Below are 55598 nucleotides of genomic sequence, written 5' to 3'. Positions count from 1 at the left end.
TCTCCTATCCGGCGAGTCGGACGTCGTGGCGGCCGGATGCGGACGTTTGGCGGTCGAACCGGTCGTTACGGCGTGTGTCGTTCGCCACAACGACCGGTTCGGGCGGCAGAGCTGGGGTCTCGGCGCGGTCAGGCCTTGGCGGAGCGGGCCACCTCGAGGAGCTCGCGGGCGTGCGCGATGGCGGTGTCGGAGGCCGTCAGCCCGGCCAGCATGCGGGAGAGCTCGCGCTCGCGGGACTCATCGTCGAGGACGGTGAGTCCGGAGCTCGTGACCACGCCGTCGCTGGTCTTCTCGACGGCGACGTGGTGGTCGGCGAAGGCGGCGACCTGGGGCAGGTGGGTGACGACCAGGACCTGGGCGGTCCGGGCGAGGTGGGCGAGCCGGCGGCCGATCTCGACCGCGGCGGTGCCACCGACCCCGGCGTCGACCTCGTCGAAGACGAAGGTCGGGACCGGGCTGGTGGCCGCCAGGACCACCTCGATCGCCAGCATCACCCGGGAGAGCTCTCCACCGGAGGCCCCTTTGTGGAGCGGGCGGGGCTCCGAGCCGGTGTTCGCGGCCAGCAGCAGCTCGACCTCGTCGAGGCCGTTGGAGCCGTAGCGCAGCCAGCGCTGGGTCCGGCCCGAGCCGACCTTCAGCGGTGCGTGCGGCTCGTCCTCCGACGCGGGCGCGTCGGTCTCCTTCTGGCGTACGTCGACCACCAGTCGCGCGTGTGGCATGGCCAGTCCGGTGAGCTCGTCGCTGACCGCCTCGGCCAGGGCGCCGGCCGCGTCGGTGCGGGCGGCCGACAGCGCCAGGCCGGCATCGGCGAGGGCGGCCCGCAGACGCGTACGCTCCGCGCGGAGCTCCTCGATCCGGTCGTCGTCGGAGTCGAGCTCGAGCAGCCGTTTGACGCCGGTCTCGGCCCAGGCCAGCACCTCGTCGATGGTCTCGCCGTACTTCCTGGTCAGCGCGGTCAGGGCCGCGCGGCGCTCGGAGACCACCGAGAGCCGGGCCGGGTCGGTCTCGATCGCGGTCGCGTAGGAGGCGACGTCGGCGGCGAGGTCGGAGAGCAGGTAGGAGACCTCCGCGAGGCGGTCGGCCAGCCCGGCGGCCTCGGGGTCGTGCTCACGCACGCCGTCGAGGGCTTGGCGCGCGGCCGAGATGGCGCCCAGCGCGTCGGGGGCGTCGACCTCCGAGGAGAGCGCCTCACGAGCGTGCTCCGCGGCGGTGCGCAGCGTGTCGGCGTAGCCGAGCTTCTCCTCCTCCTGGGCCAGCGTGACGTCTTCGCCGGACTCCGGGGAGACCTCCTCGACCTCGCCCAGACCGAAGCGGAGCAGGTCGGCCTCCTGCGCCCGCTCACGGGCGTGGGTGGTGACCTCGTCGAGCTCGCGCTCGACCTTGTGGAGCTCGGCGTGGATGTCGCCGTAGGCGGCGATGAGCTTGGCGACCGCATCGCCGCCGAAGCGGTCCAGCGAGTCGCGCTGGGCACGCGGCTGCAGCAGTCGGTGCTGGTCGGACTGGCCGTGGACCGCGACCAGCGGCGAGGTCACCGAGCCGAGCGTCGCGACCGGGACGGTCGCTCCCCCGACGTAGGCCCTCGCGCGGCCTTCGGCGGCGACCGTGCGGGCCACCAGGACCCGACCCTCCTCGACCTCTCCCCCGGCCTCCTCGGTCGCCTCCACGACAGCGGGCAGCGAGCGGGCGTCGATGACACCCTCGACCCGGGCCGCCTTCTTGCCCTTGCGGACCGAGCCGGCGTCACCGCGACCGCCGAGCAGCAGCCCGAGAGCGGTCACGATCATGGTCTTGCCCGCGCCGGTCTCACCGGTCACCACGGTCAGCCCTGGTCCGAGCTCCAGGGTCGAGGACTCGATGATCCCGAGTCCGGAGATCCTGATCTCCTCAAGCATGCTCGCCTCCGTTCATCCTGAACGGACGCCGTTCCGCGGCGCCTCGCCATCCCTCCACAGACAGTCCGAACTTCCGCACCAGTCGATCCGTGAACGGCGCCTGGTGCAGGCGGACGAGTCTGACAGGCTCCACCCCCCGGGTGACCTCGATCCGGGCACCCGGGCCCAGGTCGTAGGAGCGCCGGCCGTCGCACCAGAGCACACCGACACCATCGGCGCGCGAGATGACCTCGACGGCCAGCACCGAGGTCGGCGCCACCACCATCGGCCGGGCGAAGAGGGCGTGGGCGCTGATCGGGGTCAGCAGCAGCGCCTCGACGCCCGGCCACACGACCGGGCCGCCGGCGGAGAAGTTGTAGGCCGTCGATCCGGTCGGGGTCGCACAGACGACGCCGTCGCAACCCCATCTCGACAGCGGCCGGCCGTCGATCTCGACGACGACCTCGAGCATCCGCTCGCGCGCGGCCTTCTCGACGCTGGCCTCGTTGACCGCGAACGTCCGGAAGACCTTCTCACCGTCCTCGAAGACGCTGACCTCCAGCGCGAGGCGGTCCTCGGAGGTGTAGCGACGCTGCACGATCGCCTCGATCGTCGACTCGACGTCGTCGTACTCCGCCTCGGCCAGGAACCCGACGTGTCCGAGGTTGACCCCGAGCACCGGGGTGCGGTGGGGCTGGACGATCTCGGCCGCACGCAGGATGGTGCCGTCACCACCGATGACCAGCGCCAGCTCGCAGCCGCGGCTGGCGTCGTGCTCGTCGGCGGCGAGCTCCAGCTTCGGCTCGTACGCCGCCGGGTCGATGCCCAGGTCGGCGGCCTCGCTGGCCAGCACCCGGACCACGATCCCGTGGACCGCCAGCGACTTGGCACAGGCGAGGGCGACCTCGCGGGCCTCCTCGCGCCCGGTGTGGATGAGCATGAGGACGCGGCGGACCTCGGCTGGGTCCACAGGCGCCGGGTCCACGGCGGAGGTATCGGCGTCGGTCACGTCGCCGCCTGGTTCACTCGCTGACACTCGCTCACGGATCAACCTTCTCAGACGGCACCGACACATCCCCGGCGGCGGGGCTCTCCAGGCCGCGCTGCTCGCGCACGGCCTCCTCGATCTCCGCCTCGGTGACGGTGGCCTCGCCGCGGCGCAGCCACAGGAAGAACTCGACGTTGCCCGACGGGCCCGGAAGCGGACTGGTGGTGACCGCGCGTGCGCCCCAGCCGCGGCTCGCGGCGGCAGCGGCGACGGCGTTGACGGCCTCGGCGCGCAGCGCGGGGTCGCGGACCACCCCACCCTTGCCGACCCGGTCCTTGCCGACCTCGAACTGGGGCTTGACCATCAGCGCCAGGTCGCCGTCGGGGCTGGTGACCCGGATCAGCGCGTCCAGGACGAGCTCGAGGGAGATGAAGGAGAGATCGCCGACCACGACGTCGACGGGTTCGCCGACGATGTCGAGGGAGAGGTCCCGGATGTTGGTGCGGTCGTGGACGATCACCCGCTCGTCCTGCTGCAGCCGCCAGGCGAGCTGGCCGTAGCCGACGTCGACGGCCACGACCTCTCGGGCCTCGTTGCGCAGCAGTACGTCGGTGAACCCGCCCGTCGACGCGCCGGCGTCGAGGCAGCGGCGGCCCTTGACCGAGAGTCCCAGCGGCTCGAACGCCGCGAGTGCTCCGGCGAGCTTGTGACCGCCGCGGGAGACGAAGTCGGGACGGTCGGGGTCCTCGGTGACCACGATCGCGACATCGGTGGTGACGCCCGTGGCCGGCTTGGTGGCTCGGTTTCCCGAGACCGTGACCCGCCCGGCGGCGATCAGCTCGCTGGCGTGCTCGCGGGACCGGGCCAGCTTGCGCCGGACCAGCTCGGCGTCGAGGCGCAGGCGACGAGGAGGCATCGGCTCGCCTCTCAGGGCTGGTCGGTCGGCCGGGGCTCGCCGGGCGCCGCGGCGACCCGGGCCATCGCGTCGTGGGCTCCGGCGTCGGGGTCCAGGGCGCGACGCAGCTCGGTGTGAGCGGCCTCGAAGACGCCGACGTGCTCGGCCAGCCGCAGCTCGTCGAGCCGGTCCAGCGTCTCGAGCACCGCATCGACGCGGGCGACACCGGTGTGCGGCGCCGTCTCGGCGCTGCCCAGCCCGGCCGGAGCCGGAGTCTCGTCGAAATGCTGCTCGCTCATGAGGGCGAGACTACCGTCCCCTCGCCGCCATCCGGGCCAGGCGGCACGGCCTGGGTGCCGATCGTGGCCACCGATCCGGTGGCGTCCAGGTGCGCCCAGGCGCCCGCCGCGGCCACCCGCCACCAGTCGTCGGTGCTCCCGTCGCCGGTGACGCGGAGTTCACCGTCGCGTACCTCTGCGGTCCAGCCGCCGAGCCGCGCGGTGGTGCCCTCGGTCTGCGGCGCCGGGTGAGCCTCCAGCAGCCCGCCCAGGTCGGTGGAGATGTAGGACGGTCGCCGCTGCGGCTCGGCCGCGACCAGGTCCTCGAGCCCGGTCACCCCGGTGAGCACCAGCAGCGTGTCGATGCCGGCGTTGCGGCCGCCCTCGATGTCGGTGTCGAGCCGGTCGCCGACCATCAGCGGGTGATCGGCGTCGGTGCGCCGGATCGTCTCCTCCAGCAGCGGTCGCGACGGCTTGCCCGCCACGACCGGCTCGACGCCCGAGAACCGGCGCAGGGTGTCGACCAGGACGCCGTGCCCCGGCGCGATCCCGTAGGCCGCCGGGAAGGTCATGTCGGTGTTGCTGGCGACCCAGAAGAGCCCGTCCTTGATCCGCACCGCCGCACGGAGGATGTCCTTCCACAGCAGCTCGGGGTTGTAGCCGGTGACGATCGCCTCGGCGTCCTCGTCGACGGCCACCGGCACCAGTCCGGCCGCCTCGAGCGGCTCGCGCAGGCCGGCGGCACCCAGGTTGACGACCTTCGCGCCCGGGGCGAGCCGCTCGGCGAGGACATGCGCGGCGGCCTGCGCCGAGGTGACCACGTCCTCGGCGTTCGCCTCGATCCCCAGGTTGCGGATGTTCTCGGCGACCTTGGCCGGAGTCCGGGCGGCGTTGTTGGTGATGAACGCCAGCCTGAGGCCGGCTTCGCGTGCGGCGGCGAGCGACTCGGGGGCGCGTCGGACCGCCGTGCCGCCGATGTAGACCACACCGTCGAGGTCGAGCATCGCCACGTCATGGGCGGCGGCGAGCGGCTGGGTTGAGCCCTTCAACTGATGGCCGGTCAGCACACGAAGTTCCTTCTCTGGGTCGGGGGTTCGGCGAATGGCACCAGTGTGACCCTACGATGTGCGGATGGACGATACGGGTGTGGTCAGGGCGCCGTACCTCGGGCGTCCGCTGCGCCTGGAGCCATTTCGAGCGCTCTCGTTGGCGCCGTCACGGATCGGGGACCCCACCTCCGCGCGGCTCTACTCCCGCCCCTATCGCGGCGTCGCCTCCCGAATCAGCTCGTGGCTGGCGCGCGGCGATCTGCGTGAGCACCAGGACCTCGCGCTCTACCTGCACGAGTACACCGCTGCCGGGATCACCGTGCGTGGCGTCGTCGGGATCCTCGACGTCTCGCACCGCACCGACGACCCGGCTGGTGCCGCGGTCATCCCGCACGAGGGCGTACGCACCGCCCAGGCCGAGCAGCTCGCCTCCCGGATGCGGCAGATGCGGGTGCACCCCGCTCCGATCCTGCTCACCTACCACGCACCCGACGGGGTCGCGGCCCTGCTCGACCGGGTGCAGAGCAGCACTCCCGAGGAGCAGTACGACGACCATGGCGGCCAGCACCACCGCGTCTGGGCGATCACCGACGAGGCCCTCATCGGACAGCTGCGCACGGCCTGGGCGACCCAGCAGGCGCTGATCGCCGACGGGCACCACCGCTATGCGGCCTACGCCGAGCTCCAGGGTCTCGCCGAGCCAGGTGACGGCGCCGCGACCGACTTCGGACTCGCGATGCTCATCGACCAGGACGACACTCCGCTCCAGCTCGGCGCGATCCACCGGGTGCTGGCCGGGGTGAACCTGCGCGACCTACGGGCCGCGGCCGAGTCCGTCGGCGCCGAGTGGACCGCGGGTGGCCGCGACGCCTCCCTGAGCCGGCTCGGCCCCGGTGTCATCGTGCTCAGCGACGGCCGGGGCTGGGCCACGCTCGATGTCGACAGCGCGAACAGCCCGATCACCGGCGATGTCGGCTATCTGCACGACCGCGTCCTTCCGGAGCTGCGCCGGCAGCCCTCGCGGGTGCTGCACGCCCACCAGGTCGACGCCGCGCTGAAGCGGGCCCGCCCGGGCCGCGACGTCGCGGTGCTGCTGGCCGCGCCGACCTTCGACACCATCCTCTCCTCCGCCTCGATCGGCGAGCTGCTCCCGGAGAAGGCGACCTCCTTCCAGCCCAAGCCGCACCCGGGTGTGCTCATCCGCCTCCTGGACTCGGCGCGGCTGGAGAAGTCGCGGCACTAGCTGGCCTGCCTGGCCGCGGCGGCCGCTCTGCTCACCCGTCGGGCCGAGGACACCTCCACCTCGGTCATCGACTGCAGCCGGCCACCGGTCTTGAAGAACCTGCGACGCAGGGAGCCGTTGACCTCGATGACGTCTCCGACCTGCCAGGTGCTCGCCGCTCGGCGAACCCGGGCGACCCAGGTGTGACACTCGAGCGCGTCGATCTGCACCCGGCTCCCCCGGCGCTTGTCGCGCGGCCTGTTCACGACCACCCGGAACGCGGTCAGCTGATCTCCGCTCGGCAGCTCCTTCTCCTCTGCGGCCAGCGAGAGCCGACCGATCAACCTCACCTCGTTGACCGTCGCCAGCCCACCGGCCGGCTCCATCCGCTCGCCATCGTCCGGTGATGGCTCCTTCTCTACCCTTGCGACCGTCATCGCGATCACCTCCGACCATCATCCTGATCGGGGGCACCGACAGTTCCGCCCGGGCCGACCCTGCCTGTGGAGAACCGCGGTCCGAACCGTGCCTGTGGACGGTCATCGGCCCGTCCGGACAGCTCTCAGCGGGCTTTCGCCGGGCGGTAGGGCGAGACCGTCGGGTCACCGGCGACCCAGAACCGCCAGGGCCGGTCCGGCGCGAGCCGCAGCCCGACCCGCGGCCCAGTGGCCACCTCGATCCCCGCCCACGTCTGCGCCGGCGCCAGGTGCAGATCGAAGTCGCTGGTCCCGTTCATGGCGAGGTCGATCCCGAGCGCCGAGGCGAGCCGTGCGGGTCCGCGGGCGAGATCGACGTCGCGTACCGGTCCGCGTCGCTCGCGGGCGATCTCGATCCCCTCGACGATCTCGCCGGCGCGCAGCAGGATCCCTCCGGGCTCGCCGTCGGGGTGGCACACGAGGTTTGCGCAGTAGTGCATCCCATAGGTGAAGTAGACGTAGAGCCGCCCCGGCGGTCCGAACATCACCCGGTTGCGGTTCGTCTCGCCCCGGAAGGCGTGCGAGCCGGGGTCGTCGGCCGCGTACGCCTCGACCTCGGTGAGCCGCACCATGACCCCGTCGAGGGACAGGGTCGCCCCGAGGAGCCGCGGAGCGGTCACCTCGGGGCGCTGGTTGAGCAGGCTCGCGAGCACTAGGACGGACGGAACCCGGCCGCCTTGGCCCGGAGCTCGGCCAGCTGCTCGACGACCCGGTCGGGAGCCGTGCCGCCACGGCCGTCGCGCGAGGCGACCGAGCCCTCGATGGTCAGCACCAGGCGTACGTCAGGGGTGAGCGCCGGCGAGATCGTGGCGAACTCCTCGTCGGTGAGCGCGTCCAGCTCGACACCGCGCTTCTCCGCCGCCTGCACGCAGGCGCCAGCGAGCTCGTGGGCGATCCGGAAGGGGGTGCCCTGCCGGACCAGCCACTCGGCGATGTCGGTGGCCAGCGAGAAGCCCTGCGGGGCGAGCTCGGCCATCCGGTCGGTGTTGTAGACCAGCGTCGCGACCTGGCCGGTGAAGGCCGGAAGCAGCACCTCGAGGGTGTCCAGGGAGTCGAAGACCGGCTCCTTGTCCTCCTGCAGGTCACGGTTGTAGGCCAGCGGCAGCGCCTTCAGGGTGGTCAGCAGCCCGGTCAGGTTGCCGACCAGCCGCCCGGCCTTGCCGCGGGCGAGCTCGGAGATGTCGGGGTTCTTCTTCTGCGGCATGATGCTCGAGCCCGTCGACCAGGAGTCGTGCAGCGTGACGAAGTCGAACTCCTTGGTCGCCCACAGGATGATCTCCTCGGCGATCCGGCTGATGTCGACCCCGATCTGGGCGCACACGTAGGCAAACTCGGCGACGAAGTCCCGCGAGGCGGTCCCGTCGATCGAGTTGGCGCTGGACCCTGTGAAGCCGAGCTCGGAGGCCACCAGCTCGGGGTCGAGCCCGAGCGACTGACCCGCGAGCGCACCGGAACCGTACGGCGAGTCGCACACGACCCGCGCCCGCCAGTCGTTGAGCCGGTCGACGTCGCGCAGCAGCGACCAGGCGTGGGCCATCAGATGGTGGGAGAGCAGCACCGGCTGGGCGTGCTGGAGATGCGTACGTCCGGGCATGATCGCGCCCATGTTCTCGTCCGCCTGGGTGGCGAGCGCGTCGATCAGGTCGAGCACGAGGCCACGCAGCACCCGCTCATGGTCGAGCAGGTAGCTGCGGAACAGGGTCGCGATCTGGTCGTTGCGCGAGCGCCCGGCGCGCAGCTTGCCGCCGACGTCGGGACCGATCTCCTCGATGAGCAGCCGCTCCAGCGCCCCGTGTACGTCCTCGTCGGAAGCAGCCGGAAGCAGCCGTCCGGCGGTGAACCGGTCGGCGAGGACGTCGAGACCCCGGTGGATCTCGTTCTCCTCGTCACCGGTGAGCAGCCCGGCCGCCCCCAGCGCCTTGGCATGAGCGTGCGACCCGGCGATGTCGTAGAGCGCCAGCCGCCAGTCGAACTGCGTCGAGCGCGAGAGCGCCTCGAGCTCGGGCGAGGGGCCACCGGCGAACCGGCCGCCCCAGAGCTTGCCCTCGTTGGTGGTGTTGGCAGGTGTGTTCGACATCAGTCGTTGCCCGCCTCCAGCGCGGCCTCGTCCAGGATCGTGTCGTCCAGGACGGACGCCTCGACGGGGAGGACGGTCGGGAGCGGCTTGCCGTCGGTGGCGGCGATGCGGTCGAAGCCACCGGCGGGGAGCTCGCCGAAGAGGGTGCCGTGCTCGACGAGGACCGTGCCCTGGTCCAAGGGATGCCCGGCGTAGATCTCCAGCTTGGAGCGCGAGTCGGCGATGTCGAGGTTGCGCATGGTGAGCTGACCGATGCGGTCGACGGGGCCGAAGGCGGCGTTCTCGACGCGCTCCATGGAGAGCTTCTCGGGGTGGTAGGAGAAGTGCGAGCCCTCGGTGTTGAGGATCGTGTAGTCCTCGCCGCGGCGCAGCCGCAGGGTGACCGTGCCGGACACGAGCGAGGCGATCCAGCGCTGGATCGACTCGCGCAGCATCAGCGCCTGCGGGTCGAGCCAGCGGCCCTCGTAGAGCAGCCGGCCGAGCTTGCGGCCCTCGTTGTAGTAGTTGGACATGGTGTCCTCGTTGTGCACCGCGTTGAGCAGCCGCTCGTAGGCCGCCCACAGCAGCGCCATGCCCGGCGCCTCGTAGATGCCGCGGGACTTGGCCTCGATGATCCGGTTCTCGATCTGGTCCGACATGCCCAGGCCGTGGCGGCCGCCGATCGCGTTGGCCTCGTAGACCAGCTCGACGGCTGAGGAGAACGACTTGCCGTTGATCGCCACCGGCCGACCCTCGACGAACGAGATCGAGACGTCCTCGGTCTCGATGGCGACCGAGGGGTCCCAGAACTTCACGCCCATGATCGGCTCGACGGTCTCCAGGGAGACGTCGAGGTGCTCGAGGGTCTTGGCCTCGTGGGTGGCGCCCCAGATGTTGGCGTCGGTGGAGTAGGCCTTCTCGGTCGAGTCGCGGTAGGGCAGGTCGTGGGCGACCAGCCACTCCGACATCTCGTGGCGCCCACCGAGCTCGTGGACGAAGTCGGCGTCGAGCCACGGCTTGTAGATGCGTAGCTCGGGGTTGGCCATCAGGCCGTAGCGGTAGAACCGCTCGATGTCGTTGCCCTTGAAGGTCGAGCCGTCGCCCCAGATGTTGACGTCGTCGGCCTGCATGGCGCGCACCAGCATGGTGCCGGTCACGGCCCGGCCCAGAGGAGTGGTGTTGAAGTAGGCACGGCCACCGGAGCGGATGTGGAAGGCGCCGCAGGCGAGCGCGGCCAGACCCTCCTCGACGAGCTGCGGCTTGATGTCGATGGCGCGGGCGATCTCGGCGCCATAGGCCATCGCACGGTCCGGCACACCGGAGATGTCGGGCTCGTCGTACTGCCCGATGTCGGCGGTGTAGGTGCACGGCACCGCACCCTTGTCGCGCATCCAGGCGACCGCCACGGAGGTGTCGAGACCTCCGGAGAAGGCGATGCCGACGCGCTCACCCTTGGGAAGGGAGGTCAGGACCTTGCTCACGAGTTGTTGCTCCTTGCTCTGAAACTTACGGAATGTCTGTGGTCTTGCCGGCGAGGCTGAGGAAGCGGTTGACGAGCGCCGCTCCACCCTTGGGCTCGCGGCCGATGACGAGCACGGTGTCGTCGCCGGCGATGGTGCCGAGGATGTCGGGGTACTCGGCGCGGTCGATCGCGGAGGCGAAGTACTGGGCACCCCCTGCAGGAGTGCGCAGCACCACCAGGTTCCCACTCCCGTCGGCGCTCACCAACAGCTCGCGGGCGAGCCGGCTGAGCTTGCTGCGTCCGCTCGCCGACTCCCCCGGGGCCACCGCCGTGCGGTCACCGCCCTCGCCGGGAACCGCGTAGACGAGCGCCCCTGACGGGGCCCGCACCTTCACGGCGTCGAGCTCGTCCAGATCGCGCGACAACGTCGCCTGGGTGACGTTGACCCCGTGGGCGAACAGGGCCTCGGAGAGCTCGGTCTGGGACCGGATCTCCTTGCTCCAGATGATGTCGACGATCAGCGACTGCCGCGCACCCTTGGTCGCGGGTCGGTGGGTCTCGTTCGTCGTCATCGTCGCTCCCACAAGAAGGCCAGGATCGCCTTCTGAGCGTGGCGGCGGTTCTCGGCCTCGTCCCACACCAGGCTCCGCGGGCCGTCGAGCACCTCGGCCTCGATCTCCTTGCCGCGGTAGGCGGGCAGGCAGTGCAGCACCACCGCATCGGCATCGGCGTGGCCGAGCAGGTCGGTGGTGAGTGCGTAGGGCGAGAACACCGCGACCCGCGCGGCCGCCTCGCTCTCCTTGCCCATCGAGACCCAGGTGTCGGTGATGAGTACGTCGGCCCCGGCCGCCGCGGCGACCGGGTCGGAGGTCACCGTGACCGAGCCGCCGGTCTCCTGAGCGATCTCCTTCGCCCTGACCAGCACCTCCGCGTCGGGTGCATAGCCATCCGGCGCGCCGAACCGGACGTGCATCCCGGCGATCGCTCCGGCCAGCGCCCAGGAGTTGCCCATGTTGCAGGCGGCGTCGCCGAGGAAGGCCGTGGTGAGGCCCGCCAGCGACCCCTTGTGCTCGCGCAGCGTCTGCAGGTCGGCGAGCAGCTGGCAGGGGTGGAACTCGTCGGTGAGCGCGTTGACGACCGGGACCCCGGAGTGGGCAGCCATCTCCTCGAGGTCGGTCTGCGCGAACGTACGCCACACGATCTCGCCCGCCTGCCGGCCGAGCACCCGGGCGACGTCGGCGACGGACTCCCGCTCGCCGATCCCGGCCAGGCGGCCGTCGACGAGCATCGAGTGTCCGCCGAGCTCGGCGATCCCGGAGGAGAACGACGCCTGCGTACGCAGCGTCGGCTTGTCGTAGATGGTGGCCACGGTCACCGGGCCGGCGAGCGGCTTGGCGGCGTAGGGATCCTGCTTCATCGCTGCCGCCAGCGCCAGCACCTCGGCCTGCTCGGCCGGGGTGAGGTCGTCGTCGCGGAGGAAGTGTCTGGTCACTGGGATCCCTCCGCTGCGTCGAGGATCGCCGGCCATGCGGCGAGGAGCGCCTCGGCGTCGTCGTCGGTGAGCACCAGCGGCGGCACGATCCGGATCCGCTCGGGCGTGGCGTTGTTGAGGATGAAGCCCGCCTCGAGAGCGGCCGCGGCGACGGCGCCCGAGTCGAGACCGGCGAGCACCACGCCGATGAAGAGACCCTCGCCGTCGACGCGCTCGACCCGCGGGTCGGCGGCGAGACCGTCGCGCAGCTTCTGCCCGAGCACGGTGACGTGCTCGAGGAGCCCGTCGGCCTCGATGGTGTCGATCACCGCGAGCCCTGCTGCGCAGGCGACCGGGTTGCCGCCGAAGGTGGTGCCGTGGTTGCCGGGCTCGAAGAGCGTCGCGGCCCGGCCCAGACCGATGCAGGCACCGATCGGGAACCCGCCACCGAGGCCCTTGGCGAGGGTGACGATGTCGGCGGTGACGCCGGAGGTCTCGTGGGCGAACCAGCGGCCGGTGCGGCCCACGCCGGACTGCACCTCGTCGAGCCACAGCAGCGCACCGTGCTCGTCGGCCACGGCGCGCGCGGCCGCCAGGTAGTCGGCGGGCGGCACGACGACGCCGGCCTCACCCTGGATCGGCTCGAGGATGATCGCCGCGGTCTCGTCGGTCACGGCGGCCGCCAACGCCGAGGCGTCGCCGTAGGGGACGAAGGTGACCTCGCCCGGCAGCGGCTCGAACGGCGCCCGGTAGGCCTCCTTGGCGGTCAGCGCCAGAGCCCCCATCGAACGGCCGTGGAAAGCGCCCTGAGCAGCCACGATGTGCGTACGTCCGGTGCGCCGGGTCAGCTTGAAGCCGGCCTCGTTGGCCTCGGTGCCGGAGTTGGTGAAGAAGACCCGTCCGGTCTCGCCGCCGGGAACCCGGGCGAGCAGCGCCTCGGCCAGCTCGACCTGCGGGTGGGAAGTGAAGAAGTTGGAGACGTGGCCGAGGGACTCCATCTGGGAGGTCACCGCGGAGACCAGCGCCGGGTGGGCGTGGCCGAGCGCGTTGACCGCGATGCCGGCCAGCAGGTCGACGTACTCCTTGCCGTCCTCGTCCCACACGTGGGCGCCCTGGCCCCGGGTGAGGACCAGCTTGGGAGCGCCGAAGGTGTTCATCAGCGCGCCGGCGTAGCGCTCGCCGTACGAATTCGACGCCGTGGTGGTCATTTGTCGAGCTCCCTTGCCTTGCGGGTCTTCGTGGTGACGCCCGGGAGCACCTGGGTGCCGACTCCCTCGGCGGTGAACAGCTCCAGCAGCACGGCGTGCTGCTCGCGGCCGTCGACGACGGTGGCGCGCTTGACGCCGCCCTTGACCGCCTCGAGGCAGGCGCTCATCTTCGGGATCATCCCGCTGGCCAGGTCGGGGAGGATGCTCTCCAGCGCCTCGGGGCTGATCTCGCCGATGACCTCCTCGGGGTCCGGCCAGTCGAGGTAGAGGCCCTCGACGTCGGTCAGGACCAACAGCTTCTCCGCGGCCAGGGCGACCGCCAGGGCCGAGGCGGCGCGGTCGGCGTTGACGTTGTAGATCACGCCGTCGGTGTCCGGGGCCACGCTCGAGACGACCGGGATCCGGCCGGCCTCGATGATGTCGAGGACCGATGCGGGACGTACGTCGACGACCTCGCCGACCTGGCCGAGGTCGACCTCCTCACCGTCGACGACGGTGCTGGCCGGCTCGGCGGTGAAGAGCCCGGCGTCCTCGCCGGAGAGCCCCACGGCCAGCGGGCCGTGCTCGTTGATCAGCCCGACCAGCTCACGCTGGACCTGGCCGACCAGGACCATCCGGACGACGTCCATCGCCTCCGGCGTGGTCACCCGCAGCCCGCCGCGGAACTCCGACTCGATGCCGAGCCGGTCCAGCATGCTGGAGATCTGCGGGCCGCCGCCGTGCACGACGACCGGCTTGAAGCCGGCGAACCGCATGAAGGCGATGTCCTCGGCGAAGGCACGCTTGAGCTTGTCGTCGGTCATGGCGTTGCCGCCGTACTTCACCACCACGATCTTGCCGTGGTACTCCTTCAGCCACGGCAGGGCGCCGGCGAGCGTACGGGCCTTCGCGGGGTCGGGCCGACCAGGCTCGTGGGCCACGGTCTCCAGATCGATCACGGGGCCACTCCCACCGTGCTCAGGCCGGTGGCCTCGGAGAGACCGAGCGCGAGGTTCATGCACTGGATCGCTCCCCCGGCGGTGCCCTTGGCGAGGTTGTCCACGGCGCCGACGACGACCAGCCGCCCGGCGGCCTCGTCGACGGCCACCTGCAGGTGGACCGCGTTGGAGCCGAGCACGGCCTGGGTCTGCGGCCACTGGCCCTCGGGGAGCAGGTGGACGAAGGGCTCCTCGCCGTACGCCTTCTCGTAGACGGCACGCGCATCTGCGGCGCTCACGCCGTCGGCGAGCTTGGCCGAGCAGGTCGCCAGGATGCCGCGCGGCATCGGCACCAGCACCGGGGTGAACGAGACCGACACCTCGCCGTCGACGAGCGCGGAGAGGTTCTGCACGATCTCGGGGGTGTGCCGGTGGACGCCGCCGACGCCGTAGGCGCTGACGTTGCCCATCACCTCGGCACCGATCAGGTGCGGCTTGGACGACTTCCCCGCGCCGCTGGTGCCGGTGGCGGCGACCACGACGACCTCGGGCTCGACGATGCCGGCCTCGACCGCCGGGGCCAGGGCCAGGGTGGAGACGGTCGGGAAGCAGCCCGGCACCGCGATCCGGGAGGCCGAGGTGAGCGCTGCCCGCTGCCCGGGAAGCTCCGGGAGACCGTAGGGCCAGGTGCCGGCGTGGTCGGTGCCGTAGAACGTCGTCCACGCCTCGGCGTCGGCGAGCCGGTAGTCGGCACCGCAGTCGATCACGACCACGTCGTCGGGAAGACCGGCCGCGATCGGCCCCGACTCCCCGTGCGGCAGCGCCAGGAAGACCACGTCGTGACCGGCCAGGGTCTCGGCGGTGGTGGGCTCCAGCACTCGGTCGGCGAGCGGGATCAGGTGGGGCTGGAGGCTCCCCAGGGTCTTGCCCGCGCTGGAGGCGGCGGTCAGGGCGCCGATCTCCACCTCGGGGTGGGCCAGCAGCAGCCTGAGCAGCTCACCTCCGGCATATCCACTGGCACCGGCGACGGCGACGCGCTTCTTCGTCATGTGCATGAACATACGTCACCCTGCATGTATCTCGCAAAGCGTGTTCGACCGCTGAGACGGCCCGTGGAGAAACCCGGAGGAAATCTGTCCGCACCGACGCCTAGTGTTCGCTCCATGACGACCCGCCTCACCCCCACCGCCTACCTCGACCACATCCGGTCGGAGTCGGCCCGCTTCCGCGCCGTGCTCGCAGAGACCGACCCGACCACCCCGGTCCCGACCGCTCCGGAGTGGACCGCCGCCGACCTGCTGTGGCACGTCGCCGCCGAGGTGCAGCACTTCTGGACGTACGTCCTGGAGACTCGGCCGGCCGCGCCCACCAGCGAGACCTATGCCGAGCCGGAGCGCCCGGCGGAGGCGACCTACCAGGACCTGCTCGCCCGCTTCGACGAGCTCAACGCCAGGTTCGTCAAGATCCTGGAGCAGACCCCGCCGGAGGAGCCGACCTGGTCCTGGTCGAACGACCGCACCGCCGCCTTCACCTATCGCCGGCAGGCCCACGAGATCCTCATCCACCGCCTCGACGCCGAGCTCACCGCCGGCGCGGTGACGCCGCTCGACCCGGCTCTGGCCGCCGACGGGGTCGAGGAGATCCTCGACGTCTTCTACGGCGGCAAGCCCGAGTGGGCGAGCTTCGCCGGCTCCGGTCAGTACGTCCGCGTCGACGCGGTCGACACCGACACCCAGACCTGGGTCGAGCTCGGCCTCGTCTCCGGCACCCGCCCCGACGGCGACCGTCTCGAGGACGAGCCCGACCTCAGCGTCGTCCCCGGCGAGAAGATCCCGGCCGGCACCGAGCCCGACGTGGTCATCGAGGGCACCGCGGCCGACCTGGACGCCTGGCTCTGGCGCCGGCGCGACGACGACGGCATCCAGGTCACCGGCGACCAGGACATCTACGAGCGCTTCCGCGCGTTGACGAACCAGGCGATCACCGACGACGACTAGCCTCACGCCCATGATCAAGCACCTGGCGGTCTTTCTCGGCTCCCGTGACGGCAACGACCCGGCCCTCTCGGAGAATGCCTATCAGGTCGGCAGGAGGCTCGCCGAGCGCGAGATCGAGCTGGTCTACGGAGCCGGCGGCGGGGGCCTGATGGGCCGGATCTCCCAAGGGGCGATCGACGGGAACGGCCGGGTCTTCGGCGTGATCCCACGGTTCATGGTCGAACGCGAGTGGGGTCGCATCGAGGGCGCTCCGGGGATGCAGACGGTCGTGGTCGACACGATGCACGAGCGCAAGGCCATGATGGCCGAGCGCGCCGACGCCTTCCTCGCGCTCCCCGGCGGGATCGGCACGCTCGAGGAGATCTTCGAGGTCTGGACCTGGCAGACCCTCTCGCTGCACGGCAAGCCGGTCGGCCTGCTCAACGTCAACGGCTTCTGGGACCCGCTCGTGGAGATGATGGAGCGCATCGCCGCAGCGGGCTTCCTGCACGGCTCCCCTGCGGAGTCGCTGGTGGTGGGCGAGGACCTCGACGACGTCCTCACCCGGCTCGACGCCGCCCGCTGAAACCACCGGAGAAACCGTGAAACCGCGGTGAAGGCACCCTGAAACCGGCACCCCTCACCGTGGGAGCATGACAACCACCGAACTGGCCGTATCGGCCTCAGGTCTGGTCAAGACCTTCGGAGACTTCACCGCGGTCGACGGGATCGACCTCGAGATCCGCCGCGGAGAGGTCTTCGGCGTGCTGGGCCCCAACGGCGCCGGCAAGACCACGACCCTCAAGATGCTCGCGACCCTGCTCCCGATCGACGCCGGCAAGGCGGAGATCTTCGGGGTCGACGTCAAGGCGCACCCCCACCAGGTGCGTCAGCTCGTCGGCGTCACGGGGCAGTACGCCTCCGTCGACGAGAACCTCACCGCCACCGAGAACCTCGTCCTCTTCGGCCGCCTGCTGGGCATGTCCGGCAAGTCCGCCCGGGCCGCATCGGAGGAGCTGCTGGAGTCCTTCGGGCTGCAGGAGGCCGCCAAGCGACAGATCTCGAAGTTCTCCGGCGGCATGCGCCGCCGCCTCGACCTCGCCGCCTCGCTCCTCGCCCGCCCACCGCTGATCTTCCTCGACGAGCCGACCACCGGTCTGGACCCGCGCACCCGCGGCCAGATGTGGGACACCATCCGTACGCTGGTGGCCGGCGGCTCGACGGTCCTGCTGACCACGCAGTACCTCGACGAGGCCGACCAGCTCGCCGACCGGATCGCGGTCATCGACCGCGGCGTCAAGGTCGCCGAAGGCACCTCGGAGCAGCTCAAGACCTCGGTCGGCAACTCCACGCTGCACCTGCGTCTGAGCGACAAGACGCAGGTCGCCACCGCCGCCGCCGTGGTGGAGAAGGTCACCGGCGAGCACCCGGTGCTGACTCCCGAGGCGGGCGGCGTCAACGTACCGCTGGCCGACGCGGACCGCGCCGCCGACGTGCTCATCGGCCTTCGTCACGCGGGCATCTCCATCACCACCGCGAACGTGCAGCAGCCGACCCTGGACGAGGTCTTCCTCGCCCTGACCGGTCACGGCACCGAGAGCTCCGAGAACCCGGAGAGCCCCGTCCACACCGACATCCGCACCGAGGAGGTGGCCTGAGATGACTGCCCTGATCTCCACGTACGCCGTCGCCGACCGCCCGCTCAAGGCCCGCCCGGGTCTGGGCGAGACGATCAGCCAGACCCTGACCATGGCCCGCCGGGCGTACATCAAGATGATGCGCAACCCCGAGCAGTTCTTCGACGTGACGATCCAGCCGCTGTTGTTCACCGCGATGTTCGCCTACATCTTCGGCGGCGCGATCTCGGGTGACGTGAAGTCGTACCTGCCGACGATCATCACCGGCATCCTGGCTCAGACCGCGCTGACCGCCTCGATGGCTCGCGGCACCCAGCTGCGCGAGGACATGGACAAGGGTGTCTTCGACCGGTTCAAGGCGCTCCCGATCGCCCGGATCGCGCCGCTGGCCGGTCCGGCGGTCGCCGACCTGCTCCGCTACGGGATCGCGGCGACGCTGACCATCGTGGTCGGCCTGCTGATGGGCTACCGGCCCGGTGGCGGCGTCGGCGGCGTGCTCGCCGGCTGGGCGCTGACCATCTTCGCGGGCTGGTCGCTGAGCTGGATCTTCACCTGGCTCGGCACCGTCTTGAAGACCGCGGGCGGGGTGCAGGGCCTGGGCATGATGATCATGTTCCCGCTGACCTTCCTCTCCCCCGCGTTCGTGCCGAAGGAGACCATGCCGGACTGGCTGCAGCACTTCGTCGACGTCAACCCGGTCACGCTGGTCATCAACGCCACCCGCGACCTGATGAACGCCGGCGAGGTCACCATGAGCGTCGTGTGGGCGCTCGTCGGCTGCGGCGTGGTCGTCGCGATCTTTGCGCCGCTCTCGGTGTGGAGCTACAGCAAGAAGCTCTGAGTCACCTCAGGCGCGCGATGACGCCGCGGGCCTCGTCCAGGAGGGCGAGCCCGCGGCGTTCGCCGTACTCCTCCGAGACCCGTTCGAGCACACCCGGAGCGAGCCGGGTCGCATCGGCGACCGCGAGCTCCCAGCGCATGCCCAGGAACGAGCGGGAGTAGCCGAACCGGTCGGCCAGCACCAGCAGCCGTACGGACTCCTCGCGCGGCAGCGCGTCTCGCAGCAGACCCCACAGCCCGAGGGCGAGCAGCACCATCCCGGTGACGGGATAGTCCTGGGCCCTGCGCTCCTGGGCGACCAGGCGGGGCGCCTTGCCCATCAGCGCCTCGAAGAGGTCGGAGCCGTCGGTCCCCTCGCCGTGGCGGGCGCAGGCGACCACGGTGACCGCCTCCGCGGCCACTCGCCACGGCACCAGGTCGGGGTCGTCGGTGAATCCCGGGAACGGCATCTCGCCCATCGTCGCGACCACCTCGCGGAACAGTGCCAGCCCCTCGCCGACCCGTCCCTGGGCGAGGAGGAGCTGGGCGCGGGCGCCGTGGACGGCGCCCCGGGACCCGAAGCCGCCGCGCGGCCGCTCGTCGGTGAGCTCGGCCAGGATCTGGGTGGCCTCCTCGAGGCGGCCCTGCTCCACCGCGTACGTCACCAGGATCGCGCGCGTCTGGACGAGGTCGTCGTCGGCACCGAGACGGCGCAGGACCGGGACGGCCTCGCGGGCGTGGTCGGCGGCCTCGCCGAGGCGGCCGAGCTGGGCGTAGAGGCCGCTGAGCTGGGCGTGCAGCATCGCTCGCGGCCACAGGCCGCCGGCGGTGCCGGTCAGGCGCAGCGCCTCCCTCCCCGCGGCGACGGCACCCTCGGGGTCACCGAGGTTCTCCCGCTCGTGGCTGAGGAAGGTGTAGGCACGGGCGCGTACCTCCGGGTCGGGGTCGGTGACCAGGTCGGCCAGCTCGTCCTCCAGCGGCCGCCCGGTCGGGGTGCCTGCTCCGGTTCCGGCACCGGGTCCGGCGACGCTGCCCGCCATCGCCCGCATCACCTTCAGCATCACCCTGAGCTGTGGGTCCTCGGCCTCGGCGCCGACGCGGTCCAGGATCGTCATCAGCCGCTCGAGGCCGGTGCCACCGGTGACGGCGGCACCGAAGAGCAGCAGGGCCAGGACCAGGCGGGTCTTCTCCAGCAGCTCGGGCGGCGGCTCCCACTCGGCGAGCAGGTCGGCGACCGGACCGGCCAGCATGATCACCCGCTGGTGCTCGCCCGCGATGGTCCAGAACACACCCATCGCGCAGAAGAGACGGATCACGGACTCGGCCTCGTCATCGGCCAGGACCTGGCGCAGGATGTCGGCGAGGTTGCTCTCCTCGGCGCGCAGCTCGTCCATGGCGTCGAACTGCTGCGGGGAGTAGATCCGGCTCGCGCTCGCGTCCGCGTAGCCGCGCGCCCACGCGCGCTGTGCCGCGCGGGCCGCGGCGTCCTCGCCGGCGTCGATCAGCTGCATCCGGCCGAACTCCCGCACGGTCTCGAGCATCCGGTAGCGGAAGCCCAGCGGTGCCTCGACGACCGTCAGCAGCGACTGGTCGACGAGCTCCTCGATGGCGGCGAACGCATCGGCCCCGAGCATCGCCTCGGCCGCCGCGAGGGTGAACCCGTCGTGGAAGACCGAGAGCCAGCGCATCGCCCGACGATCACGTTCGGCGAGGAGGTTCCAGGACCAGTCGATGACCGCGACCAGGGTCTGGTGACGGTCGGGGGCGCTGCGGTCGCCACCGCGCAGCAGCTCGAACCTGTTCTCCAGGCGCCGCGCGATGTCGTCGACCGACATCGCGCGCACCTTCACCGCGGCCAGCTCGATCGCCAGCGGCAGGCCGTCGAGCCGGGTCACGATCTCCTCGACCCGGTCCTCGTCGAGGTGGACCCCGGGTCGCGCGGCGACCGCCCGGCGCCGGAACAGCTCGCTGCCGTCGTAGGCCCCCAGCCGGCCGAGCGGGTAGACCCGCTCGGCGCCGATGGCCAGCGGGCTGCGAGAGGTCGTCAGGACGGTCAGGTCACGCACCGTCGCGACCAGGAAGGCGACCAGGTCGGCGACGGCGGCCACGATGTGCTCGCAGTTGTCGAGCACGAGCAGGGTCGGCACGCCGTCGAGCTGCTGCGCGATCCGCGAGCGGACATCGGCTCGCTGCTCCGGGGTGAGCCGGTCGCGGTGGGCGACCGAGTCACGCACGCCGAGAGCCGAGCCGACCTCGCTGACCAGGTCCTCGGGAGCGGTCACGCCGACCAGCTCGACGAAGTGGACCACCGGCTGCTCGGCGCCGTGGGCGATCACCTGCGCCAGGCTGGTCTTCCCCAGCCCGCCCGGCCCGAGGATCGTGACGACCCGCGAGCCCTTCAGCAGGGCGGAGACCTCGGCGGCGTCCTGCTCGCGGCCGATCAGCACGTCGGCGTCGTGACGAAGCCCCGAGCGCACCGGCCGGTCGCGCGCGAGCAGCTCGGCATGGACGGCCCGCAGCCGCGGGCTCGGGTCGACGCCGAGACCGTCGGCCAGCCCGGTCCGGTACGCCTCGAAGCGCTCCAGCGCCGCCGGCACACCGTGCACCGCGGCGACCGCCCGCAGCACCGCCTCGGTGACCTCCTCGTCGGGGTCGAGCCGGACGAGCCGCTCGAGGAGCGGGAGCGCCTCGGCGTACCTCTTCTCGGCGGCCAGCCGCAGTGCCTGCGGGCGCAGCGACCAGGCATCGACGTCACCGGTCTGCAGGCCGAGGCGGTAGCCCCGCGGCGTACGTTCGATGGCGCCGTGATCGGTCGCGGTCCGAGCCCGGGAGACCACCACCTGGAGCGCCTTGGCGGGGTTGGCCGGGACGTCGTCGCGCCCCCAGATCTCCTCGACCAGAGCGGCCTCGGAGGCACCCCGCGGACCGGCCTCGACCAGGGCGCGCAGCAGCGCCCGGGTCCGCTCGCCGGCCACCGGCGCCCCCGCCCAGGTGACCTCGTCCAGCACACTCAGCGTCGTCACAGCCGCCATTCTGTCATAGCGATATATCGCGTACGTACGGGATAAATGACAGTCTCGCTCCGACGTGCTGCCCGCGTGTAACACGTCGTTCGTAGGACTGCTCGCCCCATTAGATAGGGCGAGCAGTCCTACGAACAACGTGTTACACCGCTTGCACCGCGCGCTAGCCGACCGCGTCGAGCTCGATCAGGCTCTTGACGGCATCCAGGCGGCGGGTCGACTCCTCCGGGTCGACCGTGCGGCGGTCGATGAGGGCGAGCTCCTGGTTGGCCTCGACGAACGGGCGCATCCGCTTCTCGTACGCGAGGAAGGCCTCGGCGTGGTCGGCAGCACGCCCGAGCTCGAGGGCGAGCACGTAGGCACCGACGAGCGCGAGGCTCGTACCCTGGCCCGACAGCGGCGCGGCACAGTGCGCGGCGTCGCCGAGGAGCGCGACCCGGCCGCGTGACCAGGACTCCATCCTGATCTGGGCCATCGAGTCGAAGTAGAAGTCATCGGCCGTCCACATCCGCTCGATGAGGTGGGGCACCTCCCACCCGAAGCCGGTCAGATGCTCGGCCACGAGCCGTTTCTGCGCCTCGACGTCGCGGTAGTCGTAGTCGATGGCATCGGCCGCGAAGCCCAGGAAGATCCGCAGCTCCCGGTTGTCCCGCACGGTCATCACCGCACCACCGTTGCGACCGTCGTTGATCCAGGTCTGCCAGCGGTCCATGCCGAGGAAGTTGTCCTGGCTGAACACCGACAGGTAGGTGCCGAGGTGGTGGAGGTGGTCGGCCTCGGGCCCGAAGACGAGACGACGGGTGTTGGAGTGGAGACCGTCGGCCCCGACGACGAGGTCGAAGCTGCGCGGCGCGGCGTGCTCGAACTCGACCCGCACACCGTCGGCGTTCTCGCCGATCGCGGTGATCGAGTCGCCGAAGAGATGCTCGACGCCGTCGAGGCGCGCGTGGACGAGGTCGACGAGGTCCTCGCGGAGGATCTCGATGTCCTCGGAGCCGAGCTGCCCCGAGGAGAGCGCGAACTCCTCCGAGCGCATCACCTCGTTGCCGTCGGCGTCGAGCATGTTCATGCCGATGGACTCGTTCCTCAGCGCACGGGCCGGAGCCTCCAGACCCATGCGGCGCAGGACGGTGAGGGCGGCGCCACGTACGTCGACGGCCTGGCCGCCTCGTCGCAGCGCCGGCGCGCGCTCGAGGACGACGGGGGTCAGGCCCTGTTCACGGAGCCAGAAGGCGAGAGCGGTGCCGGCGACGCTGGAGCCGGAGATCAGGACGGTGGTCATGATCGGTCCTTTCGGTACGGTGTATATCTCGGTGGTTCCTGACCGTAGCGAATGTGCCTCTGAACTGGCAATACATACCTTCTTCTGGACTAGTACAGTGGTTCTCAGGCTAGAATCTGTCCTAGCACAGAGACGAAGGAGACCACCGTGGCCGGCTCGACCGAACCGACGTACGTCCGCATCGCCACCGAGCTGACCCGGCGCATCGAGCAGGGCGAGATCGCACCCGGCGGCAAGGTGCCCTCGACTCGCCAGGTCGCCCAGGAGTTCGGCGTCGCGCTCGCGACCGCGACGAAGGCGCTCGACGTGCTGCGGGCCGGCGGGCTCGTAGTCACCCGCCCGCGCTCGGGCACCGTGGTCGCACCACGTGCCGACACCTCGCCGGCCGCCGGGGCCGGAGCGCTCACCCGCCGCCAGGTCCTCGCCGAGGCCGTGGCGATCGCCGATGCCGAGGGATTGGACGCGGTCTCGATGCGGGCGGTGGCCGGGCGCTGCGGCGTCGCCCCGATGTCCCTCTACCGCTTCGTCGAGGGCAAGGACGAGCTGGTCGCGGCGATGGCCGACTCGGTCTATGCGGCCTCCCCGTTCGCGCTCGATCCCGGCGCCCCGTGGCGCGAGCGGGCCGAGTCGCTCGGCCGCGAGCTGTGGCGGCTCCACCGCGACCACCCGTGGCTGGGCCGCACCCAGCCGCTGACCCGGCCGATGCTGCTCCCCAACCTGCTCCGCTTCGGCGACCGCCTGCTCGGGGCGCTCGAGGGCCTCGGACTGCCACCGAAGACGCAGTTCGACATGCACGTTCTGCTCTACAACCACGTCGCCGGGCTGGCCGCGAACATCGAGCGCGAGGACGAGGCCATGTCGCTGACCGGGGTCTCGGCCGAGGAGTGGACCGACCGCCAGTACGTCCCCCACTTCGGCAACGACTCCTTCCGGAGCGCCTTCCCCCACGTCGCCCGCCTCTTCGGCCCGACCGCCCTGCTCGCCGACGGCTACGACATGGACATCGACGAGCTCTTCGAGCTCGGCCTCGGCCTCCTGCTCGACGGCATCGAGGCGTACGCCCGGCGGCAGGCCAGAATGGGTCCGTGACCGTCGAACTTCGCTCTGACAACGCCGCCGCCGTCTCCCCCGCGATCCTGGAGGCGATGGCCGCCGTCAACTCCGGCTCCGCGCTCGCCTACGGGGGTGACGAGGTGACCGCCGCGCTCGAGGCCCGGGTCCGCGAGGTCTTCGAGCACCCCACGGCCCGCGTCTTCCCGGTGCTCAGCGGCACCGCCGCCAACGCGCTCTCCCTCTCCGCGCTGACCCCGCCCTGGGGCTCGGTGGTGTGCCACGAGACCGCCCACATCGTCGGCAGCGAGGGCGGGGCCACCTCCTTCCTCAGCGGCGGCGCGGTGATGAGCGGCATCGCGGGCGAGGGCTACAAGATGGCGCCCGAGGCGCTGCAGGCCCACCTGGACGGCGTACGTTGGGGCGACCCGCACCACTCCCAGCCGGCCGTCCTCTCGCTGACCTCACCCTCCGACTACGGCACGGTCTACTCCGTCGCGGAGATCTCCGAGCTCACCGGGATCGCCAAGACCCGCGACCTGCGGGTGCACCTGGACGGCGCCCGGTTCGCGAACGCCGTCGTGGCCACCGGCGCCGCGCCTGCCGACCTCACCTGGCGGGCCGGGGTCGACGTGCTCTCCCTGGGCGCGACCAAGAACGGCGCCCTCTCGGCCGAGGCGATCGTCTGCTTCACCGATGCTCCCGCCGACGAGCTCGTCTACCGCACCAAGCGCAGCGGGCACGTCACCTCGAAGATGCGCTACCAGTCGGCCCAGCTGCTGGCCTACCTCACCGACGACCTCTGGCTCCACAACGCGCGCAACGCCAACGAGCGGATGGCCGAGCTCGCCGCCGGCCTCCGGAAGGCAGGCGTACGCATCACCAACTCTGTCGACGCCAACCTCGCCTGGGTGGACCTCGCCGAGGAGACGGCCGACCGCCTGGAGGCAGCCGGGGTGCTCTTCTACCGGCTCGGCGGCCAGGTCCGGTTCGTGACGTCGTGGCAGACCACGGGCGAGGACATCCGCTCCGTGCTGTCTCAGCTCGAGGCGGCCGACCCGAGCTGAGACGTGGCCGAGAGGCGAAATCTGGGCATCCACGGGGCGAACTCGGTAACCTCACCCGCCTATGCCTCACGACCTCCAGGTCCCCCACCTCACCCCCAGCACGACCGTTTCCCCCCAGCCCGCCTCGGTGCCGGCGAAACGGCTACGTGGCGACGTCCAGGGGCTACGCGCCGTCGCCATCCTCACCGTTCTAGCCGCCCACGCGGGAGTCTCCTGGTTCGCCGGCGGGTTCGTCGGCGTCGATGTCTTCTTCGTCATCTCGGGCTTCCTGATCACCCAGCAGCTCGTCGGTGAGCTCGGACGCACCGGCCGGATATCGCTGAGACGCTTCTACGCGCGCCGGGCCCGGCGCATCCTCCCGGCGGCCACCCTCACTCTCGCGGCCACCGTGGTCGCCGCGGTGGTCCTGCTGGGTCCGGCGCAGGTCGCGCCGCTCGCCGTCGACGCGGTCTGGGCCTCGGCGTTCGCCGCCAACATCCGGATGGCCGTCGCCGGCACCGACTACTTTCAGGCCGAGCTGCCACCTTCCCCGGTCCAGCACTTCTGGTCGCTGGCGGTCGAGGAGCAGTTCTATCTGGTCTGGCCGCTCGTCGCGGTGATCTGCATCGTCCTGGCGAGCAGGATCGGCGCCTCCCGGGGCGGCGCGCGCGACCCCCAGCAGGGCTCGCCACGGGCGCGCCGGTTCCTCCTCGCCGCCATCGCGCTGATCACCCTCGCCAGCTTCGCCTGGTCGATCGTGCACACGCCCGGGGAGGCCACCGCGGCCTACTTCTCCTCGCTCACCCGAGCCTGGGAGCTCGGCATCGGCGCGGCGCTGGCGATCCTGGTCACCAGCGGCCGGGTGATGCAGCGGCTGGCCGGAGCGCCCCTGGTCCGAGAGGTCCTCGTCCTGGGCGGGCTGGCCGCCATCGTCGGGGCCTGCCTGGTCTACGACGAGTCCACGCCGTTCCCCGGCTACCACGCGGCGCTCCCGGTGCTCGGCTCGGCGGCGGTCATCCTCGCCGGCGCCCTTCCCGCGGGCGAGACCACGATCGGCGCCCGGCTGCTGTCGGTGGCACCGATGCGGGCGATCGGCGACTGGTCCTTCTCGCTCTACCTGTGGCACTGGCCGCTCCTGATCCTCCCCGAGATCGTCCTCCAGCGTGAGCTCACCTGGCCCGAGCGCGGCCTGGCCGTCGCGGGCGCGTTCGTGATGGCGTACGTCTCCTTCCGGATCGTCGAGGCGCCGTTCCGTGAGGGCGCGCTCTGGCGTCCGACCCGGCGCGCGCTGACCTTCTACCCGGTCAGCATCGCGCTGGTGACGTCGATCGCGGTCGGCGGCACCGTCTACGCCGACTTCGAGGCCACCCGCGGATCCTTCCAGCCGGCGATCACCCTGGCCGACGCCCCCGCGGCCGATCCGTCGCTGGACAAGCAGGAGGCACTGGTGCGGGCCTCGGTGCTCGCCGCGCGCAAGGACACGCCGGTCCCGACCGAGCTGCGTCCCGCGCTCACCGAGCTCGACTCCCTCAAGCCGAGCCGGACCCGATGCGACTACACCGACGACACCGAGCGCGATCTGTGCGTCGACGGCGACCCCGACGGCGACCGGACGATGGTGGTCTTCGGGAACTCCCACGCTCTGCACTGGGTCCCGACCCTGAACAGGATCGCCAAGAAGCACGGCTACCGGGCCTACTTCCTGGTCAAGAACCGCTGCGTCTCCGCCTCGATCACCACCGACCGCGGCGGCGAGAAGGATCCCTACACCGAGTGCGACGACTTCAACCGTTGGGCCTTCAAGCAGTTCAAGCGCCTCGACCCCGACCTGACCGTGGTCTCCACCGCCCCGCCGATCAAGGGCGTCTACGACGAGGACGGCAGCTGGGTCGGTGACCGGGGCGAGATCGACGAGCTGATGCGCCCGGCCTACACCGACTTCCTGCGCCGCGTGGACAAGCACACGAAGCGTACGGTGCTGATCCGCGACATCCAGGGCTTCGATGCCAACGCCGGCACCTGCCTGTCCCGGCCCGGCGCCACCCTGGGCGACTGCCTGATGGGCGCGGTGGAGACTCGGGAGACCTCGATCGACGTCCAGGTCCGGGCGGCCGAGGAGGTCGGTGTCGACGTCGCCGACATGAGCTCCTACTTCTGCTGGGACGGGTCCTGCCCCGCCGTCGTCGGTGACACCATCACCCACTACGACGGCACCCACATGTCGCGCCAGTACGCACCGCAGCTCGTCGAGCCGCTGGCCCGCCGGATGGGGCTTCGCACCCAGGGATAGCAAGCCCGGACACACGCACCGACAGACCAGGAGGGCCGCTCGCGACGAAACGCGAGCGGCCCTCCTGGGTTTCAGTGGAGCCTCAGCGCTGGACGGCCCCGGTGAGCTCGGCCGCCTTCGCCACGGCCGCATCACGTGCGGCCGCGGTCTCCTCGGCCTTCAGCGTGCGGTCGGGGGCGCGGAAGCGGAGCGCGAAGGCGAGCGACTTCTTGCCCTCGCCCACCTGGTCGCCCTCGTAGACGTCGAAGAGCCGCACGGTCTCCAGCAGCTCCCCGGCGCCCTCACGCAGGGCCGCCTCGACGGCAGCCACGGTGACGTCGGTCGACACGGTCAGCGCGACGTCCTCCTTCGCGATCGGCATGGTCGAGAAGACCGGGCCGGCGGCGGTGGCGGGCACCTTCGAGATCAGGAAGTCGAGGTCGATCTCGACCGCTGCCGAACGAGCCGGCAGCCCGAAGGCCTTGCACACGTTGGGGTGCAGCTCGCCGGCGTGGCCGAACTCGACCCCGTCGATCGAGACGACCGCGCAGCGGCCCGGGTGCCACGGCGCCCGCGAGGCCGAGGCGACCTCGACGGCGACCCCGAGCTCGGTGCCCAGGCGGCGGACGACGTCGATGGCGTCGGCCCACGAGGCGGTCTCGGCGGAGCCCCACCAGCCACCCCGCGTACGCTCCCCGGCGAGCACGACGGCGAGGTGGAGCGGCTGGCGCGGGATCGCGGCGAAGAGCTTCTCGAGCTCTTCCACCGAGGGGCGCCGGTCGACACCGTAGATGGGCGCGGCCTGGTCCACCGGGAAGGCGACCGTCGCGGTCTCAAAGAGGGCGACCCCGTCCTGACCTCGGGAGACGTTGCGGGCAGCCACCTTCAACAACCCGGGCAGAAGGGTCGTGGTGTAGCCCGGCTCCTCGTTGCTGAGCGGGTTGGCCAGCTTGACGGTGCGGCGCCGGACGTCGTCGGCGGGCAGCCCGAGCCGATCGAAGTCGGCCTCACCCACGAACGGGAAGTCGACGACCTCGACCAGCCCGGCCCCGGCCAGGGCACGCCCGATCCGGCGGCGCAGCTGCTGAGCGCGGGTCAGGCCGCGACCGGTCGCCCGGCGCGGCAGCACCGAGGGGACCTTGTCGTAGCCCACGATCCGGGCGACCTCCTCGACCAGGTCGTACGGGTCGGTGAGGTCGACCCGGTAGGTCGGGACGGTCGCGGTCAGCGAGTCACCGGACACGGCGACGCCGGCCCCGATCAGCTCGAGCGACTTCACCACCGTCGCCTCGTCGATGTCGATCCCGATGATCCGGGCCGGCAGGTCGACGGGGATCGTGATGGTGGTGAGCGGCTTGCGCGTCGCGGGCGAGGCCGTCGGCCCGACCTCGGAGACGCCGACCGCCTGACCGCCACCGTGCTCGACGAGCAGCTCGACGACGCGCTCGGCCGCCGCGGGCGGCAGCAGCGGGTCGACCCCGCGCTCGAAGCGCTTGGAGGCCTCGGAGGGGAGCTTGTGCCGCTTCTGGGAGCGGAAGACGGTGGTCGGGTCGAAGTGCGCGGCCTCGACCACGATGTCCGTGGTCGTCTCGGAGATCTCCGTGGACGCCCCGCCCATGACACCGGCGATGCCGATCGGGCCGGAGTCGTCGGTGATCAGCAGGTCCTCCTCGGAGAGGACCCGGACCACGTCGTCGAGGGTGGTGATCTTCTCGCCCTCGCTCGCCCGCCGCACCACGATGTCACCGGACAGCTTGGCCCGGTCGTAGCAGTGCGTCGGCTGGCCGAGCTCCATCATCACGTAGTTGGAGACGTCGACGGCCAGCGAGATCGACCGTACGCCGGTGGCCTCGAGCCGCTTCCTGATGAACTCGGGCGTCGGCGCGGCCGGGTCGAACCCGGTGATCACGCGGGTGACGAAGTAGTCGCACGCCTCGTCCTCGAGCCGGACCGGGTAGCCCGAACCGTCGGCGACGGGGAAGTCGATCTGCGCCGGGTCGTGGAACGGTACGTCGAAGCCGAGCGCCGCGTCCCGGGCGATCCCGCGCATCGAGAGCGCGTAGGCACGGTCGGGGTTGATCTCGAACTCGATGATCTCCTCGCCGAGCCCGAGCACCTCACGCGCGTCGGTCCCGGGCGCGGGAGCGTCGGGCGGCAGCACGATGATGCCGTCGGCCTCCTCCCCCAGCCCGAGCTCGCGGGCGGAGCAGATCATTCCGGCCGACATGTGGCCGTAGGTCTTCCGCGCCGAGATCTGGAAGTTGCCGGGCAGCACGCCGCCGGGCAGGATCACGACGACCTTGTCGCCGGGCACGAAGTTGTGCGCACCGCAGACGATCCCCTGCGGCTCACCGGTGCCGTTGGCGTCGCCGACGTCGACGGTGCACCAGTTGATCGTCTTACCGTTCTTCTGGGGCTCCTTCTCGGCGGTGAGCACCTGACCCACCACGAGCGGGCCCTCGATGCCGGCACCGGAGGTCTCGATGGCCTCCAGCTTGAGACCGAGCGCGGTCAGCCGGTCGGTGATCTCCTCGACGCCGAGGCCCTCGGGCAGGTCGACGTACTCCTTGATCCAGGAGAGGGGGGCCTTCACAGTTCACTCCCGAATGCAGTAGTAAGCCGGACGTCACCCTCGAAGAGGGTGCGCAGGTCGGACAGGCCGGTGCGGAACATCAGGGTGCGGTCGATGCCCATCCCGAACGCGAAGCCGCTGTACTTCTCCGGGTCGACGCCGCACGCGACCAGGACGCGCGGGTTCACGATCCCGCAGCCGCCCCACTCGATCCAGCCCTCGCCCTTGCAGGTGCGGCAGGTGACGAGCTGACCGTCTCCGGCGTCGACGACCTGCGCGCCCCGGCAGACGAAGCAGGTCAGGTCGACCTCGGCCGAGGGCTCGGTGAAGGGGAAGTACGACGGCCGGAACCGGGTCACGATGCCTTCGCCGAACATCTGGGTGGCGAAGTGGTCCAGGGTGCCCTTCAGGTGCGCCATCGAGATGCCCTCGTCGATGGCCAGCCCCTCGACCTGGTGGAACATCGGCGAGTGGGTCGCGTCGTACTCGTCGGTGCGGAAGACGCGTCCGGGGCAGACCACGTAGATCGGCGCCTCGCGGGTCAGCATCGTCCGCGCCTGGACGGGCGACGTGTGGGTCCGGAGGACGACATGGTTCTCGGCGGGCTCGGTCCAGAAGGTGTCCTGCATGGTGCGAGCAGGGTGGTCCGGGCCGAGGTTGAGGGCGTCGAAGTTGAGCCACTCGGCCTCGATGAGCGGCCCCTCGGCGACCTCCCAGCCCATCGCCACGAAGATGTCGGCGATGTATTCGGCGCCGGTGGTGAGCGGGTGCCGCCCGCCGGCCGGGAGCCGGTCGGTCGGGAGCGTCACGTCGACGGTCTCCTCGACCAGCATCCGGGCCTCGTGCTCGGCCTCGAGGACCTTCTGCCGAGCGGCGAGCGCCTGGTTGACCGCACCGCGAGCCTTGCCGACGCGCTGGCCGGCCTCCTTGCGCGCGGCCGGAGGCAGCGCGCCGATCTCGCGGTTGGCCAGGGCCAGCGGCGAACGGTCGCCGGCGTGATCGAGCCGTGCCTGCTTGAGCTCCTCGAGACTGTTCGCGGCGTCGATGGCCACCAGCGCAGCATCGCGCGCGGCCTCGACCTCCTCAGCCTTCAAGGGGGTGACCTCTACCGGGTCATAGTCGGTGTTGGGACCGGACATCACTGGCTTTCGTCGTCTGATGACTCAGTTGTCATGAATGGACGACAGTCTAGGAACCTCGCACCTCCCCGCGCGAACCGGACATCCCGCGGCGGCGAGCGACCATTTCGGAGCCCTCCGAGACAGCCTTGCCTTAGTTAGGCTAGCCTCACCTCATGCCTCCTGCGCTCTCCGGTCACGACCTGGTTCTCGGCTACGCCCGCGCCACCGTCGTCCATGGAGTCTCGATCGGTCTCGAGCAGGGTCGGGTCACCGCCCTCATCGGGCCGAACGGCTCGGGAAAGTCCACGGTGCTCCGTTCCCTCGCCCGGCTGCACCGGGTGACCTCCGGGTCGGTGTCCCTGGACGGCGACGACAGCGCCCCGCTGGGTGCGCGCGAGTTCGCGCGCAAGGTGACGCTGCTGTCCCAGTCGCGCCCGCACCCCTCCGGCCTGACCGTCCACGACATCGTCGGCTTCGGCCGTCATCCACACCGCCGGCGCTTCGCCGCGCTGAGCGAGGACGACCTGGCGAGCATCGACCGCGCGATGGAGCTGACCGGCACGGCGCGGATGGCGGACCGGCCGGTCGACCAGCTCTCCGGTGGCGAGCTGCAGCGCGTGTGGTTGGCCAGCTGCCTGGCCCAGGACACCGGCGTGCTGCTGCTCGACGAGCCCACCAACCACCTCGACCTGCGCTACCAGGTCGAGATCTTGGACCTGGTCCGCGACCTCGCGGACCATCACGGGACGGCCATCGGCGTCGTCCTGCACGACCTGAACCAGACCGCCGCCGTGGCGGACCAGGTCGTACTGCTGCACCACGGCGTTGTGCACGCCACCGGCGAACCCGCTGACGTGCTCACCGCCGAACACCTCTCCGAGGTGTACGGGCTCCCGATCGAGGTGACCTCCGATCTGGAGACCGGGCGCGTCCGGGTCGAGCCACGCGGCAGGCATCACGCCCGGCGCTGACGCCGGTGGACACGAAGAGGAATCATGAATCGACGTACGACGACCGCTGCCCTGGCGACGGCCGCCGCAGCGCTGCTGCTCGCGGCGTGTGGCCAGACCACCACCGCCGCCGAGACCGACGAGCCCGAGAAGAAGGCCTCCGCGGACTGTGAAGGGGTCGAGACCTCGACCGGCGCGGTCAGCCTGACCGACGCCTTCGGCAACAAGGTCGAGCTCGACAAGCCCGCCGAGAAGGTCGTGGTCCTCGAGTGGCAGCAGACCGAGGACCTGCTCAGCCTGTGCGTCGACCCGGTGGCGGCCGCCGACGTCAAGGGCTACAACACCTGGGACACCGCCGAGAAGCTCGACGAGGGAACGACCGATGTCGGCACCCGGGGCGAGCCCAACCTGGAGACGCTGTTCGGCACCGACCCCGACCTGATCGTCGTCGAGGCCTACACCGCCGAGGACGAGATCCTCAAGCAGCTCGCCAAGTACGACGTCCCCGTGCTCGCCACCAAGGGCGCCGACGCCAAGGACCCGGTCGCCAACATGGTGACCACCTTCGAGATGATCGCCGAGGCCACCGGCCGCGGGGAGCAGGCCGAGGTCGTCGTCGGCGAGTTCGAGGACAAGCTCGCCGAGTCGAAGAAGGCGCTCGCCGACGCCGATGTCGCCGGCACCGAGTTCGTCTACTTCGACGGCTGGATCGACGGCGCCAACGTGGCGATCCGCCCCTTCGGCCAGGGTTCGCTGATCGGTGAGCTCGGCGAAGAGCTCGGCCTGAAGAACGCCTGGACCGGCGAGGTCGACCCCGCGTACGGCCTCGGGCAGACCGACATCGAGGGCATGACCACCCTCGGCGACGCCACCTTCTTCTACACCGGCACCGTCGACCCCGTCGGCGACGTCAACGCCGAGCTCGCGAAGAACAAGGTCTGGAAGTCCATCCCCGCGGTCAGCGAGGGCCGCTCCCACGCCTTCCCCGCCGCCATCTGGACCTTCGGTGGCCCGCGTTCGGCGGAGCAGATCCTCGACGCGTACGTCGACCTGCTCACCAAGTGACCGAAGCCGTCAAGGCTCCGCGAGCGGGTGCAGGAGGCGCATCAGTCGTCCTCCTGTGCCTGCTCGCCGGGCTGCTTCTCGCTGCCGGCTGGCACCTCACCCAGGGCACCTCGGGGGTAGGCCCTGCCGACTTCCTCGACGCGCTGCTCGGACGTGAGCAGGCGCACGGCGCGACCGCGTCGACGGTGGAGATCATCACCGGCTCGCGGATCCCGCGGCTCGCCGCGGGCATCGCGGTCGGGTTCGCCCTCGGCGTCGCCGGCGTGCTCCTGCAGTCGCTGGCACGCAACGCGATGGCCTCTCCCGACACCCTCGCGGTGACCGGAGGGGCGTACTTCGCGGTCACGCTGGTCGCCGCGTTCGGGCTCTCGGTCCCGCTGTGGGCCTCGGGCATCACGGCTTTCCTCGGCGGCCTCGCGGCCGCCGGGCTCGTGCTCGCACTGGCCGGCGGTGCGGGTACGTCGACGACCCGGCTCATCCTGGCCGGCTCGGCGGTGGCGCTCGCGCTGCAGGCCGGCACCTCGACCCTGCTCATCCTCTACTCCGAGGAGACCACGAGCCTGTTCGCCTGGGGCAGCGGCTCGCTGAGCCAGCTCGGGCTGCGGGCCTTCTGGCAGGTGGCACCGGTCGTCGTCGTGGCGACCGTCTGCGGCCTGATGCTCGCCCGCCGCCTCGACCTGCTCTCGGCCGGGGACGACGCGGCCTCGGTCCTCGGCGTCCCGGTCCGCTCGACCCGGGCGATCGGGACCGTCCTCGCCGTCGTGCTCACCTCGGCGGCGGTGACGCTGGCCGGGCCGATCGGCTTCGTCGGTCTGTGCGCCCCGGTGCTCGTCCGCCTGCTCGGCCGGATCGTCCCCGCGCTCAACCGGCACGCGGTGCTGCTGCCCGCCGCCGGTCTCATGGGTGCTCTCGTCGTCGTCGCCGCGGACGTCCTCGTCCGGGCCGTGCTCGGCGCCGACGAGGCCATGTCCGTACCCACCGGCGTGACCACGACGATCGCCGGCGCGGTCGTGATGGTGCTCCTCGCCCGTGGCGGACGCGACAGCGGCCCCACCCGCCGGCTGCCGGGAGCGACCGTCACCATCCGCAGCCGGGTCCGGTTCCTGATCGTGCTCGTCCTCCTGCTCGCCCTGACCGTCGGAGCCACCGTCGTCGGCCTGCTGGCCGGCCACCAGTGGCTCTACACCGGCGACATCGTCGCCTGGCTGCAGGGCGAGGGGATCCCGCTGGTCCAGTTCGCCCTCGACGAGCGGGCGCCACGTGTCGGCGCCGCCGTGCTCGCCGGTGGTGCGCTCGCCCTGGCGGGCACGTTCGTCCAGGCCACCTGCCGCAATCCGCTGGCCGAGCCCGGGATCCTGGGCATCACCGGCGGCGCCGGGGTCGGCGCGGTCGTCGTGGTGACCGGGCTGTCCTCCGGCTGGAGCAGCGAGTCCTCGGCAGCAGCCTCGACGACCACCATGCTCATCGCGGCGACCGTCGGAGCGCTGGTCGCCTTCGGGCTCGTCTACGGCCTGGCCTGGCGCGGCGGGATCGACACCGACCGGCTGGTGCTCATCGGCATCGGCGTCTGGTACGGATCAGCCTCGCTGAGCACCTTCCTGCTGGTGCGCTCCAACCCGTGGGACACCCCACGGATCTACACCTGGCTCTCCGGCTCGACCTACGGTCGCAGCTGGGAGCAGGTGGTCCCGGTCGCGGTCGCCCTGGCCCTGGCGATCCCGGTCGCCTTCATGGTGCGCCGCGAGCTCGACCTGCTCAACCTGGACGACGACACCCCACGCCTGGTCGGGGTCTCCTCGGAGCGTGTGCGGCTGCTGATCCTGCTGAGCGCGGCGGTGCTCACCGCGATGGCCGTCTCCGCGGTCGGCGTGGTCGGCTTCGTGGGCCTGGTCGCCCCGCACATCGCGCGCGCCCTCGTCGGAGGACGGGCCGCCCGGGTCGTCCCGGTCGCCATCCTGGTCGGAGCGCTGCTCCTCGTGGTCGCCGACGCCATCGGCCGCACCGCGATCAGCCCCGCCCAGATCCCCGCAGGTCTGGTCGTCGCGCTCATCGGTGCGCCGTACTTCATCTTCCTGCTGGCCCGCTCCAGGTCATGACGAGGGTGTGAGGCTCAGGCCGACGGCGGGTTCCGGGGCCAGCCGACCTCGATGCGAGCCCCGCCGCCGTCGGCGTCGGCGATCTTGACCGAGCCGCTGTGGGCGCGGGTGAGGCCGCCCACGATGTAGAGGCCCAGGCCGGAGCCGCCGCGGGCGCCGTGCTTCCAGAACTTCGTGAAGACGCGCTGGCGCAGCTCGGCCGGGATGCCCTCGCCGTGGTCCTCGACGACCAGCAGGACCTGGTCGGGGTCATCGGGCCACAGACCCAGGCTCACGGTGACGACGCCGTCGCCGTGACGTACGGCGTTCTCGACGAGGTTGGTGACGACCTGGGTGAACTTGTCCGGGTCGGCGTGGATCTCGAGGTCGTCGGGATCGGCCGAGATGTCGAGCTCGATCGGCCGCGAGGTCGCCGAGCGCACCGACTCGACCACGCGGGTGACCAGCACCGTCGCGTCGCTGGGGCGCGGGTAGAGCTGGAGCCGGCCGGTGTCGATCCGGGCGACGTCGAGGAGCTCGGCGATCAGCCTGGAGAGCCGGTCGGAGTCGGAGGCGACCGTCCTGAGCATCAGCTTCTTCTGATCGTCGTTGAGCTTGTCCCACCGGTTCAGGAGCGCCTGCACGAAGCCCTTGACGCCAGTCAGCGGCGAGCGGAGCTCGTGGGCGACGGTGGCGACCAGGTCGGAACGCTCCCGGTCCAGGCGCTTGCGGCCGCGGCCCGAACGCAGCGAGATCGAGACCTGGTCGACGGCGGCGTCCAGGGCCGGGCGCCGGATCGTCGAGACGACCAGCACCTCGGTGCCGTCGGGCAGCAGCCACGCCTGCTCGGGGGTCCCGGTCACGGTCGGCAGGGTCTCGTAGGGCCGGTTGACCTTGGTCCAGGTGTGGCCTTCGGGGTTGCTCAGCGTGAGTACGTCACCCAGCGGCCGGCCGAGACTCGCGTCGGGGTCCACCCCGAGCATGCGCCCGGCCAGGGCAGAGACCAGGACGACCACACCATCCCCGTCGGCGACGACGACACCGTCGGGCAGGGCATCGGCGAGTTCTCTGGCGTCCACGCCGACACCCTAGACCGACATGGCCGCTCCGGGACCGCTACTCGGGCCGATTGCTGGGCGGCAGCATGATCGGCACCGGGTCGTTGTCGAAGGCGATCATGTCGGCGTACGCATCCCCGATCACGTAACGCCCAGCGACTCCAGCTCGTGGCGCGGCGTCTGCCTTCGGTGTATCAGACCCGCTGGGTTATCGACTCGGGCAGCCGCGCGACCCGGACGGCGGCGGGCACGGTGGCCAGGAGCAGCCCGGCGATGACGGCAAGGGCCAGCCGTACGTCGACCCCGGCCGCCACGCCCAGCAGCGGAGTCGCGAGCAGGACCGGGCCCGTCTGGGCCAGCTGGGTCAGGCTCGAGAACCGGGCGAGCATCTCCGGCGGGGTGCGGGCGACATAGGCCGGGAGCAGGTAGCTGGTCAGCATGGTGGTGCCGACGCCGACGAGGCCGACCGCGAGGATCCCCGCCCCGATCTCGGTACGCACCGCCAGCAGGACGACCCCGCCGGCGGCGATCACGGGGCCGGCGACCGCGACCGGCGCGCGCGGCGCGCCCCAGCGGGCGACGGTGAGGGTCATCAGCAGTCCCCCGGCCACCCAGGCACCCGAGACGAGACCCGTCTCGGCCGCCGTCCAGCCGCGTTCGCGACCGGCGAGCGGCAGCGCGAGCATGACCAGCGGGAGCACCGTCGCGGCGAGTCCGGTGATGGCGACCAGGACCGGGACGACACCGGGCGTTCGTCGCGCGGCCTCGGCACCGTCGACCAGGCTGCGCCAGACCGAGCCCTGGCCGGGCTCGGGTGCCGGCTCGTGCGGCGGTCTGACGAGGAGCAGAGCGACGAGCACGACGGCGAAGGTCGCCGCGTCCAGTCCGGCGGTCAGCGGCAGCCCGCCGTGACCGATCAGGAAGCCGCCGGCCGCGGGTCCCGCGGTGCGGGCGATCTGGTGGGCCGAGCCGACCAGCGCCATCCGGCGGTCCAGGTCCTCGGCCCCGAACAGCCGCGGGAAGACTCCTTCAGCGGGTCGGCGCAGCGCCTGGATCGTGCCCGAGAGGGCACCGACCGCGACCAGCAGCCACAGTCCCGCGCCGTCGATCGCCCCGACGGCGAACGCGGCCATGACCAGCACCATCGCGGCGTCGCACGCCGCCATCGTCCGCCGGATCCCGATCCGGTCGGCCAGCACTCCCCCGGCAAGCACCAGCACCGCCAACGGGATGCCCTCGATCGTCAGCACCAGGCTGGCCGCGTCGGCACCGAAACCCGCCGCCGCCCAGCCGACCGCGAAGAAGGTCACCGAGTCACCGAAGACCGATGCGGTCGACGCTGCCAGCCAGGGGCGGAACCCCCAGCCTGCGAGCCGTCCCATCCTCAGCTCGCCGGGTCGTGGCGCACCGGCATGACCAGCGCGGTGAACCCGGGCTGGTAGGGCGAGGTCACCACCACCGGCCGGTCCGGTGCGGTCACCGCCAGCTGGATCTCCGCCCCCAGGCACGCTGCCAGGGCGCGGCCGAACAGGGCCGTGCCGAGCCGGAGGCGGGTCGGTGGGCCGGTCACCACGCCGCGTACGTCGCTCTGCTCGGCTGTGTGCGGCGAACGCAGTCGCGTCTGGTCGCCGAGGAAGAGGTCGACCTCGGCGTAGGCGGCCACGTCGAGGCCGGCGAGCAGGTCCGCCTTGGTGAGCACCGCGCGGGTGACGGCCGGCTCCAGCCCCGCCAGCACCAGCCGGTGCGCCGGGTAGGTGGTGTCACGGCCCAGCTCCTGCCCGGCGAGGGTGAGGGTGCCGTCGGCGATGCGCAGCTCAGCGGTGGTGATCGCGTCGAGTCGGTCGGCCAGCGCGGCCGCGTCGGGCAGGGACAGGACCGCGCGGCCACCGTCGCCCTCGGCGGCCGCCGGCAGCTCGCGCACCGCCATCCAGTAGCGGTTGGTGGCCACGACGTCCACGCCGGGGCCGCCGACATCGATGAGGACGGAGGCGAGCTCGGAGGCCGGCTCGGACTCGGCCGCATGCCGCACCTGCCGGATCGCCGCGGCCAGCACGGGACCGGGGAGCTCGACGAGCGCCGGCCTGGCGGCAGGGCCGGCGTCGACGACGGCCAGCACACCGCGTACGGCCTCCTCGGCCCGCGCCGTGCGCGCACTCTGGTCCTCGACGAACTCCGCCAGCGCCGCCCGGGCCTCGCCGGCCGGCGAGTCGAGCACCACCCGCATCGTCTCGATCGGGACCCCCGCCTCGCGCATGCCCACGATCAGCCGTGCCCGGTCGGCCAGCTCGGGCGTGTAATAGCGATAACCCGTCCCCGAGTCGACCTCCGCCGGCACCAGCAACCCGCACTCGTCGTAATGACGCAGCGCGCTCGCGCTCAGCCCCACGGCCCGCGCGAACGCCCCGATCGTCAACAGTGGCTCATCCATGCCGAAACCATCGTCCTTCAGGTGAGATGAAGGTCAAGCCCCGCCGAGGCGTCACGTACGTCGGCCGAGAGGTCACCCCCGTCGGCCGAGGCGTCACCCCCGTCGGTCGAGGCGTCACGCACGTCGCGCGAGGCGTCACTCCGGTCGCCCGAGGGGTCGCGTACGTTGGCCGAGGAGTCATGCCCGTTGCCCGAAACCTCACGTACGCCGCGCGAGACGTCACCCCTGCCGACCGAGGCGTCACGTACGTCGCGCGAGGCGTCACCCCGGTCAGCCGAGGGGTCGCGTACGTTGGCCGAGGAGTCACTCGCGTCTGTCGAGGCATCACCCCGGTCGGCCGAGAGGCCAGCCCAGTCGGGTCGGTCGAGAAGTCACCCCCGGCGGCCGAGGCGTCGCGTACGTCCGTCCAGACGTCACCCCGGTCGGCCGAGGCGTCACGCACGTCGGTCCAAACGTCACCGCGTACGCACTCGGCCGACGCGAGTGACGCCTCGGCCGACCGGGGTGACGCCTCGCACGACGTACGTGACGCCTTGGGCGACCGAAGTGACGCCTCGGCCGACCGGGGTGACCTCTCGGCCAACGGGGCTGACCTCTCGACCGACCGGGGTGACCTCTCGGCCAACGGGGCTGACCTCTCGGCCAACGGGGCTGACCTCTCGACCGACCGGGGTGACCTCTCGGCCGACGCGGCTGACTCCTCGGCCGACGCGGCTGACTTCTCGGACGACGCGGCTGACTTCTCGGACGACGCGGCTGACTTCTCGGCTGATCGGGACTCGCTCGGTGAGCGCTCACGCACGCTGCGCCCGCGCCGAGGCGTAGACGCAGAGAGCGGCGGCGGTGGAGAGGTTGAGCGACTCGGCCTTGCCGAAGATCGGGATGCTCACGATCTCGTCGGCCTCGGCAGCCAGGTGCGGTGGGAGGCCCCAGGCCTCGTTGCCCATCAACCAGGCGGTGGGCCGGGCGAGGAGCTCGTCGGCGGTGAAGAGGTCGGCGGTGCCGTGCATGTCTGCGGCCAGGACGGTCAGGCCGGCTGCCTTGGCGGCCTTGACCGCGGCCACGGGGTCGCGCGCGACGGCGATCGGGAGGTGGAAGGCGGAGCCGACCGAGGCCCGGATGGTCTTGGGGTTGTAGAGGTCGACCGAGTCGCCGGCCAGGATCACTCCGGACGCACCGGCGGCGTCGGCGCAGCGGATGACGGTGCCGGCGTTGCCGGGATCGCGTACGTCCGCACAGATGACCACGAGCGGACCAGCGATGTCAGCGAGCGGGACGTCCAGGAAGCGGCACAGTGCCACGACACCGGCGGGCGTGACCGAGTCGGACAGCCCGGCCATGGCGCGGTCCTCGACCAGCGTGACCGGCTGATCGGCCAGCACGGAGGCGTACGCCTCGGCTCCCGCCTCGGTGGCGAAGATCTCCTGCACGCAACCGCTCACGCCGAGCGCACCCTCGACCGCCTTCGGCCCGTCGGCCAGGAAGAGCCCTCGCTCCGCACGAACCGAACGGCGGCCGAGCTTGCGGATCTCTTTCAAGCGGGAGTTCCCCGACGACAGCAAATCACTCACCCCGTGATCGAGTAGGTCGACAAATGGAACGTGGGAGTCTTGGTGTCACCAGGTGACACCAAGACTCCCACGATCGGAGTCAGGCTCAGGCGTTCGCCGGGGCGTTGACGTCCTCCGGCAGGGCGGCCTTGGCCTGGGCGACGATCGCGTTGAACGCGGCCACGTCGTTGACGGCGAGGTCGGCGAGGATCTTGCGGTCGACCTCGATGCCGGCCAGGTTGAGGCCCTGGATGAAGCGGTTGTAGGTCATGCCCTCGGCACGCGCGGCGGCGTTGATCCGCTGGATCCACAGCTTGCGGAAGTTGCCCTTGTTCTTGCGGCGGTCGTTGTAGGAGTAGACCAGCGAGTGGGTGACCTGCTCCTTCGCCTTGCGGTAGAGGCGCGAGCGCTGGCCACGGTAACCGGAGGCCCGCTCGAGGGTGGTGCGACGCTTCTTCGCAGCGTTCACTGCGCGCTTGACGCGTGCCATTTCAGTGCTCCTTGAATGCTTTGGTGAAAGTTCGGGTGATCAGCGGTCTCAGAGACCGAGCAGCTTCTTCGCGCGCTTGACGTCGGCGGGGGCGAGCTCCACCAGACCGGCGTTGCGGCGGTGCTTCTTGCGCGAGCCGGTGGTCGGCGCAGAGGCGAACGCAGCGCCGGACTTGCGGCCGGCCTGCAGGCGCTGGATCTTCCCGGAACCGGTCACCTTGAAGCGCTTCTTGGAACCGGAGTGGGTCTTGTTCTTCGGCATAGTTCTTCCTTCTCTCGTCGTCCGGCCGGTCACGGGGCGCCGCGGCGGCGGAAGTCAGTGGATCGACTCAGAGGTCGATGTCGGGGTCGAGGTTCTCCGAGCGACGCTTGGGCTTCGGGGTGGAGGCGGGACGGGCAGCGTTCGCAGCCGTACGCTCCGCCTTCTCGGCGGCCTCGTCGGCGGCGCGCTCGGCGGCCTTCTCCTCCTTGGCCTCCTTGGCCTCGACCTTGGCGTCGGCCTTCTTCTTGTGGGGGCCGAGCACCATGATCATGTTGCGGCCGTCCTGCTTCGGCGAGGACTCGACGAAGCCCAGCTCCTGGACGTCGTCGGCCAGCTGCTGCAGCAGACGGAAGCCGAGCTCGGGACGGTGCTGCTCACGACCGCGGAACATGATCGTGATCTTGACCTTGTCCCCAGCGTTGAGGAACCGCACGACGTGACCCTTCTTGGTCTCGTAGTCGTGCTTGTCGATCTTCGGACGAAGCTTCATCTCCTTGATGATCACGTTCGTCTGGTTTCGACGGGCTTCACGGGCCTTCTGGGCGTTCTCGTACTTGAACTTCCCGTAGTCCATGAGCTTGCAGACCGGCGGCTTGCCCTGCGGGGCGATCTCGACCAGGTCGAGGTCGGCCTCCTGGGCCAGGCGCAGCGCGTCAGGGGTCGGCACGATGCCGACCGTCTCTCCGTTGGGACCAACGAGGCGGACCTCGGGAACCCGGATCCGGTCGTTGATACGAAGCTCAGTGCTGATGTGTCCTCCAGTTGTTGTGGCTGCGGAGGCTCTGGATCTTGGCTTCCGGGCCGCGTGCACGAGCGGTCCGGAAATCAAAAAAGGCTTCCGCTGGATAGTCACAAGCGGAAGCCAGTCAAGACGCTCACCCACGTTCGGGCTCGCACCACCGAATCCATCGACCCGCGAAATTCACGGGCACTGTCTTCGGGACCGGACCCGACGACCTCTGTTGCTGGGCGGTCGATGCGGGTGGGAGAACGCTGTCGTGATCTCCGCTTGTTGGATCAAACCGACGGCGTACGTCGGCTGATCGGTCAACACGGAACACTACTGCAACATTCCCCGCGGTGCCCAATCCTGGTCGAGCACAGCCTCAGGGTCGGACCCAGGCCGTACGCGGCCCGACGGTCGCCAGCTGCCAGCCCTCGGCCACCTTGTGCAGGTCATCGCCCTCGATCGCGAACGGGACCGGGCCGGCGAGATCGAGCACCAGCGCATCGGCGCCGTCGTGGACGGCGGCCTGGGCCGCGTCGCGCAGCGAGACCGGCACCGGACGGGCGTCGGCCTGCCACGCCTGCAGCGGCGCCGTGCCCGTGAAACCGAGCAGCGCCTGCCGGCCGTCAGCTCCGGTGAGCAGCACGGTCGCCATGTCGGAGGTCTTGTCGTGGGCGAGGCCGGCCTCGTCGACCTCCACCTCGCCCAGCACCGCGACGACCGGGACGAGCACCCGGGCGGAGGCGAGCGCGGTGAGCACGTCGGCGTGGGTCGCCCGGCCCGCGGCGTAGGACCGCATCACGGACGCGACCTCGGGGCTCGTCTCGCCGGTGTCGCCGGGAAACGCAGTGCCGAGGAGTCGCTTGTCGTTCATCGGCTCCATTGAACCTCAGCCGAAGATCAGGGCCGATATCGGGGACAGTCCGGGTGCCAGGCGACCGGGACGGTGGAAGACTGTGGAGCATGGACCAAGGCGCCTACCTCGCACTAGCCGCAGCGCTCACCGTTCTGGGGGCGATCTGGACCTGGGTCGCGTTCCGACGGCGTGGCCTCGGGGCCGGCGCGAGGGCGCTCGGGTGGACGCTGCTCGCCCCGGCGGCCTACCTGACCGGCCTGCTCCGCGCCGGCGGCAGGATCGTCGACGCGATCGCCGACTGGGCCGCGCGCCTGGTCTTCAGCCCGACCGTGTGGATCGGGTTCGGCATCGCCGCGCTCGCGATCGTGCTGATCTTCGTCTCCCGGCTCCTGCCCGCCAAGGAGAGGCCGAGCCGGGCAGCCCGGAAGGCGTCGGCCGGTGGCGCGCCCGCCGGCTCGTCCGGCCCGGCCTCGGTCACGGCTCCGCGGACGACCAAGGGCCCGGTGGTCGACGACGATGACGACGACATGGCCGACGTCAACGACATCTTGAAGAAGTACGGCATCTCCTGACCTCGACCGACTCCCCCGCTGCCGCCGATCTCCTCACGATCGCGATGAGCCGCCCGGCCACGCTCGGCCCGGGCCGGCTGATCTGCATCGACGGCCCCGCCGGCTCGGGCAAGACGACCCTGGCCGGCGCCCTGGCCGAGATGACCCAGGCACCGGTGATCCACATGGACGATCTCTACGCCGGCTGGGACGGCCTCGCAGACGGCATCGCCCAGCTCGAGACCGTCCTGCTCCCCCTCGTCGAGGGCGCCCCCGGCTCCTACCGCCGCTACGACTGGCACCGAGGCGCCTACGCCGAGACCGTCCTGGTCCCGCCGAGCCCACTGCTCGTGATCGAGGGGGTCGGCAGCGGCGCCGCGGTGTACGACGGCTTCCGCACCGCTCTCGCCTGGGTCGACGCACCCGAGGAGGAGCGCAAGCGACGCGGCATCGACCGCGACGGCGACACCTTCGGACCCCACTGGGACGCCTGGGCCGCTGCCGAGACCGGCCACTTCGCCCTAGACCGGACCGCCGCCCGCGCCGACGTGGTCGTCATGACCTAGGTCCCCCGCTGGTCATGGGCTCGACCAGCGGGGTCAGGAGATGAGCTCGTCCAGGCGCGAGTAGGCCCGCGCGTCACCCTGGAGCACCTCCGAGCGCCGCCCGTCGACCGAGACCGGTACGTCACCCGCGACCGTGACCCGGCGCATCTCGCGCGGGTGGTGGTCGAAGTCCGCGACCGCGTAGTGCTGGGTGGCACGGTTGTCCCACATCGCCACGTCGCCGGGCTGCCAGGCCCAGCGGATGGTGTTCTCGAGCTTGGTGACCCGGTCCTGGAGCAGGTTGAACAGGTGGATCGACTCGGTCGAGGTGAGCCCGTCGAACTCCTTCACGAACGAACCGAGCACGAGGGACCGCTCCCCCGTCTCGGGGTGGACACGGACGACCGGGTGCCGGGTCTCGAAGTGGATCGAGGCGAAGTCGTCGCGGGAGTAGTTGGCGTCGGGCTGCTCGTGCTCCTCGTCGCGCTGGGCGTAGTCGTAGGAGTTGGTGTGCACCGCCCAGAGCGCGTCGGCCAGCGCCTTCAGCGGCGTCGGAAGCCGGTCGTAGGCGGCTGCGGTGTTCGCCCAGATCGTGGTCCCGCCGTAGGGCGGCAGGGTGACCGCGCGCAGCACCGAGATCGCCGGGACCCGGTCCACGAACGTGACGTCGGTGTGCCAGGCGTTGGCCGCCATGCCCGCGTTGGCGGTGACCCGCAGCACCCGCCCGGAGCCGGTGTTGACGGTCGGGTGAGCGGTCGTCAGCTCACCGAACCGGGCCGCGAAGGCGCTCTGCTCCTCGTCGGTGAGCCCGTCCTGGCCCCGGAAGAAGAGCACCTTGTGACGCAGCAGGGCATTGCGTACGTCCTGGATCTGGGTGTCGTCGGCCTCGGCCAGGTGCAGGCCCTCGATGACGGCGCCGATCCGGGCGCCGGCGCGGCGGATCCGCACGCCCGAGGACGTCTCGACGACGTCCGCGGGGCGGTGCAGCTCGGTGATGGTCACGGTCGTTCTCCTCCGATCAGGGATGTCAGCTCAGGCATGCCGGCTTCAGGCGGGGGTGAGCTCGGGCTGCGGGGTCTTTGCGCGGGCACCGCGGCCGAGCTTCGGCCACCACGACGGCACCAGGCCACGCTGGCCGCCGAGCGCGGCCGAGACGCGGTCGAGGTAGATCGCGATGACGACGACCGCCAGACCGCCTTCGATCGAGGCACCGATCTGCAGGCCCTGGACCGCGTTGACGACCACGCCGCCGAGGCCGGAGCCGCCGACCAGACCGGCCACGACGACCATCGAGAGAGCCAGCATGATCACCTGGTTCACACCTGTCATGATCGACTCGCGCGCCAGCGGCAGCTGGACCTCGCGCAGGATCTCCCAGCGGCCCGCGCCGAAGGCGGCGGCCGCCTCGACGGTCTCGGCGTCGACCTGGTTGATCCCGAGCTGGGTGAGCCGGACCGCGGGCGGCAGTGCGAAGACGATCGTGGCGACCAGACCGGGCGCGTCGCCGACGCCGAAGAAGAGGATCGTCGGCAGCAGGTAGACGAAGACCGGCAGGGTCTGCATCAGGTCCAGCACCGGCCGCAGCGCCGCTCGCAGCGGTGGCGAGAAGGCCGACCAGATGCCCAGCGGGATGCCGATCACCAGCGCGACGAACGTCGCGACGAGCACCGAGGTGGTGGTCTGCATCGTCTCGTACCACAGGTCCATCGACTCGATCAGGAGCAGCCCGACGGTCAGCACCAGGGTCAGGACGACCTGGCGGGTCACCAGGAGCGCGATCACCGCGAGCACGACGATCATCGCCACCGGCGGCAGCCCGCCGAGCACGTTGTAGACCATCCGGAGCAGGAAGTTGAGCGCCTCCTTGATGCCGTCGAAGAACGGTCCGAGGTTGTCGGTGAGGAAGTTGATGACGTCCTCACCGAGGTCGCCGATGTGAAGGTCAGGCATGGGCCACCTCCTTGGTCTCGGTGTCGGCGCTCGCGCCGTTGGCGGTGGACAGGGCCGAGAGGATCGCGGCCCGAGGCACGACCCCGACGATCCGTCCGTCGTCGTCGAGCACGGTCACCGGCACCACCTGGCGTCCGGCGAGCTGCATGAAGTCACCGACGACGTCGTCGGGCGCGACCTGCTCGTAGGGCTCTCCGAGCGCTTCGCGCAGGCTCTCGTCGGTGCTCAGGTCGGCGACCCGGTCGGCGGTCACGACCCCGAGCAGCCGATCCTCGGCGTCGGTCACGAAGGCACCGGTGACCTCGTTCTCGCCGAGCCTGGTGAGCGCGTCGGCGCGGCTGGTCGCCTCATCGAGGACGAGCCGCGGCGGCCGCACGAGGTCGGAGGCGCTGAGCACCCGGGCGCGGTCCACGTCGGAGACGAACTCGCTGACGTAGTCGTCGGCCGGATGGGCCACGATCTCGGGACCGGGAGCGAGCTGTATGACCCGGCCCTCGCGCATCACCATCACCCGGTCACCGATCCGCATCGCCTCGTTGAGGTCGTGGGTGACGAAGACCGTCGTGCGCTGGTCCTGGGCCTGGAGCTCGACGAGCAGGTCCTGCATGTCACGCCGGATCAGTGGGTCGAGCGCGGAGAACGGCTCGTCCATCAGCAGGATCGGCGGGTCCACGGCCAGCGCCCGGGCCAGCCCGACCCGCTGCCGCATGCCGCCGGAGAGCTCCTGCGGGAGCTTGTCGCCGCGCCCGCCCAGGCCGACCCGGTCGAGGGCGGCGTCGGCCTTCTCCAGACGCTCCTGCTTCGCGACGCCGCGTACCTTCAGGCCGTACGCCGCGTTCTCCCGCACCGTCCGGTGCGGGAAGAGCGAGAAGTGCTGGAAGACCATCCCGATGCCGTTGTTACGGAGCTCGCGCAGCCGCTGGTCGGAGACCTTGGTGATGTCCTCGCCGTCGATCAGGAGCTCGCCGGCGCTGGGCTCGTTGAGCCGGTTGATCATCCGCAGCACGGTCGACTTGCCGGAGCCCGAGAGGCCCATGACGACGAACATCTCGCCCGTGGCGATCTCGAAGTCGATCTCGTGGGCACCGAGGTAGCCGCCCGCTGCGGCGGCCGCCGCACGCGGGTCCTCGGCTGCCAGTGCCTTCTCGGCCTGCCTCCTGCCGAGGCCGTAGACCTTGCTCAGGCCGCGTCCGACGATCGCGGGCCTGGTCGTCTCGTTCGTCTCGCTCATCAGATCTCCGCCTTCTCGCCGTCGGCATCCTCGACCCCGTCGAGGAACTCGGCGACCTTCTCGGGGTTGTCGTCGATCCACGCCTCGGCGATGTCGGCGAGCTCCTTGCCGGACTTGTCGTGGTCGTAGTAGAACTGCCCGGCCTCGTCGGTCGTGAAGGTCAGGTGGGAGAGGAGCTCGGCGATCTCCGGGTTGTCGTCCTCGAACCCCTTGCGGGTGACGGTGCGGATCTCACCGGCGCCGCCCCAGACCTTGTCCGGGTCCTCGAGGAAGACGGCGTCGAACTGCACCGTCATCCAGTGCGGGCTCCAGCCGAGGAACACGATCGGCTGGCCGGCCTTCTGCGACTTCTCGACCTGGGCGAGCATGGCCGGGGTGCCGCTGGCGACAAGCTTCCAGTCCCCCAGCCCGTACGCGTCCTCGTCGATCGCCTTCTGGATCGTCTCGTTGCCCGGGGAGCCGGCCTCGATGCCGTAGATCTTCTTCCCGAACCTCGCGGCGTTGGCATCGAGGTCGGCCAGCGACTCGATCCCGAGCTTCTCGGCGACGTCGCCGGGGACGGCCGGGGCGTACTCGGTGCCCTTCACGATCGTGGAGAGAACCTCGACGTCGCCGGAGTCGATGGGGTCGCCGAAGCTGGGCTCCTGGGAGGGCCACCAGTTGCCGAGGTAGGCGTCGATCTGGCCCGAGGAGACGGCGGTCGCCGCGTTCTCGACGGACAGGTTCTTCTTGATGCTCGCGTCGTAGCCGAGCTCCTGGAGGATCTGTACGGCGATCTCGTTCTCGACCTGGAGGTCGACCCACGGCTGCTCGGCGAGGACCACCGAGTCCTCGGCTCCGCCGGAGTCGCTCTGGGCGAAGCCGTCACGCTCGCTGGCGGTCGTGCAGGCGGTCAGGGTGCCGGCTGTCGCCGCGATGGCGAGGGCGGCCACAGCCAGACGTGGGGGGCGGCGCATGCGTGCTCCATCCAATCGGTTCATATATGTCTAACACACTAGACATTCACCTTCTGGGTATTCCAGCACGTCCGGGCAGTGAGCAAGACCAGGATCGAGATGCTGCGATAGATCCTCTCTATGGCTCGGCTAGGAGTCGGTGAGCTCTTGGGCCAGCGCCACGAACTGCTCGACCAGCGCGTCACCGCGCTCCTCCAGCCACACGGCCGACACGCTCACCCGCGCCACCGGGGTCAGCGCCACGACCTGTGCCCCGGCCCGCGACGCCGCACCGGCCATGCCCTCGGTCAGCACCGCCACCCCGGCGCGGGCCATCACCAGCGGGATGATCGAGGCGACGTGGGCCGTCTCGATGGCGACCTCCGTGGGCAGGCCCGCGGCTTCGAGCCGGGCATCCAGGAACGTACGCAGCGCCGTGCCCGCCGGCGTCGCGATCAGGCCGACCTCGGCGAGCTCCTCGATCCGGACCTCCTCCGGTGCCTCGCCCGAGGGCGGCAGCACCGCCACCAGCTCGTGCTCGGCGAGCCGGTGCGAGCCGAAGGGGCCGTGCGGCGGCGCCCCGTCGATCAGACCCACGTCGGCCTCGCCCTTGCGCACCTGGTCCAGGACGTCCGAGCGGTGCTGCGGGTCGGTGACGACCACCTGCGCGGCCGGCTGGATCCGCCGGAACTCGGCCAGCACCGGCACCAGCGGCTCGACCGCCCACACCGTGCTGGAGGTGATCCGCAGCCGGCCGAACCCCTCGTCCGAGACCGACCGGACCGCGCCCGCGGCGAGCTCGAAGCCACGTACGACCCGGCGCGCCGGACCGAGCAGCGCCGAGCCCGCCGGGGTGAGCCGCACGCCCCTGCCGTGGCGCTCGAAGAGCGGACCGCCGAGCTCTCGTTCGAGCCCTCGCACGGCGTACGACAACGATGGCTGCGCCACGTGGAGCCGTGCCGCGGCGCTGGTGAAGCTGCCCGCCTCGGCGATCGCGAGGAAGAACTCCAGCTGTCGTCGCTCCATGGCCCGAGGCTAACCCGACCGGTCATCAGGACGGCCCAGGCACCTCGATAGCCTGTGAGCGTGCTGAGACCGAGTGGAGAGCAGTTCACGATCGACGGCGGGGGCTACTCCGCGACGGTGACGGAGAGTGGCGGGTCGCTGCGGCTGCTGTCCTACCAGGGCCGCGACCTCATCGCCGGGTTCGGCGACGAGGACCAGTCCAAGGGCGGCAAGGGCCAGCTGCTGGCGCCGTGGCCCAACCGGATCCGCGACGGCCGCTACGAGTTCGGCGGGAAGAGCTATCAGCTCGGGCTCACCGAGGTCGCCCGCAACAACGCCTCCCACGGGCTGGTGCGCTGGGCGCAATGGCTGCCCATCGAGGAGGCGAAGAGCTCGATCACCCTCGCCACCCGGCTGATGGCGCAGAGCGGCTACCCCTGGACCCTCGACCTCGAGGTGACGTACGCAGTGGGGCCCGACGGCCTCACCGTGACCCAGTCGGCGACCAACCACGCCGACTCCCCCGCGCCCTACGCCGTCGGCGCCCACCCCTATCTCACCGCGGGCGCCGGACCGGTCGACGCCTGGACGCTCACCCTCCCGGCGCGGACCCGCCTGCTCTCCGACCCCGAGCGCAAGCTGCCCACCACGAGCGAGCCGACGGCGGGGACGGCCTATGACTTCACCTCCGCCAAGCCCATCGGCGATGTCGTCCTCGACCACGCCTTCACCGATCTCGACCGGGGCGAGGACGGGCGGGCGACGGTCACGATCCAGGGCCCCGACGGAGGCGTCGCGCTCTGGGTCGACGAGCGCCACCCGTGGCTGATGGTCTACAGCGCCGACGACCAGTCGCCGGCGCGGGGCGGTCTGGCCGTCGAGCCGATGACCGCTCCCCCGGACGCGTTCAACTCCGGCACCGACCTGATCGCGCTCGCCCCCGACGAGCGCCTCGAGGTCACCTGGGGCATCACCGCGATCTGACCCTCACGCTCTAGAGGTCGCACTCCAGCAGCGAGAGGTCGAACGCCTCGGCCATCGCCGCGTAGCCGGCGTCGCCGGGGTGGAGATGGTCCCCGGAGTCATACGCGGGCAGGAACCGCGCCGGCCGCTCGGGGTCACGCGTGGCCGCGTCGAAGTCGACGACTCCGTCGAACTCGCCGGAGGTCCGGATCCACTCGTTGACCGCGACCCGCACCCGGTCGCGTGCAGGGGTGTAGCGGCTGCCACCCTCGTAGGGCGTCAGGGTGCCGCCGACGACGCACACGTCCTCGGCGTGCGCCTGCGCGATCAGGTCGCGGTAGGCCGCGATCAGGTCGGAGGCGTCGTCGGCGTCGTCCCAGCGGATGTCGTTGATCCCCGCCAGCAGCACGACCGTGGAGACCCCGGGCTGGTCCAGGACGTCGCGCCGGAAGCGGTCCAGAGCGCGCTGGCCGCCGGTCCCGTCGGTGAGGACGCGGTTGGCGGAGATGCCCTCGTTCATCACCCCGAACCGGCCGGCGTACGAGCTCGCCGCCACCCGGTCCGCCACCACGTCGGGGTAGCGCCGGTCGGCTCCGACGGTGGAGCCGTTGCCGTCGGTGATCGAGTCGCCGAAGAAGACCGTGGTCTTGACCCGGCGCGGCTTCTCGACGACGACGCTCTCGACCCAGTACCAGCGGGAGATCTGCGTCGTGAAGGCCGCACCCGACTCCTGGCCGGCCACGTCCGCACCGGAGGTCCCGGAGACGTAGGAGATCTGCGTGGCCACGTCGTGCCCGGTGATCGGGCCACTCTCGCCCACCACGTGGAAGCTCACCGCGAGCGTCGTATCGGCCGGCACCGTCGCCTCGAGCGGATCGCTGAGCACCTCGGTGCCGGGGGCGACGGTGACTTCCTCGGCGCCGTCGAAGGTCAGTGGCCGGTTCGTGCCGGACACCACCGCGGCCCCCTCGCCCGCCAGGCCCACGTGCGCCGAGGCGAAGGTCACCGGACGGTCGCCGAACGCGTTGGAGAGGGAGATGCGTACGCCGGAGCCACCCAGCGAGGTGTGCACCAGGTTGCGCACCGAGCGGTCCGCCAGACCAGCGGCGCCGGTCTCACCACCCACCTCGTCGGCCGAGGCACCCCAGGTGCCAACCGGGTGCACCGGCGCGGCCTGGGCCGGCTCGGTCGAGGCCAGGGTGAGCGCGGCCGCCAGCACAGCGATGGCCCGAGTCCATGAGATCACGCAGACACGCTAAGACGCATCGGGCGTCGCCATGAGCAGTTCGGGCGAGGATTCTCCGAGGCGTGGTGGGCGGTTCGCCGGCGGGTCGCCGCTAGGACAGCTCGTCGGCCAGCGTGCGCAGCGTGCGTACGGCCCTCTTCGACGAGCCGCCGTCGGCGGCCTGGATGCCGAGCACGGAGATGTTGTGGCCCGACGCAAGGTCGATGTTGGGCCACGGAGCGCCGCGGGGGAAGTTGATCGCGAGCACCTCGGCCCACTCCAGGTCGCGGCGCTTGAAGCCGTTGACCACGGTCAGGCCGTCGGCGCGGGCGACGACCCGCGACCGGGTCAGCGCATACACGCAGGTCACGATCCCGAGCCCCACGGCTCCGAAGGTGAGCCGTTCGAACATGGTGACCTGGGCCTTGATCTCGGGGGTGAAACCGACCCAGACCAGCGTGCACATCACCGCGAGAGCGGCCACCAGGAACCAGCCCATGACGCGCGCCCCGAGCGGGCGCCAGGTGTGCGGCAACTTCACCGGACGCTCCGCTGCGGTGGGCTCAGATCCGGCAGGCATTGATCTCCGTCAGCAGGATCGCGCGGGCACCCACGGCGTACAGGTCGTCCATCAGCTTCTGCGAGCCCTTGCTCGGCACCATCGCGCGGACGGCGACCCAGCCCTCGCGGTGCAGCGGGCTGACCGTCGGACCCTCGAGACCCGGCGTCATCGCGGAGGCCTCGGCGAGGAACTCGGCGCGGATGTCGTAGTCCATCATCACGTAGCTGCGCGCGATCAGGACGCCGTCGAGGCGGCGGCGGAAGGTCTCGTACGCAGCCCCCAGCTGGGCGCCCGAACGCGTGATCACGACCGCCTCGGAGTGCATGATCGGCTCGCCGAAGATCTCCAGGCCGGCCTGGCGCATCGTGGAGCCGGTCTCGACCACGTCGGCGATCGCGTCGGCGACACCGAGCTGGATCGAGGTCTCCACCGCGCCGTCGAGGCGGGTGACGCTCGCGTCGATCCCCTCGCGCTCCAGGAAGGCCGAGACGACCCCGACGTAGGAGGTCGCGATCCGCTTGCCGCGCAGCTCCTCGATCGAGGTGAAGTCGCCGGCGCGGCCGGCGAAGTGGAACCGCGAGCGACCGAAGCCGAGCCCGACGACCTCGTCGGCCTTGGCGCCGGAGTCGAGGAGCAGGTCGCGGCCGGTGATGCCGATGTCGAGGGTGCCCTCGCCGACGTAGAGCGCGATGTCGCGCGGGCGCAGGTAGAAGAACTCGACGCCGTTCTCCTCGTCGATGAGGGTCAGGCGCTTGGAGTCCTCGCGCTGGCGGTAGCCCGCCTCGCGCAGCAGCTCGGAGGCAGCGACGGACAGCGAGCCCTTGTTGGGGACGGCGATCCGGAGCATGCCCTCTGCGGAAGTTTCAGTCATGGGTGATCCCTACAGGTGTGAGTAGACGTCGTCGATCGAGATGCCGCTGGCGAGCATGAGCACCTGGGCGTGGTAGAGCAGCTGGGAGATCTCCTCCGCGGTCGCTTCCTTGCCCTCGTACTCGGCCGCCATCCAGGACTCGGCGGCCTCCTCGACCAGCTTCTTCCCGATCGCATGGACCCCGGCGTCGAGCTGTGCCACGGTGCCGGATCCTTCAGGTCGGGTCCGGGCCTTCTCACTCAGCTCGGCCCAGAGCTCGTCGAACGTCTTCACGAGCGTCAAGCCTAGGCCGTACGCGACCCGGCCCCCGAATCGTCTCACCGAATCGATAGCAGTCCTGCTATCGACAGCCATAGCAGGACTGCGATATCTTCGATTCATGAGCACCGACGACGGGGACACCGCGTTCTACGTCGGCATCGCCGCCCAGGTGACCGAGCACCGGGTCGCGCGAGGCCTGTCCCAGCGCGAGCTGGCCGAGCTCTGCGGGACGACGCAGTCGGCGATCGCTCGGCTGGAGTCCGGGTCCCGCCCACCCAAGATCGACACCCTCCTCCGGGTGGCCGCCGCCCTCGACTGCCGCCTCGAGGTCGGCTTCCACGCCCGCACCCGAGCCCACAGGAGCACACCATGAAGACCCCTATCGCCGCCGACGAGGTCGAGTCGACCCGCAGCGAGCGGTTCCTGGCGGTCGCGCTGACCGCCTTCCTGCTCGTCGGCACCGTCTGGTTCTACGTCAAGGTCGCCGGCTGGTGGCCGCTCTACATGGACTGGGACCAGTGCAACAACGGCGAGACGGCGTGCGAGATCCCCGGCCACGAGGCGATGCAGATCACCATCCGCCTCGGCTTCGTCATCCTGCTCTGCGTGGTCGGATTCTGGGTCCTCTACCGGCTGCGCCGCAGCGGCTCCCGCTTCCTGCCGCTCGGCTTCGCGCTCGCCGCGACCGGGGTGATCATGGCCCTGGTCTTCGCCTTCCACTACACCTTCGAGTACGCCGACTTCGGCCCGCTCATCCTGTCGCTGTTCGGCGCAGCGGCGACCGTCGGGGTGTTCGTCGCCGTCCAGCGGCTCCTGGCCAAGCGGATCCCGGCCATGCGCGTCCGCAAGGGCGACTGCCCCTACTGCGGCTACCCGGTCCGCGGCAAGCACTGTGAGGGCTGCGGCCGCGAGACGCTGGCGCCGTGCACCACCTGCGAGGCCGACCGCAGGGTCGGCTCGATCCACTGCGTAGCCTGCGGGGCTGAGTAACCCTCGACCTCAGGGTCAGGGTTGGATGCGGCGTACGGTCGCACGATGCAGCTTCATGAACTCGACGTAACCGGGGGCGTTGAGCTCCAGGATCGCCGCCGGGTTCGTGTCCGGCTCGATCGTGCCGCGGATCTTGGCCGGCACACCCATCACCAGGCTGTGGTCGGGCACCTGGGTCCCCTCGACCACCATCGCGCCGGCCGCGATCAGGCAGCCGTCGCCGATCACGACCGAGTCGGAGACCACCGCCCCGTTGCCGATCAGCGACCCGGTCCCGATCCGGTCGCCGTGCACCACGCAGCCATGGGCGACGGTGCTGTGCGGGCCCATCTCGAGGGAGGACCCCGGGCGGACGTGCAGCACGGAGTTGTCCTGCACGTTGGAGCCCTCGCCGATGATGATCGGCCCCACGTCGGCACGGAGCACCGCGCCGTACCAGACGCTGGCGTTCGGGCCGAGGCGTACGTCACCGATCAGCGTCGCCGTCGGCGCCACCCAGGCCTCGGGATGGATCTGCGGACTCTTGCCGTCGAACTCGAAGATGTTCATCGGGGCAGAGCCTAGTCAGTGCGTACCCTCGGGACTGACGTGGAGGACGACGCTGGTCAGCCGCGGCAGCGCCTCCAGGAGGTGCTCCTCGGCATGGTGGGCGATGTCGTGCGCGGCGGAGACCGCGAGGTCGGCCGGCACGGTGATGTCGCCGTCGGCGTGGAGGGTGTGCCCGATCCACCGCAGCCGCAGGCTGCGGACCTCGAGCACGCCGTCGACGGTGCCGACCGCCTCCCGCGCTCTGCGGACGTCCTCGGGGGTGACCGCGTCCATCAGCCGGGCGCCGACCTGCTTGAGCGCCGAACGCAGCACGCCGAGGATCGCGACCGCGATCAGCAGCCCGATCACCGGGTCGGCCCACGGCATCCCGAGCGCGACCCCGGCCGCGCCGAGGACCACGGCCAGCGAGGTGAAGCCGTCCGTACGCGCGTGGAGCCCGTCGGCGATCAGGGCGGCCGAGCCGATCTGACGGCCCACCCGGATCCGGTACCGCGCGACGATCTCGTTGCCGAGGAATCCGACGACACCGGCGGCGGCGACCGCCCAGACGTGCTCGACCTGGCGCGGATGGAAGAGCCGGTCGACGGCCTCCCAGCCCGCCAGGATGCTGGAGAGCGCGATCATCGCGACGACGAAGAGCCCGGCAAGGTCCTCCGCCCGTCCGTACCCATAGGTGAACCGGTCGTTGGCCGGACGTCGCGCGAGCCAGAACGCCACGAGCAACGGCACCGCCGTCAGCGCGTCCGCGACATTGTGGAGCGTGTCGCCCAGCAGCGCCACCGACCCGGTCAGGGCGACGACGACCGCCTGCAGCGCCGCCGTCAGCGCGAGGACACCGAGGCTGATCCACAGCGCCCGCCGGCCCCGTACGTCCGCCTCCAGCGCCTCGTCGACCTGGTCCGCCGCATCGTGGGAATGAGCCCCGAAGACGTCCGAGACCGCGTGCCTCACCCGCGCCCAGCCGCCATCGTGCGCATGGCTGTGCTCGTGCCCATGCTCGTGACCGTGGCCGTGGCCGTGGCCGTGGCCGGCATGCTCGCTCGGGTGGTCGTGCAGCGTGTGGGTCATGCCGACTCCTCCGCGGATCGGTGGTGCGCCGGAACCTGGTCCAGCAGATGCTCCACATGCCCGATCGTGTCGAGGACCAGCTGGCGCACGTGGCCGTTCTCGACCCGGTAGAGCACCGAGGTCCCCTCCTTCCGCGTGGTCACCAGCCGCGCCATCCGCATCTTCGCCAGATGCTGCGAGACCCCCGGCACCGGCTTGTCCAACATCGAGGCGAGCTCCGAGACGGACCGCTCCTCATCCAGCAACAGCCCCGCCAGCTGCAGCCGAGTGGGATCGGCCAGCATCCGCAGCACCTCGACGGCGAGGGTCACCACGTCATCTCCCCACACCGGAGGTTGCGTATTTGCATGCATGCGCAAATTGTAGCGCGATGGCCTGGCCCTTTTTTGGGGGCGGATGAGTGTTCTCGCGGAGGTCGGTCTATCTGCGTCGAGTGAAGCGGATGTCGCCGTTGGGGAGGCGTTCGTGGAGGTACGCCGAATCGTGGGCGCGGTGGTGGTGGCAGGAGCAGAGGAGGGCGGCGTTGTCGAGGTCGGTGGCACCTCCTTGGGCCCAGGCGAGCCAGTGGTGGGCCTCGGCCCACGTGCCGGGGATGTCGCAGCCTTCGGCCTCACAGGTTGCGGATCGGAGCAGGAGGGCGCGGCGTTGGGCGGCGGTGAAGAAGCGTTCCTTGCGCCCGAGGTCGAGGACTTCGGAGTCACTGTCGAGGACGGCGGGGATGATGCCTGCGGCGCAGGCCAGACG

At 71.1% G+C, this 55598-nt stretch carries 55 protein-coding genes; 16 read left to right on the top strand and 39 right to left on the bottom strand.

Going from position 1 to position 55598, the window contains the following annotated elements; translation table 11 throughout:
- Window positions 1–128: 128 nt before the first annotated feature.
- Genes recN through ACZ6WN_RS29410 form a run of 5 tightly spaced genes read right to left on the bottom strand, consistent with a single transcriptional unit; the run spans window position 129 to window position 5099 of the window.
- Window positions 129–1892: a DNA repair protein RecN gene (gene recN, locus ACZ6WN_RS29430; protein WP_465869833.1), complete on the bottom strand. Its 1764-nt coding sequence runs from the start codon at window positions 1890–1892 to the stop codon at window positions 129–131.
- On the bottom strand, window positions 1885–2880 hold the full coding sequence (locus ACZ6WN_RS29425) for an NAD kinase (RefSeq protein WP_465869831.1): 996 nt from the start codon (window positions 2878–2880) through the stop codon (window positions 1885–1887). Before ACZ6WN_RS29425 ends, recN begins: the two co-directional genes overlap by 8 nt.
- Window positions 2881–2911: 31 nt before the next feature.
- Window positions 2912–3775 (bottom strand): TlyA family RNA methyltransferase, encoded by an 864-nt coding sequence (locus ACZ6WN_RS29420; protein ID WP_465869830.1) that lies wholly within the window; start codon window positions 3773–3775, stop codon window positions 2912–2914.
- Window positions 3776–3786: 11 nt separating this feature from the next.
- A complete protein-coding gene (locus ACZ6WN_RS29415; RefSeq protein WP_465869829.1) occupies window positions 3787–4053 on the bottom strand; it encodes a hypothetical protein in 267 nt (88 codons plus the stop codon).
- Window positions 4050–5099: an HAD-IIA family hydrolase gene (locus ACZ6WN_RS29410; protein WP_465869828.1), complete on the bottom strand. Its 1050-nt coding sequence runs from the start codon at window positions 5097–5099 to the stop codon at window positions 4050–4052. Before ACZ6WN_RS29410 ends, ACZ6WN_RS29415 begins: the two co-directional genes overlap by 4 nt.
- A gap of 64 nt (window positions 5100–5163) precedes the next feature.
- On the opposite strand from ACZ6WN_RS29410, the gene ACZ6WN_RS29405 reads away from it, so the two are divergent.
- Entirely contained in the window at window positions 5164–6324 is a 1161-nt protein-coding gene (locus ACZ6WN_RS29405; RefSeq protein WP_465869827.1) for a DUF1015 family protein, read from the top strand.
- On the opposite strand, the gene ACZ6WN_RS29400 is transcribed toward ACZ6WN_RS29405, so the two are convergent.
- The 9 genes from ACZ6WN_RS29400 to argC form a co-directional block, all read right to left on the bottom strand.
- Window positions 6321–6740 (bottom strand): single-stranded DNA-binding protein, encoded by a 420-nt coding sequence (locus ACZ6WN_RS29400; protein WP_465869826.1) that lies wholly within the window; start codon window positions 6738–6740, stop codon window positions 6321–6323. The two genes, ACZ6WN_RS29405 and ACZ6WN_RS29400, sit on opposite strands and share 4 nt — an antisense overlap.
- A 125-nt stretch (window positions 6741–6865) precedes the next feature.
- Window positions 6866–7432: a DNA-3-methyladenine glycosylase gene (locus ACZ6WN_RS29395; RefSeq protein WP_465869825.1), complete on the bottom strand. Its 567-nt coding sequence runs from the start codon at window positions 7430–7432 to the stop codon at window positions 6866–6868.
- The gene (gene argH / locus ACZ6WN_RS29390; RefSeq protein ID WP_465869823.1) at window positions 7432–8856 is read right to left on the bottom strand and encodes an argininosuccinate lyase; all 1425 of its coding nucleotides are present in this window, start codon (window positions 8854–8856) and stop codon (window positions 7432–7434) included. Before argH ends, ACZ6WN_RS29395 begins: the two co-directional genes overlap by 1 nt.
- Window positions 8856–10316 (bottom strand): argininosuccinate synthase, encoded by a 1461-nt coding sequence (gene argG, locus ACZ6WN_RS29385; RefSeq protein ID WP_465869821.1) that lies wholly within the window; start codon window positions 10314–10316, stop codon window positions 8856–8858. Before argG ends, argH begins: the two co-directional genes overlap by 1 nt.
- Window positions 10317–10341: 25 nt before the next feature.
- Window positions 10342–10869 (bottom strand): arginine repressor, encoded by a 528-nt coding sequence (locus tag ACZ6WN_RS29380; protein ID WP_465869820.1) that lies wholly within the window; start codon window positions 10867–10869, stop codon window positions 10342–10344.
- The gene (gene argF / locus ACZ6WN_RS29375) at window positions 10866–11789 is read right to left on the bottom strand and encodes an ornithine carbamoyltransferase (protein WP_465869819.1); all 924 of its coding nucleotides are present in this window, start codon (window positions 11787–11789) and stop codon (window positions 10866–10868) included. Before argF ends, ACZ6WN_RS29380 begins: the two co-directional genes overlap by 4 nt.
- On the bottom strand, window positions 11786–12976 hold the full coding sequence (locus tag ACZ6WN_RS29370) for an acetylornithine transaminase (RefSeq protein ID WP_465869817.1): 1191 nt from the start codon (window positions 12974–12976) through the stop codon (window positions 11786–11788). Before ACZ6WN_RS29370 ends, argF begins: the two co-directional genes overlap by 4 nt.
- Window positions 12973–13914, bottom strand: coding sequence for an acetylglutamate kinase (gene argB, locus ACZ6WN_RS29365; RefSeq protein WP_465869816.1), 942 nt, complete (start codon window positions 13912–13914; stop codon window positions 12973–12975). Before argB ends, ACZ6WN_RS29370 begins: the two co-directional genes overlap by 4 nt.
- On the bottom strand, window positions 13911–14948 hold the full coding sequence (argC, locus tag ACZ6WN_RS29360; RefSeq protein ID WP_465869854.1) for an N-acetyl-gamma-glutamyl-phosphate reductase: 1038 nt from the start codon (window positions 14946–14948) through the stop codon (window positions 13911–13913). Before argC ends, argB begins: the two co-directional genes overlap by 4 nt.
- A 108-nt stretch (window positions 14949–15056) precedes the next feature.
- Between argC and ACZ6WN_RS29355 the strand changes: the two genes are divergently transcribed.
- The 4 genes from ACZ6WN_RS29355 (at window position 15057) to ACZ6WN_RS29340 (ending at window position 18347) form a co-directional block, all read left to right on the top strand.
- Window positions 15057–15890, top strand: a complete 834-nt coding sequence (locus tag ACZ6WN_RS29355) for a maleylpyruvate isomerase family mycothiol-dependent enzyme (RefSeq protein ID WP_465869814.1) — start codon at window positions 15057–15059, stop codon at window positions 15888–15890.
- Between the two features lie 10 nt (window positions 15891–15900).
- A complete protein-coding gene (locus tag ACZ6WN_RS29350; RefSeq protein ID WP_465869813.1) occupies window positions 15901–16455 on the top strand; it encodes an LOG family protein in 555 nt (184 codons plus the stop codon).
- Between the two features lie 67 nt (window positions 16456–16522).
- Complete coding sequence (locus ACZ6WN_RS29345) at window positions 16523–17527, top strand: ATP-binding cassette domain-containing protein (protein ID WP_465869811.1); 1005 nt, start codon at window positions 16523–16525, stop codon at window positions 17525–17527.
- Between the two features lies 1 nt (window position 17528).
- Window positions 17529–18347, top strand: coding sequence for an ABC transporter permease (locus tag ACZ6WN_RS29340; protein ID WP_465869810.1), 819 nt, complete (start codon window positions 17529–17531; stop codon window positions 18345–18347).
- A gap of 1 nt (window position 18348) precedes the next feature.
- On the opposite strand, the gene ACZ6WN_RS29335 is transcribed toward ACZ6WN_RS29340, so the two are convergent.
- Together ACZ6WN_RS29335 and ACZ6WN_RS29330 are read right to left on the bottom strand one after the other, a co-directional pair.
- Window positions 18349–21348 (bottom strand): ATP-binding protein, encoded by a 3000-nt coding sequence (locus ACZ6WN_RS29335; RefSeq protein ID WP_465869808.1) that lies wholly within the window; start codon window positions 21346–21348, stop codon window positions 18349–18351.
- A gap of 163 nt (window positions 21349–21511) precedes the next feature.
- The gene (locus ACZ6WN_RS29330; protein ID WP_465869806.1) at window positions 21512–22630 is read right to left on the bottom strand and encodes an FAD-dependent monooxygenase; all 1119 of its coding nucleotides are present in this window, start codon (window positions 22628–22630) and stop codon (window positions 21512–21514) included.
- 147 nt (window positions 22631–22777) lie between these two features.
- Here ACZ6WN_RS29330 and ACZ6WN_RS29325 point away from each other — a divergent pair, with 147 nt between their 5' ends.
- The 3 genes from ACZ6WN_RS29325 to ACZ6WN_RS29315 all read left to right on the top strand — a co-directional run bounded on the left by ACZ6WN_RS29325 (window position 22778) and on the right by ACZ6WN_RS29315 (window position 27016).
- Window positions 22778–23719: a TetR/AcrR family transcriptional regulator gene (locus tag ACZ6WN_RS29325; protein ID WP_465869804.1), complete on the top strand. Its 942-nt coding sequence runs from the start codon at window positions 22778–22780 to the stop codon at window positions 23717–23719.
- Window positions 23716–24747 carry a threonine aldolase family protein gene (locus ACZ6WN_RS29320; RefSeq protein ID WP_465869802.1) on the top strand — a complete coding sequence of 344 codons (1032 nt, stop codon included), beginning with the start codon at window positions 23716–23718 and terminating at the stop codon, window positions 24745–24747. Before ACZ6WN_RS29325 ends, ACZ6WN_RS29320 begins: the two co-directional genes overlap by 4 nt.
- Before the next feature lie 61 nt (window positions 24748–24808).
- A complete protein-coding gene (locus ACZ6WN_RS29315) occupies window positions 24809–27016 on the top strand; it encodes an acyltransferase family protein (protein ID WP_465869801.1) in 2208 nt (735 codons plus the stop codon).
- Window positions 27017–27098: 82 nt separating this feature from the next.
- Here the strand turns inward: ACZ6WN_RS29315 and pheT are convergent, their stop codons facing one another.
- Window positions 27099–29588 carry a phenylalanine--tRNA ligase subunit beta gene (pheT, locus tag ACZ6WN_RS29310; RefSeq protein WP_465869800.1) on the bottom strand — a complete coding sequence of 830 codons (2490 nt, stop codon included), beginning with the start codon at window positions 29586–29588 and terminating at the stop codon, window positions 27099–27101.
- The gene (gene pheS / locus ACZ6WN_RS29305) at window positions 29585–30706 is read right to left on the bottom strand and encodes a phenylalanine--tRNA ligase subunit alpha (RefSeq protein WP_465869799.1); all 1122 of its coding nucleotides are present in this window, start codon (window positions 30704–30706) and stop codon (window positions 29585–29587) included. The genes pheT and pheS overlap by 4 nt, the downstream gene beginning before the upstream one ends.
- A 155-nt stretch (window positions 30707–30861) precedes the next feature.
- On the opposite strand from pheS, the gene ACZ6WN_RS29300 reads away from it, so the two are divergent.
- The 3 genes from ACZ6WN_RS29300 to ACZ6WN_RS29290 are packed head-to-tail and all read left to right on the top strand — an operon-like array spanning window position 30862 to window position 34799.
- Window positions 30862–31659, top strand: a complete 798-nt coding sequence (locus tag ACZ6WN_RS29300) for an ABC transporter ATP-binding protein (protein WP_465869797.1) — start codon at window positions 30862–30864, stop codon at window positions 31657–31659.
- A gap of 24 nt (window positions 31660–31683) precedes the next feature.
- Entirely contained in the window at window positions 31684–32703 is a 1020-nt protein-coding gene (locus ACZ6WN_RS29295) for an ABC transporter substrate-binding protein (RefSeq protein ID WP_465869795.1), read from the top strand.
- Window positions 32700–34799, top strand: coding sequence for an iron ABC transporter permease (locus ACZ6WN_RS29290; protein WP_465869793.1), 2100 nt, complete (start codon window positions 32700–32702; stop codon window positions 34797–34799). Before ACZ6WN_RS29295 ends, ACZ6WN_RS29290 begins: the two co-directional genes overlap by 4 nt.
- Before the next feature lie 14 nt (window positions 34800–34813).
- Here ACZ6WN_RS29290 and ACZ6WN_RS29285 read toward each other — a convergent pair whose 3' ends face one another.
- From ACZ6WN_RS29285 to ACZ6WN_RS29250, 8 genes are all read right to left on the bottom strand, one after another.
- Window positions 34814–35857 (bottom strand): sensor histidine kinase, encoded by a 1044-nt coding sequence (locus tag ACZ6WN_RS29285; protein WP_465869792.1) that lies wholly within the window; start codon window positions 35855–35857, stop codon window positions 34814–34816.
- Between the two features lie 173 nt (window positions 35858–36030).
- A complete protein-coding gene (locus ACZ6WN_RS29280) occupies window positions 36031–37218 on the bottom strand; it encodes an MFS transporter (protein ID WP_465869791.1) in 1188 nt (395 codons plus the stop codon).
- A gap of 2 nt (window positions 37219–37220) precedes the next feature.
- Entirely contained in the window at window positions 37221–38264 is a 1044-nt protein-coding gene (locus ACZ6WN_RS29275) for a MerR family transcriptional regulator (protein WP_465869789.1), read from the bottom strand.
- 794 nt (window positions 38265–39058) lie between these two features.
- Entirely contained in the window at window positions 39059–39802 is a 744-nt protein-coding gene (locus ACZ6WN_RS29270; protein ID WP_465869787.1) for a TrmH family RNA methyltransferase, read from the bottom strand.
- Between the two features lie 118 nt (window positions 39803–39920).
- Window positions 39921–40304 carry a 50S ribosomal protein L20 gene (gene rplT, locus ACZ6WN_RS29265; RefSeq protein ID WP_465869785.1) on the bottom strand — a complete coding sequence of 128 codons (384 nt, stop codon included), beginning with the start codon at window positions 40302–40304 and terminating at the stop codon, window positions 39921–39923.
- Between the two features lie 48 nt (window positions 40305–40352).
- Window positions 40353–40565, bottom strand: a complete 213-nt coding sequence (locus ACZ6WN_RS29260; RefSeq protein WP_141804417.1) for a large ribosomal subunit protein bL35 — start codon at window positions 40563–40565, stop codon at window positions 40353–40355.
- 67 nt (window positions 40566–40632) lie between these two features.
- On the bottom strand, window positions 40633–41376 hold the full coding sequence (infC, locus tag ACZ6WN_RS29255) for a translation initiation factor IF-3 (protein WP_350713858.1): 744 nt from the start codon (window positions 41374–41376) through the stop codon (window positions 40633–40635).
- A 295-nt stretch (window positions 41377–41671) separates the two neighbouring features.
- Window positions 41672–42166: an SseB family protein gene (locus ACZ6WN_RS29250; protein WP_465869783.1), complete on the bottom strand. Its 495-nt coding sequence runs from the start codon at window positions 42164–42166 to the stop codon at window positions 41672–41674.
- 89 nt (window positions 42167–42255) lie between these two features.
- On the opposite strand from ACZ6WN_RS29250, the gene ACZ6WN_RS29245 reads away from it, so the two are divergent.
- Both ACZ6WN_RS29245 and ACZ6WN_RS29240 read left to right on the top strand, forming a co-directional pair.
- Entirely contained in the window at window positions 42256–42720 is a 465-nt protein-coding gene (locus ACZ6WN_RS29245; RefSeq protein ID WP_465869782.1) for a hypothetical protein, read from the top strand.
- 44 nt (window positions 42721–42764) lie between these two features.
- On the top strand, window positions 42765–43265 hold the full coding sequence (locus ACZ6WN_RS29240) for a nucleoside/nucleotide kinase family protein (RefSeq protein ID WP_465869780.1): 501 nt from the start codon (window positions 42765–42767) through the stop codon (window positions 43263–43265).
- 33 nt (window positions 43266–43298) lie between these two features.
- On the opposite strand, the gene ACZ6WN_RS29235 is transcribed toward ACZ6WN_RS29240, so the two are convergent.
- From ACZ6WN_RS29235 to ACZ6WN_RS29215, 5 genes are all read right to left on the bottom strand, one after another.
- Window positions 43299–44246: a TauD/TfdA dioxygenase family protein gene (locus ACZ6WN_RS29235; protein ID WP_465869779.1), complete on the bottom strand. Its 948-nt coding sequence runs from the start codon at window positions 44244–44246 to the stop codon at window positions 43299–43301.
- Window positions 44247–44291: 45 nt separating this feature from the next.
- The gene (locus ACZ6WN_RS29230; RefSeq protein WP_465869778.1) at window positions 44292–45194 is read right to left on the bottom strand and encodes an ABC transporter permease; all 903 of its coding nucleotides are present in this window, start codon (window positions 45192–45194) and stop codon (window positions 44292–44294) included.
- The gene (locus ACZ6WN_RS29225) at window positions 45187–46425 is read right to left on the bottom strand and encodes a quaternary amine ABC transporter ATP-binding protein (RefSeq protein ID WP_465869776.1); all 1239 of its coding nucleotides are present in this window, start codon (window positions 46423–46425) and stop codon (window positions 45187–45189) included. Before ACZ6WN_RS29225 ends, ACZ6WN_RS29230 begins: the two co-directional genes overlap by 8 nt.
- Window positions 46425–47381, bottom strand: a complete 957-nt coding sequence (locus tag ACZ6WN_RS29220; protein ID WP_465869774.1) for an ABC transporter substrate-binding protein — start codon at window positions 47379–47381, stop codon at window positions 46425–46427. Before ACZ6WN_RS29220 ends, ACZ6WN_RS29225 begins: the two co-directional genes overlap by 1 nt.
- Before the next feature lie 129 nt (window positions 47382–47510).
- Entirely contained in the window at window positions 47511–48386 is an 876-nt protein-coding gene (locus tag ACZ6WN_RS29215) for a LysR family transcriptional regulator (protein WP_465869773.1), read from the bottom strand.
- A 60-nt stretch (window positions 48387–48446) separates the two neighbouring features.
- On the opposite strand from ACZ6WN_RS29215, the gene ACZ6WN_RS29210 reads away from it, so the two are divergent.
- The gene (locus ACZ6WN_RS29210) at window positions 48447–49349 is read left to right on the top strand and encodes an aldose 1-epimerase family protein (protein WP_465869772.1); all 903 of its coding nucleotides are present in this window, start codon (window positions 48447–48449) and stop codon (window positions 49347–49349) included.
- A gap of 10 nt (window positions 49350–49359) precedes the next feature.
- Here the strand turns inward: ACZ6WN_RS29210 and ACZ6WN_RS29205 are convergent, their stop codons facing one another.
- The 4 genes from ACZ6WN_RS29205 to ACZ6WN_RS29190 all read right to left on the bottom strand — a co-directional run bounded on the left by ACZ6WN_RS29205 (window position 49360) and on the right by ACZ6WN_RS29190 (window position 52259).
- A complete protein-coding gene (locus tag ACZ6WN_RS29205; RefSeq protein ID WP_465869771.1) occupies window positions 49360–50574 on the bottom strand; it encodes an SGNH/GDSL hydrolase family protein in 1215 nt (404 codons plus the stop codon).
- A 91-nt stretch (window positions 50575–50665) separates the two neighbouring features.
- On the bottom strand, window positions 50666–51094 hold the full coding sequence (locus ACZ6WN_RS29200; protein ID WP_465869769.1) for a PH domain-containing protein: 429 nt from the start codon (window positions 51092–51094) through the stop codon (window positions 50666–50668).
- Window positions 51095–51116: 22 nt separating this feature from the next.
- Complete coding sequence (hisG, locus tag ACZ6WN_RS29195; RefSeq protein WP_465869852.1) at window positions 51117–51962, bottom strand: ATP phosphoribosyltransferase; 846 nt, start codon at window positions 51960–51962, stop codon at window positions 51117–51119.
- A 33-nt stretch (window positions 51963–51995) separates the two neighbouring features.
- The gene (locus ACZ6WN_RS29190) at window positions 51996–52259 is read right to left on the bottom strand and encodes a phosphoribosyl-ATP diphosphatase (protein ID WP_008359350.1); all 264 of its coding nucleotides are present in this window, start codon (window positions 52257–52259) and stop codon (window positions 51996–51998) included.
- A gap of 106 nt (window positions 52260–52365) precedes the next feature.
- Between ACZ6WN_RS29190 and ACZ6WN_RS29185 the strand changes: the two genes are divergently transcribed.
- The gene (locus tag ACZ6WN_RS29185) at window positions 52366–52620 is read left to right on the top strand and encodes a helix-turn-helix domain-containing protein (protein WP_465869767.1); all 255 of its coding nucleotides are present in this window, start codon (window positions 52366–52368) and stop codon (window positions 52618–52620) included.
- The gene (locus tag ACZ6WN_RS29180; protein ID WP_465869766.1) at window positions 52617–53237 is read left to right on the top strand and encodes a hypothetical protein; all 621 of its coding nucleotides are present in this window, start codon (window positions 52617–52619) and stop codon (window positions 53235–53237) included. The genes ACZ6WN_RS29185 and ACZ6WN_RS29180 overlap by 4 nt, the downstream gene beginning before the upstream one ends.
- Window positions 53238–53252: 15 nt before the next feature.
- On the opposite strand, the gene ACZ6WN_RS29175 is transcribed toward ACZ6WN_RS29180, so the two are convergent.
- The 4 genes from ACZ6WN_RS29175 to ACZ6WN_RS29160 form a co-directional block, all read right to left on the bottom strand.
- Window positions 53253–53786, bottom strand: a complete 534-nt coding sequence (locus ACZ6WN_RS29175; protein ID WP_465869765.1) for a gamma carbonic anhydrase family protein — start codon at window positions 53784–53786, stop codon at window positions 53253–53255.
- Between the two features lie 15 nt (window positions 53787–53801).
- Window positions 53802–54854, bottom strand: coding sequence for a cation diffusion facilitator family transporter (locus ACZ6WN_RS29170; protein WP_465869764.1), 1053 nt, complete (start codon window positions 54852–54854; stop codon window positions 53802–53804).
- Window positions 54851–55207, bottom strand: coding sequence for an ArsR/SmtB family transcription factor (locus ACZ6WN_RS29165; protein ID WP_465869763.1), 357 nt, complete (start codon window positions 55205–55207; stop codon window positions 54851–54853). The genes ACZ6WN_RS29170 and ACZ6WN_RS29165 overlap by 4 nt, the downstream gene beginning before the upstream one ends.
- Window positions 55208–55274: 67 nt before the next feature.
- Window positions 55275–55598: HNH endonuclease signature motif containing protein (locus tag ACZ6WN_RS29160; RefSeq protein ID WP_465869762.1), on the bottom strand; the 324-nt coding region annotated here is incomplete at its 5' end.

The sequence above is a fragment of the Nocardioides sp. NPDC054178 genome, assembly GCF_055585005.1.
Note: the sequence above shows the minus strand (reverse complement) of the source record. Positions and strands in the feature narration are given on the sequence as shown.

What these genes read in the sequence shown, in the direction of transcription:
- argH (WP_465869823.1), bottom strand. Translation starts at nt 8,856, where the DNA reads ATGTCGAACACACCTGCCAACACCACCAACGAGGGCAAGCTCTGGGGC.
- recN (WP_465869833.1), bottom strand. Translation starts at nt 1,892, where the DNA reads ATGCTTGAGGAGATCAGGATCTCCGGACTCGGGATCATCGAGTCCTCG.
- ACZ6WN_RS29275 (WP_465869789.1), bottom strand. Translation starts at nt 38,264, where the DNA reads ATGGATGAGCCACTGTTGACGATCGGGGCGTTCGCGCGGGCCGTGGGG.
- ACZ6WN_RS29180 (WP_465869766.1), top strand. Translation starts at nt 52,617, where the DNA reads ATGAAGACCCCTATCGCCGCCGACGAGGTCGAGTCGACCCGCAGCGAG.
- ACZ6WN_RS29350 (WP_465869813.1), top strand. Translation starts at nt 15,901, where the DNA reads ATGATCAAGCACCTGGCGGTCTTTCTCGGCTCCCGTGACGGCAACGAC.
- ACZ6WN_RS29345 (WP_465869811.1), top strand. Translation starts at nt 16,523, where the DNA reads ATGACAACCACCGAACTGGCCGTATCGGCCTCAGGTCTGGTCAAGACC.
- ACZ6WN_RS29415 (WP_465869829.1), bottom strand. Translation starts at nt 4,053, where the DNA reads ATGAGCGAGCAGCATTTCGACGAGACTCCGGCTCCGGCCGGGCTGGGC.
- ACZ6WN_RS29315 (WP_465869801.1), top strand. Translation starts at nt 24,809, where the DNA reads ATGCCTCACGACCTCCAGGTCCCCCACCTCACCCCCAGCACGACCGTT.
- ACZ6WN_RS29170 (WP_465869764.1), bottom strand. Translation starts at nt 54,854, where the DNA reads ATGACCCACACGCTGCACGACCACCCGAGCGAGCATGCCGGCCACGGC.
- ACZ6WN_RS29215 (WP_465869773.1), bottom strand. Translation starts at nt 48,386, where the DNA reads ATGGAGCGACGACAGCTGGAGTTCTTCCTCGCGATCGCCGAGGCGGGC.
- ACZ6WN_RS29380 (WP_465869820.1), bottom strand. Translation starts at nt 10,869, where the DNA reads ATGACGACGAACGAGACCCACCGACCCGCGACCAAGGGTGCGCGGCAG.
- ACZ6WN_RS29340 (WP_465869810.1), top strand. Translation starts at nt 17,529, where the DNA reads ATGACTGCCCTGATCTCCACGTACGCCGTCGCCGACCGCCCGCTCAAG.
- ACZ6WN_RS29175 (WP_465869765.1), bottom strand. Translation starts at nt 53,786, where the DNA reads ATGAACATCTTCGAGTTCGACGGCAAGAGTCCGCAGATCCATCCCGAG.
- argC (WP_465869854.1), bottom strand. Translation starts at nt 14,948, where the DNA reads ATGCACATGACGAAGAAGCGCGTCGCCGTCGCCGGTGCCAGTGGATAT.
- ACZ6WN_RS29355 (WP_465869814.1), top strand. Translation starts at nt 15,057, where the DNA reads ATGACGACCCGCCTCACCCCCACCGCCTACCTCGACCACATCCGGTCG.
- ACZ6WN_RS29260 (WP_141804417.1), bottom strand. Translation starts at nt 40,565, where the DNA reads ATGCCGAAGAACAAGACCCACTCCGGTTCCAAGAAGCGCTTCAAGGTG.
- ACZ6WN_RS29295 (WP_465869795.1), top strand. Translation starts at nt 31,684, where the DNA reads ATGAATCGACGTACGACGACCGCTGCCCTGGCGACGGCCGCCGCAGCG.
- ACZ6WN_RS29220 (WP_465869774.1), bottom strand. Translation starts at nt 47,381, where the DNA reads ATGCGCCGCCCCCCACGTCTGGCTGTGGCCGCCCTCGCCATCGCGGCG.
- ACZ6WN_RS29185 (WP_465869767.1), top strand. Translation starts at nt 52,366, where the DNA reads ATGAGCACCGACGACGGGGACACCGCGTTCTACGTCGGCATCGCCGCC.
- ACZ6WN_RS29225 (WP_465869776.1), bottom strand. Translation starts at nt 46,425, where the DNA reads ATGAGCGAGACGAACGAGACGACCAGGCCCGCGATCGTCGGACGCGGC.
- ACZ6WN_RS29280 (WP_465869791.1), bottom strand. Translation starts at nt 37,218, where the DNA reads ATGGGACGGCTCGCAGGCTGGGGGTTCCGCCCCTGGCTGGCAGCGTCG.
- ACZ6WN_RS29420 (WP_465869830.1), bottom strand. Translation starts at nt 3,775, where the DNA reads ATGCCTCCTCGTCGCCTGCGCCTCGACGCCGAGCTGGTCCGGCGCAAG.
- ACZ6WN_RS29230 (WP_465869778.1), bottom strand. Translation starts at nt 45,194, where the DNA reads ATGCCTGACCTTCACATCGGCGACCTCGGTGAGGACGTCATCAACTTC.
- ACZ6WN_RS29240 (WP_465869780.1), top strand. Translation starts at nt 42,765, where the DNA reads ATGAGCCGCCCGGCCACGCTCGGCCCGGGCCGGCTGATCTGCATCGAC.
- ACZ6WN_RS29330 (WP_465869806.1), bottom strand. Translation starts at nt 22,630, where the DNA reads ATGACCACCGTCCTGATCTCCGGCTCCAGCGTCGCCGGCACCGCTCTC.
- ACZ6WN_RS29165 (WP_465869763.1), bottom strand. Translation starts at nt 55,207, where the DNA reads ATGCATGCAAATACGCAACCTCCGGTGTGGGGAGATGACGTGGTGACC.
- pheS (WP_465869799.1), bottom strand. Translation starts at nt 30,706, where the DNA reads ATGTCCGGTCCCAACACCGACTATGACCCGGTAGAGGTCACCCCCTTG.
- ACZ6WN_RS29405 (WP_465869827.1), top strand. Translation starts at nt 5,164, where the DNA reads ATGGACGATACGGGTGTGGTCAGGGCGCCGTACCTCGGGCGTCCGCTG.
- hisG (WP_465869852.1), bottom strand. Translation starts at nt 51,962, where the DNA reads ATGCTCCGGATCGCCGTCCCCAACAAGGGCTCGCTGTCCGTCGCTGCC.
- ACZ6WN_RS29370 (WP_465869817.1), bottom strand. Translation starts at nt 12,976, where the DNA reads ATGACCACCACGGCGTCGAATTCGTACGGCGAGCGCTACGCCGGCGCG.
- ACZ6WN_RS29400 (WP_465869826.1), bottom strand. Translation starts at nt 6,740, where the DNA reads ATGACGGTCGCAAGGGTAGAGAAGGAGCCATCACCGGACGATGGCGAG.
- ACZ6WN_RS29300 (WP_465869797.1), top strand. Translation starts at nt 30,862, where the DNA reads ATGCCTCCTGCGCTCTCCGGTCACGACCTGGTTCTCGGCTACGCCCGC.
- ACZ6WN_RS29250 (WP_465869783.1), bottom strand. Translation starts at nt 42,166, where the DNA reads ATGAACGACAAGCGACTCCTCGGCACTGCGTTTCCCGGCGACACCGGC.
- rplT (WP_465869785.1), bottom strand. Translation starts at nt 40,304, where the DNA reads ATGGCACGCGTCAAGCGCGCAGTGAACGCTGCGAAGAAGCGTCGCACC.
- ACZ6WN_RS29245 (WP_465869782.1), top strand. Translation starts at nt 42,256, where the DNA reads ATGGACCAAGGCGCCTACCTCGCACTAGCCGCAGCGCTCACCGTTCTG.